At 61.5% G+C, this 56210-nt stretch carries 55 protein-coding genes (1 of these 55 running past the window's edge); 37 read left to right on the top strand and 18 right to left on the bottom strand.

The genetic code is table 11. The features are described from left to right. On the top strand, positions 1 to 227 hold a 227-nt coding region (locus ABX74_RS29010), incomplete at its 5' end, for a substrate-binding domain-containing protein (protein WP_047890307.1). A 3-nt stretch (positions 228 to 230) separates the two neighbouring features. On the opposite strand, the gene otsB is transcribed toward ABX74_RS29010, so the two are convergent. Both otsB and kstR read right to left on the bottom strand, forming a co-directional pair. Beyond that, a complete protein-coding gene (gene otsB, locus ABX74_RS29015; RefSeq protein WP_047890308.1) occupies positions 231 to 2771 on the bottom strand; it encodes a trehalose-phosphatase in 2541 nt (846 codons plus the stop codon). A gap of 87 nt (positions 2772 to 2858) precedes the next feature. Further along, positions 2859 to 3497 carry a cholesterol catabolism transcriptional regulator KstR gene (gene kstR, locus ABX74_RS29020; RefSeq protein WP_003945752.1) on the bottom strand — a complete coding sequence of 213 codons (639 nt, stop codon included), beginning with the start codon at positions 3495 to 3497 and terminating at the stop codon, positions 2859 to 2861. Positions 3498 to 3591: 94 nt separating this feature from the next. Between kstR and ABX74_RS29025 the strand changes: the two genes are divergently transcribed. The 6 genes from ABX74_RS29025 (at position 3592) to ABX74_RS29050 (ending at position 10641) form a co-directional block, all read left to right on the top strand. Next, positions 3592 to 5754, top strand: coding sequence for an acyl-CoA dehydrogenase (locus ABX74_RS29025; protein WP_019746852.1), 2163 nt, complete (start codon positions 3592 to 3594; stop codon positions 5752 to 5754). 83 nt (positions 5755 to 5837) lie between these two features. Next, positions 5838 to 6878 carry an acyl-CoA dehydrogenase family protein gene (locus ABX74_RS29030; RefSeq protein ID WP_047890309.1) on the top strand — a complete coding sequence of 347 codons (1041 nt, stop codon included), beginning with the start codon at positions 5838 to 5840 and terminating at the stop codon, positions 6876 to 6878. Further along, on the top strand, positions 6863 to 8014 hold the full coding sequence (locus ABX74_RS29035; RefSeq protein ID WP_019746854.1) for an acyl-CoA dehydrogenase family protein: 1152 nt from the start codon (positions 6863 to 6865) through the stop codon (positions 8012 to 8014). The genes ABX74_RS29030 and ABX74_RS29035 overlap by 16 nt, the downstream gene beginning before the upstream one ends. Positions 8015 to 8024: 10 nt before the next feature. After that, a complete protein-coding gene (locus ABX74_RS29040) occupies positions 8025 to 9032 on the top strand; it encodes a bifunctional MaoC family dehydratase N-terminal/OB-fold nucleic acid binding domain-containing protein (protein WP_019746855.1) in 1008 nt (335 codons plus the stop codon). Between the two features lie 2 nt (positions 9033 to 9034). Continuing rightward, entirely contained in the window at positions 9035 to 9475 is a 441-nt protein-coding gene (locus tag ABX74_RS29045) for a MaoC family dehydratase (RefSeq protein WP_020968404.1), read from the top strand. After that, complete coding sequence (locus tag ABX74_RS29050; protein WP_019746856.1) at positions 9472 to 10641, top strand: lipid-transfer protein; 1170 nt, start codon at positions 9472 to 9474, stop codon at positions 10639 to 10641. The genes ABX74_RS29045 and ABX74_RS29050 overlap by 4 nt, the downstream gene beginning before the upstream one ends. Before the next feature lie 107 nt (positions 10642 to 10748). On the opposite strand, the gene ABX74_RS29055 is transcribed toward ABX74_RS29050, so the two are convergent. After that, positions 10749 to 12053, bottom strand: coding sequence for an HNH endonuclease signature motif containing protein (locus ABX74_RS29055; RefSeq protein ID WP_047890311.1), 1305 nt, complete (start codon positions 12051 to 12053; stop codon positions 10749 to 10751). 85 nt (positions 12054 to 12138) lie between these two features. On the opposite strand from ABX74_RS29055, the gene ABX74_RS29060 reads away from it, so the two are divergent. The 6 genes from ABX74_RS29060 (at position 12139) to ABX74_RS29085 (ending at position 18011) form a co-directional block, all read left to right on the top strand. Continuing rightward, positions 12139 to 12681 (top strand): GNAT family N-acetyltransferase, encoded by a 543-nt coding sequence (locus tag ABX74_RS29060; RefSeq protein WP_047890312.1) that lies wholly within the window; start codon positions 12139 to 12141, stop codon positions 12679 to 12681. A 54-nt stretch (positions 12682 to 12735) separates the two neighbouring features. Then, positions 12736 to 13737, top strand: coding sequence for an AraC family transcriptional regulator (locus ABX74_RS29065; protein ID WP_047890313.1), 1002 nt, complete (start codon positions 12736 to 12738; stop codon positions 13735 to 13737). Positions 13738 to 13871: 134 nt separating this feature from the next. Further along, complete coding sequence (locus ABX74_RS29070) at positions 13872 to 14282, top strand: VOC family protein (RefSeq protein WP_047890314.1); 411 nt, start codon at positions 13872 to 13874, stop codon at positions 14280 to 14282. A 126-nt stretch (positions 14283 to 14408) separates the two neighbouring features. Continuing rightward, the gene (locus ABX74_RS29075; protein WP_047890315.1) at positions 14409 to 15602 is read left to right on the top strand and encodes a serine hydrolase domain-containing protein; all 1194 of its coding nucleotides are present in this window, start codon (positions 14409 to 14411) and stop codon (positions 15600 to 15602) included. Between the two features lie 103 nt (positions 15603 to 15705). After that, positions 15706 to 16554, top strand: a complete 849-nt coding sequence (locus ABX74_RS29080; RefSeq protein WP_003945658.1) for a mycofactocin-coupled SDR family oxidoreductase — start codon at positions 15706 to 15708, stop codon at positions 16552 to 16554. Next, the gene (locus tag ABX74_RS29085; RefSeq protein ID WP_047890316.1) at positions 16551 to 18011 is read left to right on the top strand and encodes an MFS transporter; all 1461 of its coding nucleotides are present in this window, start codon (positions 16551 to 16553) and stop codon (positions 18009 to 18011) included. Before ABX74_RS29080 ends, ABX74_RS29085 begins: the two co-directional genes overlap by 4 nt. A 30-nt stretch (positions 18012 to 18041) precedes the next feature. Here the strand turns inward: ABX74_RS29085 and ABX74_RS29090 are convergent, their stop codons facing one another. Then, entirely contained in the window at positions 18042 to 20000 is a 1959-nt protein-coding gene (locus tag ABX74_RS29090) for a glycoside hydrolase family 71 protein (RefSeq protein WP_223258047.1), read from the bottom strand. Positions 20001 to 20044: 44 nt separating this feature from the next. Here ABX74_RS29090 and ABX74_RS29095 point away from each other — a divergent pair, with 44 nt between their 5' ends. From ABX74_RS29095 to ABX74_RS29105, 3 genes are read left to right on the top strand one after another with little or no spacing between them, the layout of a single operon-like run. Then, positions 20045 to 21001, top strand: coding sequence for a daunorubicin resistance protein DrrA family ABC transporter ATP-binding protein (locus tag ABX74_RS29095; protein ID WP_003945489.1), 957 nt, complete (start codon positions 20045 to 20047; stop codon positions 20999 to 21001). Then, positions 20998 to 21798 (top strand): ABC transporter permease, encoded by an 801-nt coding sequence (locus ABX74_RS29100; protein WP_003945537.1) that lies wholly within the window; start codon positions 20998 to 21000, stop codon positions 21796 to 21798. Before ABX74_RS29095 ends, ABX74_RS29100 begins: the two co-directional genes overlap by 4 nt. Before the next feature lie 30 nt (positions 21799 to 21828). Further along, positions 21829 to 22458: a TetR/AcrR family transcriptional regulator gene (locus tag ABX74_RS29105; protein WP_019746866.1), complete on the top strand. Its 630-nt coding sequence runs from the start codon at positions 21829 to 21831 to the stop codon at positions 22456 to 22458. Here the strand turns inward: ABX74_RS29105 and ABX74_RS29110 are convergent. Next, positions 22449 to 23243: a putative protein N(5)-glutamine methyltransferase gene (locus tag ABX74_RS29110; protein ID WP_047890318.1), complete on the bottom strand. Its 795-nt coding sequence runs from the start codon at positions 23241 to 23243 to the stop codon at positions 22449 to 22451. The two genes, ABX74_RS29105 and ABX74_RS29110, sit on opposite strands and share 10 nt — an antisense overlap. Positions 23244 to 23450: 207 nt before the next feature. Between ABX74_RS29110 and ABX74_RS29115 the strand changes: the two genes are divergently transcribed. Then, positions 23451 to 24611, top strand: a complete 1161-nt coding sequence (locus ABX74_RS29115; protein ID WP_047890319.1) for a lipase family protein — start codon at positions 23451 to 23453, stop codon at positions 24609 to 24611. Positions 24612 to 24621: 10 nt separating this feature from the next. Here the strand turns inward: ABX74_RS29115 and ABX74_RS29120 are convergent, their stop codons facing one another. Next, the gene (locus ABX74_RS29120) at positions 24622 to 25188 is read right to left on the bottom strand and encodes a TetR/AcrR family transcriptional regulator (RefSeq protein ID WP_047890320.1); all 567 of its coding nucleotides are present in this window, start codon (positions 25186 to 25188) and stop codon (positions 24622 to 24624) included. Between the two features lie 127 nt (positions 25189 to 25315). Here ABX74_RS29120 and zapE point away from each other — a divergent pair, with 127 nt between their 5' ends. Further along, the gene (zapE, locus tag ABX74_RS29125; protein ID WP_047890321.1) at positions 25316 to 26305 is read left to right on the top strand and encodes a cell division protein ZapE; all 990 of its coding nucleotides are present in this window, start codon (positions 25316 to 25318) and stop codon (positions 26303 to 26305) included. Here the strand turns inward: zapE and ABX74_RS29130 are convergent. Continuing rightward, positions 26292 to 27041 (bottom strand): helix-turn-helix domain-containing protein, encoded by a 750-nt coding sequence (locus ABX74_RS29130; RefSeq protein ID WP_047890322.1) that lies wholly within the window; start codon positions 27039 to 27041, stop codon positions 26292 to 26294. The genes zapE and ABX74_RS29130 overlap by 14 nt on opposite strands. Between ABX74_RS29130 and ABX74_RS29135 the strand changes: the two genes are divergently transcribed. Both ABX74_RS29135 and ABX74_RS29140 read left to right on the top strand, forming a co-directional pair. Then, the gene (locus tag ABX74_RS29135; protein WP_047890323.1) at positions 27016 to 27861 is read left to right on the top strand and encodes an ABC transporter ATP-binding protein; all 846 of its coding nucleotides are present in this window, start codon (positions 27016 to 27018) and stop codon (positions 27859 to 27861) included. The two genes, ABX74_RS29130 and ABX74_RS29135, sit on opposite strands and share 26 nt — an antisense overlap. Beyond that, entirely contained in the window at positions 27858 to 29165 is a 1308-nt protein-coding gene (locus ABX74_RS29140; RefSeq protein WP_047890324.1) for an FtsX-like permease family protein, read from the top strand. The genes ABX74_RS29135 and ABX74_RS29140 overlap by 4 nt, the downstream gene beginning before the upstream one ends. A gap of 18 nt (positions 29166 to 29183) precedes the next feature. Here the strand turns inward: ABX74_RS29140 and ABX74_RS29145 are convergent, their stop codons facing one another. The 4 genes from ABX74_RS29145 to ABX74_RS29160 all read right to left on the bottom strand — a co-directional run bounded on the left by ABX74_RS29145 (position 29184) and on the right by ABX74_RS29160 (position 32732). Further along, the gene (locus ABX74_RS29145; RefSeq protein WP_019746874.1) at positions 29184 to 30032 is read right to left on the bottom strand and encodes a sterol desaturase family protein; all 849 of its coding nucleotides are present in this window, start codon (positions 30030 to 30032) and stop codon (positions 29184 to 29186) included. An 82-nt stretch (positions 30033 to 30114) separates the two neighbouring features. Continuing rightward, positions 30115 to 30924 (bottom strand): PE-PPE domain-containing protein, encoded by an 810-nt coding sequence (locus ABX74_RS29150; protein ID WP_020968420.1) that lies wholly within the window; start codon positions 30922 to 30924, stop codon positions 30115 to 30117. A 188-nt stretch (positions 30925 to 31112) separates the two neighbouring features. Further along, entirely contained in the window at positions 31113 to 32300 is a 1188-nt protein-coding gene (locus ABX74_RS29155) for a serine hydrolase domain-containing protein (protein WP_047890325.1), read from the bottom strand. Positions 32301 to 32444: 144 nt separating this feature from the next. Then, complete coding sequence (locus ABX74_RS29160; protein ID WP_020906139.1) at positions 32445 to 32732, bottom strand: MerR family transcriptional regulator; 288 nt, start codon at positions 32730 to 32732, stop codon at positions 32445 to 32447. 485 nt (positions 32733 to 33217) lie between these two features. Here ABX74_RS29160 and ABX74_RS30265 point away from each other — a divergent pair, with 485 nt between their 5' ends. Next, positions 33218 to 33454 carry a hypothetical protein gene (locus ABX74_RS30265; RefSeq protein ID WP_007734072.1) on the top strand — a complete coding sequence of 79 codons (237 nt, stop codon included), beginning with the start codon at positions 33218 to 33220 and terminating at the stop codon, positions 33452 to 33454. 135 nt (positions 33455 to 33589) lie between these two features. Here the strand turns inward: ABX74_RS30265 and ABX74_RS29165 are convergent, their stop codons facing one another. From ABX74_RS29165 to kstD, 3 genes are all read right to left on the bottom strand, one after another. After that, positions 33590 to 35353 carry a cholesterol oxidase substrate-binding domain-containing protein gene (locus ABX74_RS29165; protein ID WP_020906140.1) on the bottom strand — a complete coding sequence of 588 codons (1764 nt, stop codon included), beginning with the start codon at positions 35351 to 35353 and terminating at the stop codon, positions 33590 to 33592. Positions 35354 to 35422: 69 nt separating this feature from the next. Then, complete coding sequence (locus tag ABX74_RS29170) at positions 35423 to 36280, bottom strand: MaoC/PaaZ C-terminal domain-containing protein (protein ID WP_003945880.1); 858 nt, start codon at positions 36278 to 36280, stop codon at positions 35423 to 35425. Beyond that, complete coding sequence (kstD, locus tag ABX74_RS29175) at positions 36270 to 37994, bottom strand: 3-oxosteroid 1-dehydrogenase (protein WP_189637363.1); 1725 nt, start codon at positions 37992 to 37994, stop codon at positions 36270 to 36272. Before kstD ends, ABX74_RS29170 begins: the two co-directional genes overlap by 11 nt. Before the next feature lie 115 nt (positions 37995 to 38109). Here kstD and ABX74_RS29180 point away from each other — a divergent pair, with 115 nt between their 5' ends. Genes ABX74_RS29180 through ABX74_RS29205 form a run of 6 tightly spaced genes read left to right on the top strand, consistent with a single transcriptional unit; the run spans position 38110 to position 43689 of the window. Further along, positions 38110 to 39708: an FAD-binding protein gene (locus ABX74_RS29180; protein WP_047890327.1), complete on the top strand. Its 1599-nt coding sequence runs from the start codon at positions 38110 to 38112 to the stop codon at positions 39706 to 39708. A 3-nt stretch (positions 39709 to 39711) separates the two neighbouring features. After that, a complete protein-coding gene (locus ABX74_RS29185; RefSeq protein WP_003945480.1) occupies positions 39712 to 40497 on the top strand; it encodes a 2-keto-4-pentenoate hydratase in 786 nt (261 codons plus the stop codon). An 8-nt stretch (positions 40498 to 40505) separates the two neighbouring features. Then, positions 40506 to 41408, top strand: a complete 903-nt coding sequence (locus ABX74_RS29190; protein WP_020906143.1) for an acetaldehyde dehydrogenase (acetylating) — start codon at positions 40506 to 40508, stop codon at positions 41406 to 41408. Beyond that, positions 41405 to 42448: a 4-hydroxy-2-oxovalerate aldolase gene (dmpG, locus tag ABX74_RS29195; protein ID WP_020906144.1), complete on the top strand. Its 1044-nt coding sequence runs from the start codon at positions 41405 to 41407 to the stop codon at positions 42446 to 42448. Before ABX74_RS29190 ends, dmpG begins: the two co-directional genes overlap by 4 nt. Positions 42449 to 42451: 3 nt before the next feature. Beyond that, positions 42452 to 43204 (top strand): SDR family NAD(P)-dependent oxidoreductase, encoded by a 753-nt coding sequence (locus tag ABX74_RS29200; protein WP_047890328.1) that lies wholly within the window; start codon positions 42452 to 42454, stop codon positions 43202 to 43204. Continuing rightward, positions 43201 to 43689 carry a VOC family protein gene (locus tag ABX74_RS29205; RefSeq protein WP_047890329.1) on the top strand — a complete coding sequence of 163 codons (489 nt, stop codon included), beginning with the start codon at positions 43201 to 43203 and terminating at the stop codon, positions 43687 to 43689. Before ABX74_RS29200 ends, ABX74_RS29205 begins: the two co-directional genes overlap by 4 nt. Here ABX74_RS29205 and ABX74_RS29210 read toward each other — a convergent pair. After that, positions 43676 to 45283, bottom strand: coding sequence for an FAD-dependent monooxygenase (locus ABX74_RS29210; RefSeq protein ID WP_047890330.1), 1608 nt, complete (start codon positions 45281 to 45283; stop codon positions 43676 to 43678). The two genes, ABX74_RS29205 and ABX74_RS29210, sit on opposite strands and share 14 nt — an antisense overlap. 103 nt (positions 45284 to 45386) lie before the next feature. On the opposite strand from ABX74_RS29210, the gene ABX74_RS29215 reads away from it, so the two are divergent. Beyond that, entirely contained in the window at positions 45387 to 45893 is a 507-nt protein-coding gene (locus ABX74_RS29215) for an HIT family protein (RefSeq protein WP_047890331.1), read from the top strand. 82 nt (positions 45894 to 45975) lie between these two features. Here ABX74_RS29215 and ABX74_RS29220 read toward each other — a convergent pair whose 3' ends face one another. Further along, positions 45976 to 47409: a DUF1254 domain-containing protein gene (locus ABX74_RS29220; RefSeq protein ID WP_080945618.1), complete on the bottom strand. Its 1434-nt coding sequence runs from the start codon at positions 47407 to 47409 to the stop codon at positions 45976 to 45978. A gap of 318 nt (positions 47410 to 47727) precedes the next feature. Between ABX74_RS29220 and ABX74_RS29225 the strand changes: the two genes are divergently transcribed. The 6 genes from ABX74_RS29225 (at position 47728) to ABX74_RS29250 (ending at position 52273) form a co-directional block, all read left to right on the top strand. Continuing rightward, positions 47728 to 48903, top strand: coding sequence for an alkane 1-monooxygenase (locus ABX74_RS29225; protein ID WP_003945652.1), 1176 nt, complete (start codon positions 47728 to 47730; stop codon positions 48901 to 48903). Continuing rightward, a complete protein-coding gene (locus tag ABX74_RS29230; protein ID WP_020906150.1) occupies positions 48900 to 49070 on the top strand; it encodes a rubredoxin in 171 nt (56 codons plus the stop codon). The genes ABX74_RS29225 and ABX74_RS29230 overlap by 4 nt, the downstream gene beginning before the upstream one ends. A 30-nt stretch (positions 49071 to 49100) precedes the next feature. After that, the gene (locus ABX74_RS29235; protein ID WP_007734094.1) at positions 49101 to 49292 is read left to right on the top strand and encodes a rubredoxin; all 192 of its coding nucleotides are present in this window, start codon (positions 49101 to 49103) and stop codon (positions 49290 to 49292) included. Then, the gene (locus tag ABX74_RS29240) at positions 49292 to 50548 is read left to right on the top strand and encodes an NAD(P)/FAD-dependent oxidoreductase (RefSeq protein WP_047890332.1); all 1257 of its coding nucleotides are present in this window, start codon (positions 49292 to 49294) and stop codon (positions 50546 to 50548) included. The genes ABX74_RS29235 and ABX74_RS29240 overlap by 1 nt, the downstream gene beginning before the upstream one ends. A gap of 70 nt (positions 50549 to 50618) precedes the next feature. Continuing rightward, a complete protein-coding gene (locus ABX74_RS29245) occupies positions 50619 to 51245 on the top strand; it encodes a TetR/AcrR family transcriptional regulator (RefSeq protein WP_019746903.1) in 627 nt (208 codons plus the stop codon). A 194-nt stretch (positions 51246 to 51439) separates the two neighbouring features. After that, the gene (locus ABX74_RS29250) at positions 51440 to 52273 is read left to right on the top strand and encodes a hypothetical protein (protein ID WP_020968431.1); all 834 of its coding nucleotides are present in this window, start codon (positions 51440 to 51442) and stop codon (positions 52271 to 52273) included. A gap of 73 nt (positions 52274 to 52346) precedes the next feature. Here ABX74_RS29250 and ABX74_RS29255 read toward each other — a convergent pair whose 3' ends face one another. Next, on the bottom strand, positions 52347 to 52718 hold the full coding sequence (locus ABX74_RS29255; protein ID WP_007734099.1) for a hypothetical protein: 372 nt from the start codon (positions 52716 to 52718) through the stop codon (positions 52347 to 52349). A 2-nt stretch (positions 52719 to 52720) separates the two neighbouring features. Then, complete coding sequence (locus ABX74_RS29260) at positions 52721 to 53881, bottom strand: Rieske 2Fe-2S domain-containing protein (protein ID WP_003945847.1); 1161 nt, start codon at positions 53879 to 53881, stop codon at positions 52721 to 52723. Between the two features lie 195 nt (positions 53882 to 54076). Between ABX74_RS29260 and hsaA the strand changes: the two genes are divergently transcribed. The 3 genes in view from hsaA to hsaC are tightly spaced (at most 10 nt apart) and all read left to right on the top strand, a layout consistent with a single transcriptional unit that may run on beyond the window. Continuing rightward, positions 54077 to 55252, top strand: coding sequence for a 3-hydroxy-9,10-secoandrosta-1,3,5(10)-triene-9,17-dione monooxygenase oxygenase subunit (gene hsaA / locus ABX74_RS29265; protein WP_020968432.1), 1176 nt, complete (start codon positions 54077 to 54079; stop codon positions 55250 to 55252). A 10-nt stretch (positions 55253 to 55262) separates the two neighbouring features. Further along, positions 55263 to 56141: a 4,5:9,10-diseco-3-hydroxy-5,9,17-trioxoandrosta-1(10),2-diene-4-oate hydrolase gene (hsaD, locus tag ABX74_RS29270; RefSeq protein WP_019746906.1), complete on the top strand. Its 879-nt coding sequence runs from the start codon at positions 55263 to 55265 to the stop codon at positions 56139 to 56141. Continuing rightward, on the top strand, positions 56141 to 56210 hold the start of the coding sequence (gene hsaC / locus ABX74_RS29275) for an iron-dependent extradiol dioxygenase HsaC (protein ID WP_003945585.1). The gene runs 833 nt beyond the window's last position; 70 of the gene's 903 nt are visible here — the first part of the coding sequence; it begins with the start codon at positions 56141 to 56143; its stop codon lies beyond the right edge, outside the window. The genes hsaD and hsaC overlap by 1 nt, the downstream gene beginning before the upstream one ends.

Genomic DNA, 56210 nt, shown 5'->3' on the forward strand with positions numbered 1-56210 from the left:
CGCGCTGGCAGGGCATCGATGTACCTGGCCAACTGTCGATCACCGGATTCGACGGCGTCGACGAGGCGCTGCGCGAATCACTGACAACGGTGCGCCAGCCCCAGGAAGAGAAGGGCCGGCGCGCCGGTGCGCTCCTGATGTCGCCGTCTGGATCCGGCGTTCCGATAGTCGAGATGCTCGACACCGAACTACTGGCAGGGCGAACATCAGGTCGGATCAAGGGGTAGCGCTCACGCCAGGAGTTGGGCGCAGCGCAACAATCCCAGATGGCTGTACGCCTGGGGATGGTTGCCCAGCGAGCGTTCCGCGATGGGGTCGTACTCCTCTGCGAGTAGTCCGGTAGGACCCGCTGCCGCGACCAACTGATCGAACAGTGCCTCTGCTTGCAGGCGTTGTCCGATCAGTAGGTAGGCCTCGACGAGCCAGGCGGCGCATAGGTGGAACCCACCTTCGATGCCGGGCAGACCGTCGTCGTGATGGTATCGGTATACCGTTGAGCCGCTGCGTAGTTCAGCTTCGGTGGCTACGACGGTCGCTGCAAAGCGTGGATCCGTCGGATCGATCAGTCCCGACAGTCCGATGTGCAGAGTAGCGGCGTCGAGATCGGTACCGTCGTAGGCCGCGGTGTACGACTGGACGTCGTCCTTCCAGCCTTTGTGTCGTACTTCGTCGGCGATCTGGTCACGCAGTTCCGCCCACTCGGGCAGAGCCTCGCGAGAAAAGCGGGTAGCAAGATCGACGGCGCGGTCGACGGTGACCCAACCCATCACCTTGGAATAGACGTGGTGGCGCGGGTTGTCGCGAATTTCCCAGATGCCGTGGTCCGGTTCGAACCAGCGCCGCTGCACTGCTTCGACCATGGCGCACACCAGTTCCCAGTCGCGGTCACTCAAAGGATCGCGGGCACCGGCCTTTTCGCGTGCATTCGCCAGTTCGACGATCAGCTCGACGATCGGGCCGAACACGTCCAGTTGAACCTGCTGATTCGCGGCGTTTCCGACGCGGACCGGCCTGGAACCGGCGTATCCGGGAAGTGAATCGATGACCGCCTCTGGCGGTAGCGAGGTCCCGTAGAGCGTGTAGAGGGGGTGCAGGCGCTCGGGTCCCGGCAGCGTTTCGAGCACGCGGTGGACCCAGTCCAGATAGTTCTCGGCCTCGTCGGTGGATCCGACGCTCACGAGAGCTGTTGCGGTGAGGGCGGCGTCGCGCAACCAGCAATAGCGGTAGTCCCAGTTGCGGACTCCGCCGATCTCCTCCGGCAGGGATGTTGTGGCGGCGGCCATGATGGAACCTGAATCGGCATGAACCAGCCCGCGCAAGGTCAGCGCCGAGCGTTTCATCAAGTCCGGCTTCAGCTTCGGCAGTTCGAGCGTCTTGGCCCAATCGGACCAGTATGCCTCCGAGGTCGCTCGACGCTCGAGTTCCGGAACTTCGGAAGGACCGATTTCTTCTGTTCCGCAGCGCAATTCGAGTACGACGTCACCCTTGGACGGCTCGACGATGGCGTGGGCAGTCTGCTGGTTTCCGTCGGTGGCGATGTTCCACAGCACACCAGGGGAGCGGAGCACGTACGGCTCGTTGGTGCCGAGGACCCGAATGCCCTCGTCGACGACCTCGAGCGTGACCTGACCCTGGCCGAACTCGGGACGGGGTGCAAACGAGACGATCGCGTCGGCCTGACCGGAAATGATGCGGGTCAGGTCGGTTCGTCCCTGCGGGACGTCGTGCGGGAGGTAGTCGGTGACGGACAGGCTCGCCCAGCGGGTCTGAACGGTCATCGTGCTGTCGATGTACTTCTGGCTCAGTGGCAACGCTGTGCGGCGAGGCCCAACCGAGAAGTGGCCGGCCCCGGTTCCGCCGAGAAGGTGCGCGAAGACCGCCGCGGAATCCGGTTCCGGGTGACACAACCAGGTCAGCGTCGCATCCGGGGTCACCAAAGCGACGGTGCGCGGACTGGCGAGCATCGAGAGTCGCTCGATGGGCGGAGCGTCGGCACCGGAAAGCCACGTACGACGCTCGTCGAGCAGGAACGCCAGAGCAGCAGCGACATCCTCGGTGCTGTCGACGCGATAGTCGGCGACGGTGTCCCCGCTGCCGACCTTGATTCCGATGTCCGGCCCCTGCAGCCTGCTGAACGCCTTTTCGTCGGTCACGTCGTCCCCGATGAAGACGGCAGCGGTAGCGCCGTCCTGATGGCGGATCAAGTCGAGTGCGTGGCCCTTGTCGGTGGCGATGACCGCCAACTCGACCACCGACTTACCCTCGGTGACCTGAACGCCCGGCCAGAGTGCCGATTCGGTGCGAACGGCGATGAGCGCCTTCTCGGCGTCGTCGGCGCTGGTGTTGCGTACGTGCAAGGCGACGCTGGCGGGCTTCTTCTCCACAGTTGCGCCGGGGGTGTCGGCGGCGATTCGGCCTAACTCGGTGACGATCTCGTCGAGCAGTTTCCTGGCGTCGGCGTCGATCGCGTGAACGAATCCGATGTCGAACTCGGAGCCGTGGCTGCCGACCAATTGCACTTCGGCGGGAAGCCGGGACAGCGCCGCCAGATCCTTGAGGGCGCGGCCCGAGATCACGGCAGCAGTCGTCGACGCCAGGCTGGCGAGGGAGCGGAGCGCACGCACCGTTTCCGCGCGGGGATACGCCTTGTCCGGGTTGGCGACTATGGGTGCCATCGTCCCGTCGTAGTCGGAGGCTACGAGCAGACGCGGCGTGCGTGCCACGCCCGACAGCGCTCGGCGGAGTTCGATGGACAGATCTTGTGCGCTCACCTCTTCAAATCTAGGTGATGCAGCGACTCCTGGCTCGATACGTTTCTGCCAGATCAGTGCAAAAATGACAGATGCGACAAAGGATGTCTATTCGGGTTTCCGAGTTCCGTCACCGAGCAGCAGTTCAACCGTCAATTCCAGTCGATTGGCGACATCGGTAGCCGAAGAACGTCGCGTGAGCCAGGCCACCAAATTGGACAGCCACACATCGGAGATCACGCGCGCGATTGCCAACTGCTCTTCGGTCGGTTCCTCTTCGGTCATCGCTCGTGCGAAGAGGCGGTCCATCAACTGGCCCACCTGATCGACCTCTGCCGCTGCGGAGGCGTCGGCGAACATGAACGCGCGAGTCATGGCTTCGGTGAGGAGCGGATCGCGCTGCATCGCGCGGGTGATGAGGCTGAGGATCAGCTGCATCCGCTCGAGCGGGCTGGTTCCAGGTGGGATCTTGCCCTTGGAATCGATCTTCTCGAATTCGCGTGCCAGAGCGGACACCAACAGGTGAACCTTCGAGGGGAAGTAGCGATAGAGCGTTCCGACTGCGACGTCGGCGCGCTCGGCCACGGCGCGCATCTGAACAGCCTCGTAGCCACCCTTGGACGCCAGGGCGAGGGTTGCGTCGAGAATCCGCTTGCGGCGTTCACGTTGCGCGTTGGAGCTGAGATCGTCGTCCCCGAGCGTTGCAGAAGCAACCGCGTTGGAGCGGGATCGGGATGTTGTGGTCATCGACAAATTCCTTCGCGCCTTGACTCTTGGCCAGGTGTCATATTAGAACACGTTCTAAACAATTGTGTCACTTATCGAGAGGCGGGAACCAGTTGTGACAATCGCCACGACCGATGAACAGCGGGCGGTCCAGGAATCGATAGAGGCCTGGGCTCGCTCGGCCACGCCGATGGACATGGTACGCCGTGGACCAGCAGTTTCGTGGCGGGAGAAATGGTCCGAGTTCGCGTCTCTCGGGATATTTTCCGTCGCCGTTCCTGAATCGGTAGGCGGAGCCGGAGCCGAAATCGTCGATCTCGCAGCAATGCTCGAGCAGGCGGCAATCGAACTTGTGCCGGGTCCTGTTCTCACGACTGCGCTTGCAGCTCTGGTGGTTGGGCGTAGTTCGTCGCCCGCTGCCAAGCGCTGGTCCGAAATGCTCGCCGACGGTGCGTTGCCGTGTGCCGTCGTATTGGACGAAAGTCCAGTTGCGGCAACGGCGAATGCGTCCGGCGGCATCGAGCTTCATGGCGAAGGAGGTTACGCCTGGGGTGGAGACTCGGGCGTATCGGTCCTCGTGTCGGCGGGCGTGGTGTCGGAAGGTGAAGGCTCGCGTGTCGTCTGGGCTCTCGTCGACGGAGACAGCGAAGGTGTGACCTACGAAGCGGTCGACACGATCGACAAGTCGCGACCACTGGCGCGAGTCTCCTTCGACCGAGTGACGGTCGACGCCGACCGAATCCTCGATGACATTGCGCCAGGATCGGTTTCCGATCTAGCGGCGGTACTTGGGGCTGCCGAAGCTGCCGGAATTGCGGCATGGAGTCTGCGTACTGCGGTGGAGTACGCGAAGATTCGCGAACAATTCGGAAAGCCCATCGGTTCGTTCCAGGCGATCAAACATATCTGTGCCGAAATGCTGTGCCGAGTGGAAAATGCCGGAGCTGTCGCCTGGGACGGTGCGGTCGCTGCCGAGTCGGGCGACGAACTTCCGATCGCGGCGGCGGTGGCGGCCGCGGTGTCTCTGGACGCCGCTGTCGATACGGCGAAAGACTGCATTCAAGTGCTCGGCGGCATCGGATTCACCTGGGAGCACGAGGCGCACTTCTACCTTCGCCGAGCACTGTCGCTCCGGCAGATTCTGGGCGGATCGTCCCGCTGGCGCGCACGCGTCGCTGAATTGACGATCGGCGGCGCACGGCGTCACCTTCAGATCGACTTGAGTGAGCTGGAATCCGACCGGTCCGACATTCGCGAAGAGGTAGCGCAATTGGTGGCGCTGCCCGAATCCGAACAGCGCAACGCGTTGGCCGAATCGGGATACCTTGCGCCGCACTGGCCGAAGCCGTACGGCCGGGGCGCCAAGGCCGCGCAACAGATTTTGATCGAAGAAGAGTTGGCGGCCGTCGGTATCGGCCGACCTGATCTCGTGATCGGGTGGTGGGCAGTTCCCACCATCCTCGAGCACGGCAGTGCGGAGCAGATCGAAAGATTTGCGACACCGACGCTCAAGGGTGAGATCACCTGGTGTCAGCTCTTCAGTGAACCTGGCGCAGGTTCGGATCTTGCCGCGCTGCGTACGACCGCGGAGAAGGTCGACGGCGGTTGGAAGCTGAACGGACAGAAAGTCTGGACTTCGCTTGCACGTGAAGCTGACTGGGCCATCTGCCTCGCCAGAACCGATCGCGAGGTTCCCAAGCACAAGGGCATCACGTACTTCCTTCTCGACATGAAGACAGCCGGGATTCGGATCTCGCCGCTGCGTGAGATCACCGGCGATGCTCTGTTCAACGAAGTCTTCCTCGACGACGTCTTCGTGCCGGACGACTGCGTCGTCGGCCAGCTCGGCGGAGGCTGGAAACTGGCCCGAACGACCCTCGCCAACGAGCGAGTCGCGATGAGCGGGGGCTCTTCGCTCGGCGGTGCGATGGAGGAATTGCTCGAGCTGGCGGGCGATCCCGATCCTGTGGTTGCAGACAAGCTCGGTGGGCTGATCGGAACCGCCATGGTGGGCTCGTTGCTGGAATTGCGCACGACACTGCGGCAATTGGATGGTCAGGATCCGGGCCCGGCGTCGAGCGTCCGCAAGCTGGTGGGCGTGCGCCAGCGTCAGAATGTCGCAGAGTTCGCCATGGAATTGGGTGGCCCAGCCGGATGGGTGGAGGGTCCGCTCTCGCGTGAGTTCCTCAACACGCGATGCCTGTCGATTGCCGGCGGGACCACGCAGATTCTGTTGACCGTCGCCGCGGAGAGAATTCTGGGCCTGCCCCGTGATTAGACGGCGTGAGTAGAGGCCTTTAGAAATGTCCACGTTGGTGATACAACTAGAACACGTTCTACATCAGAGACAGGATTGCCAGCGTGGACTTCACTCCCGATGAAACCCAGGAAGCGGTAGCCGAGGTGGCTACCGCGCTCCTTGCCCGCGAACTGGAGCCGGACGCGCTCTGGGCGGCATTCGCCGAAGCCGACCTGCTCACGTTGGCACTGCCCGAGCGTCTGGGCGGCGAGGGCCTCTCGGTCACTGACGTCGGCTCTCTTCTCGTCGAGGTCGGCCGGGCCGCCGCTCCCATTCCGGCTCTCGCAACCCTCGGCTTCGGCGTACTTCCCATCGTTGCTCTGGGGGCCGACGCTCAACAGGACGAATTGCTCACCGGAGTCAGCGCCGGACGGGTGTTCACCGCGGCGCTCGGTGAGCCGGGTCAGCAGTTCCCGGCGCAGCCGTCGACCACCGCCCATCAGTCGGGCGACTGGTATCGCGTCAGCGGGACGGTGCTTGCCGTGCCTTTCGCGGCGAGCGCACACAGAATTCTTGTGCCCACCGACGCCGGAGTCGTGCTCGTCGATCCGACCGCCGCCGGCGTCGCATTGACGCCGACACCCAGTGCGTCCGGCAGTCCGGAGTTCGCAGTCACGATGGACGAGGCAGTCGGTGAACTTCTCGGTGCCGGCGAGGAAGCCGTCCAGACGCTGTACCGGATCGCTACGGCGAGTATCGGAGCCGTTGCAGACGGTTTGGTGTCCGGTGCCGTCGATCTCACTGCGGCACATGTCGGCTCACGCGAGCAATTCGGCAAGCCGCTGGCCACGTTCCAGGCGGTCTCACAGCAGATCGCCGACGCCTATGTCACCTCGCGGACTCTTCACGTCGCGGCGTTGTCGGCGTCCTGGCGCGTGTCGGAGGGCCTGGATGCCCAGTCGGACCTCGACGTCATGGCGTACTGGATCGCCCAGGAAGTACCCGCCACGATGCAGGTGCTTCACCACCTGCACGGCGGTCTGGGCGTCGACGTCACGTATCCGCTTCATCGTTACTACTCGACTGCAAAAGACTTGGCGCGCCTGCTCGGCGGCGCTTCGCAGCGACTCGACCTCGTGGGGGCCCGGTGTTCATCGATCTGACCGACAGTCAGCGCGCATTGCAAGCTGAACTTCGACGCTACTTCTCGACGCTGATCTCGCCCGAGGAGGCCAAGATCATGCGTGTGGAGCGGCATGGCCCTACCTATCGTGAGGTCATCCGTCGTATGGGCAAGGACGGTTGGCTCGGCGTCGGCTGGCCGGTGGAGTACGGCGGACGTGGGTTCGGTGAAGTCGAGCAGCAGATTTTTGTCAACGAGGCTGTGCGGGCGGATGTCCCACTGCCTTCGGTGACGTTGCAGACCGTCGGTCCGACTCTGCAGAAGTACGGCAGCGAGGAGCAGAAGCAGAAATTCCTGCCCGCGATCCTCGCCGGTGAAGTGCACTTCGCGATCGGCTACACCGAACCGGAAGCCGGCACCGACCTTGCAGCCCTGCGTACTTCGGCGGCACGAAACGATGACGAGTACGTCGTCAACGGCCAGAAGATTTTCACCACCGGCGGGCATGACGCCGATTACGTGTGGCTCGCCGTGCGGACCGGATCTGCCGATTCGCGGCACCGCGGCATCTCCATCCTGATCATGGACACCAAAGATCCCGGCTACACCTGGACCCCGATCATCACTTGCGACGGTGCGCATCACGTCAATGCCACCTACTACGAGGACGTTCGCGTTCCGGCGAACATGCTTGTGGGTGAAGAGAATCAGGGTTGGCGCCTGATCACGACGCAACTCAACCACGAACGCGTCATGCTCGGTCCGGCAGGTCGCGTCGCAGGGATTTACGACCACGTCTTCGATTGGGCCAAGCGTGAAAACCTGCTCGATCACGTTGACGTACGACGCGCGCTCGGCGAGATTCACGCGACGTATCGCCTCAACGAACTGCTCAACTGGCAAGTGGCATCGAGTGATTCGGAGTCGGTGGACATTGCCGACGCTTCGGCAACCAAAGTATTTGCGACCGAACGCATCCAGCGAGTCGGTCGACTCGCGGAAGAGATCGTCGGACGGTACGGAAATCCGATCGATCCCGAAACGGCTGATCTCATGGAGTGGCTGGACATGCAGATCAAGCGCAACCTGGTGATCACCTTCGGCGGTGGAGTCAACGAGGTGATGCGCGAATTGATCGCTACCGCCGGCCTGAAGCTTCCCCGCGTTCCGAGATAGGAAACAAATCGTGTCAGATCCCATTCTCACTGCTGCCGAGCGGGTTCGAGAGGACGGGCCAAGCGCTCCTCGCGCCGGCCGGGACCCCGTGAACTTGCCGATGATCCGCAACTGGGTCGAGGCGATCGGTGACGAGAACCCGATCTACGTCGACGAATCGGCCGCCCGCGCCGCCGGACACGACGGAATAGTCGCGCCGCCGGCGATGGCGCAGGTATGGACGATGCGCGGTCTGGGGGCAATTCGAGAAGCCGATGATCCGTTGGGCCGGATGACGGACATTCTCGACGAGGCCGGATTCACGTCTGTCGTCGCGACCAACTGCGATCAGATCTACCACCGCTATTTGAAGCCGGGTGAAGAAGTCACCATCTCCTCGGTGTTGGAAGACGTAGTGGGACCGAAGAAGACAGGTCTTGGTGAAGGGTGGTTTTTCACTACCCGTAGCTTCTGGCGGGTAGGCGAAGAACTGGTCTCGGAGATGATGTTCCGGATCTTGAAGTTCGCGCCGCCGGTAAGTGAGCGTCCCTCCACTGACGTACCTGCGGACCTGGACGCATCTCGGATGCTGCGCCCGACGGCGTCTCTCGACACACAGTTCTTCTGGGACGGTGTCGCCGCACACGAGTTGCGTATTCAACTGCGTGCGGATGGTTCGGTGCAGCACCCACCCGTGCCCGCGATCTGGAAGGACAAGTCGGAGCAGACCGACTACGTGGTCGCGTCAGGACGGGGAACGGTCTTCAGTTTCGTCGTTCACCACGCGCCCAAGGTTCCTGGTCGGTCGTTGCCGTTCGTCGTTGCCCTGGTCGAACTGCCTGAGGGTGTGCGGATGCTCGGCGAATTGCGCGGCGTCGATCCCTCGAGTGCGTCGATCGGAATGGAGGTGGAGGCGATCTACCTCGACTTCCCCGGAGACGACGAGACCGGGGGAACTCCCTGGACTTTGTACGCCTGGCAGCCGGTTGGGGCTTCTGCGGTTTCGGCGGTTCCTGCGGTTTCAGCGGGGAAGGAGTGACGATGACTTTGACGACGGATATCACTGTGGGAGAGGTTCTTCCGCAGCTCTCGATTTACGGCGACCCGACGTTTGTGGTCTCGGCAGCACTAGCTACCCGCGACTTTCAGGATGTTCACCACGACCGTGATCTCGCACAGAAACGCGGCTCGAAAGACATTTTTGTCAACATCCTCACCGACACCGGCCTGGTGCAGCGATTCGTGACCGACTGGGCAGGACCGCGGGCAGTACTCACGTCGATCAAGCTGCGCCTCGGGGTCCCGTGGTACGCCTACGACACTTTGACGCTCTCCGGCACGGTGACCTCCTACGACGAGGATCTCGTTTCTCTCGCGGTGGTCGGCAAGAACAGTCTGGGAGATCACATCACTGCGCAGGTCACACTGGCATTTCCGGCGTCGGGCTCGAATGGAGACATTGAAAACGGAGACATTGAATGAGCGCATTGTCCGGCAAGGCCGCGATCGTCGGAATCGGAGCCACGGATTTCTCGAAGGACTCCGGTCGCAGTGAACTGCGACTGGCCGCCGAGGCTGTTCAAGCCGCGTTGGACGACGCCGGTCTGACACCCGCCGACGTCGACGGTCTTACCTCGTTCACCATGGACACCAACACCGAAGTGGCAGTGGCTCGTTCGGTGGGTATCCCGAACCTCAAATTCTTCAGTCGTATTCACTACGGTGGCGGTGCCGCTGCGGCGACGATTCAGCAGGCGGCCATGGCGGTTGCCACTGGCGTCGCGGACGTCGTCGTGGCCTATCGCGCATTCAACGAGCGATCGGGTGCGCGTTTCGGGCAGGTGAACTCCGGCCTTGTGGCGCAGGTCAATTCGTCGGGAACGGACAACGCCTTTTCCTATCCTCACGGATTGGGTACTCCCGCATCGTTTGTCGCGATGGTCGCGCAGCGATACATGCACGTATACGGAGCGTCCAGCGAGGACTTCGGTCGAATCGCCGTCGCGGACCGTAAGCATGCAGCCACCAATCCGAAGGCGTTCTTCTACGGAAAACCGATCACCCTCGAGGACCATCAGAACTCGCGATTCATCGCTGAACCTTTGCATCTCCTCGATTGCTGCCAGGAATCCGACGGCGGCATCGCCATCGTCGTCACCTCGCCAGAACGAGCCAAAGATCTGAAGAACACACCCGCCGTTATCGCTGCCGCCGCACAGGGCAGCGGGGCAGATCAATACATCATGACCAGCTATTACCGCGACGGTTTGACCGGCCTACCGGAGATGGGCCTTGTCGGCGATCAACTCTGGTCACAAAGTGGGCTGCGCCCGTCGGACATGCAGACGGCGATCTTCTACGACCACTTCACGCCCTATGTTCTGATGCAGCTCGAGGAACTCGGTTTCTGCGGAAGGGGAGAGGCCAAAGACTTCATCGCCGGTGGCGCAATCGAACTCGGAGGCAAGCTTCCGATCAACACCCATGGTGGACAGCTCGGCGAGGCATACATCCACGGGATGAACGGTATCGCCGAGGGAGTTCGGCAGATCCGCGGTACTTCGGTCAACCAGGTCGACTCCGTCGAGAATGTACTGGTGACTGCGGGAACGGGCGTTCCGACATCAGGGCTTGTTCTGACTCGCTGATCGTTGTGAGCACAGCTTCATCAAGCGTCACGGCCTGTTGGCACCGCACCGAGGTTTCCTTCGATGCGGTGCTGGGCCGTGTTCTGTTGTGCCCGAGGAGTACTACCTCAGGTTTTGAATGTGGTGTTCGCCGGCCGCGGATGCCGCTGCGGGTCGATCGAGGGTGGTGGGATGAACCACGGTTTGTTGTCGACCCCGATCCGGATCACCCACTTCCCGACGAACCCGGACTTGCGGTGCATCAGCCGGTGATGTGAACGGCACAGCAGGACAAGGTTGTTCATCACCGTCGGCCCGCCGTTCGCCCAGTGCCGAATATGGTGCGCATCGGTCCAGGCCGGTACACACGTGCAGCCGGGGAACGCGCAGCCTCTGTCGCGGGCGATCAACGCCACTCGCTGCTCCGCGGTGACCAACCGTTTCCCGGGTCTCGCATCCAAGGGCGCGCCGTGATCATCGAGCAGAACAGTCGAGAGGAAACAGTCACACCCGAGAAGTCTGGTCTGCGAGACGGACAGTGGTCCGAGCCACGGCATATGTCCGACATCGAGATCTGACACAGCCGCTCCACCACCAGAAGCAGCGGGTGTTGCTGCGCAGTCCCGATGCTCCGCGAGATCACGAGCATTGATGTGCACGTTCACGTGCGGACGCTGGCCACCATCCGTGCCGGTTTTCGCGCAGTCCAGGTAGCGGCGGATCAGTTCGGTGAACCCGTCCGCGGTCCGCTTCGCTGCGGACCGAGAATCCGGGGTTCCATCGGGTGCCGGGGTGGGCATCGTCAGATTCGACAGGGCCGATAGCAGCATTTCGCCGGTGAGGGCGTCGAAATCTCCGCGCACCACCACCCGACCATTCAACGTCGACGCGATGCGCAGCTCGTTCCGATCCTCATCTTCGGCGGGTGGAATCTCATCGGATTCGAAGATTCGCTCCAAGGTCGCGATGACGTTCCGGACTTTCGTCGTCGTGGCCTCCACACCGGAAGCAGCAGCCAACAGTAGGTCGATACAGCGAGGGAGCGCTTCGTCCGGCATTCCCTTCGGTGGTGATTCGCAGAACGCCACGATCAGCACGGCGTGCTCGAAGGAGCAGTCCCCGACGTCGAACCGGGCCGTCACCGCGGGAAACGGTCGTAGCGCTGCACCGAGGGCGGCGATCTTCTTCCCGTCCCGAACCTGCAGCATCGTGTTCGCCGCCAACCAGGACCCGACACCGCGGCTGGCGATCACCTGATCATCGGGCCGCAACGACAACTCGTCCACCACCGCCACACGAACGGCCTCGAGCCGCAGAATCTCCGCGCTCGCCGACACCGCAGCCGCACGTAACTCAGAAGCAGACAACCGCCACAGTCGTCCGCGCAACCCCACCGCAGAACCCGACACCACATCCGACAACAGAACACTCATTGAATCCCCCGATCCCCTCCCCAAATCATACTCGAACATGCGTTCGAGTCAAGAGGTGCTTTCGGGCTCGCTCTAGGATCGCTGGATGTTCACGTTGACTACGGAACGCCTTGTTCTTCGAGATTTCACTGCCGCGGATGAAGATGCCGTCCATCAGTACGCGTCCGACCCTGCCGTCTGTAGATATGTTGATTGGGGGCCGAACACCCCTGCGATGACCAGGGCATTCCTGGCTGACACGGCACTCGAAGCTGCGCTCGTCGAACGTCGCACGTTCACCCTGGCCATCACGTCGAAGGCTGATGGAACGGTCATCGGTTCGGTAGCTGTGTGGGAAGTGTCCGTCGCGCACCGGCGGGCGGAACTCGGTTTTGTCGTGAACCCGAAGTTCCAAGGACGAGGTTATGCATCCGAGGCAGGGAGCGCGGTCCTGGGACTCGCCTTCGCTCGCCTTGGAGCACAGCGCGTGCAGGCAACGTGTCGTCCGGAGAACTCGGCGTCGGCGTCGGTGCTCACCAAAATCGGAATGGTGGAGGAGGGGCGGATGAGGGCTCACATGGTGATCCGGGGGACCGCGGTGGATTCGCTGCTTTTTGCTGCAACACGACCTGCCGCCGTACAGCCATAGACCGCGTCGGCTCACTTTCGTGACCTTCCCGGGCCCTGGTGCGATACTCGAACCATGTTCGAGGATGCCTTGCTCATCGACGCGGCCGGCCGGCCCACTATGCAGCATCACCAGGCCTTTTCTCGGGACTGGGACCGCATCAAGGAATGGTCCGACAACATCTACATGCCGTATACGGTCACGCCGATAGGAAGTCGGTTGAAGCCGGCTTCGGACATGTACTCGGCGGCGGTGGGCAAGATCGACGTCACCCGATTCTGCTACGGCATTCCGGTCTCTGTCGGTGAATGTTCTCCTGAGGCCGGAAACATTCTGGTTCTGACGACGATCAGAGGCAACGGCCGACATGCCCTTGGCCGGGGAGCTGCGGCAAATACTGCCGTGGGGGAGACTTTTGTCGCCGACTGTAGTCGGACCGACTATTTCGTCGAATTCGACGAGGATCATCTGCAGCTGAATCTCACTGTGCCGCATCAGCTTGTCGCCGACCACGCCCGGCAGTGGTACGGGGCGGTTCCCGACGATCGTCTGTGGCGGCACAAGTGCACCATCGGCGGGCGTGGCTCGAGTTGGCTCGCATTGATGGACTACGTCGTTCGCGCGATTGCAGAGTCGCCTGACGCGATGTCGGGTGAAAGGCTGGGCGCCAGGGTTCAAGAACTCATCACGGCTCAGCTTCTCGACGAGTGGGCGACGCAGGCCGGGTTGCAACTCGGCGCCGACGTCGCCTCCGCCGAACCGGCATACGTGCGATCGGCGGAGGAGTACATCGATACCTTCGCGCGCTCGGTGCCGACGGCGTCCGAGATCGCGGCTGCGGTGGGCGTCAGTGTCCGGGCGCTCACTGCGGGATTTCGACGATATCGAGACACCACGCCGGGGCATCGATTGCGCGCGCGTCGACTGGAGGGGGTACGCAGCGAACTGTTGCGTTCCGATGGGAGAACCGTCTCCGAAATCGCAAACGCCTGGGGCTACGTCAATCTGGGCATGTTTGCGGCCGCCTACCGGAAACGGTTCGGAGAGTTGCCTTCCGAGACTCGGAACCCACTCTGAGGACAGTTGTTTGAACGGTCATGACGATCGGTTTACGCACTCGATGAACTGCGATGATCCGTTGTTTCGTGTCGGAGCGTTCTGCAAGGATTGAAATCGAACGTGACAGCAATCCCACGAGCTAGGAGTACGTCATGGCAACTCGACTCAATCCGTACATCAGTTTCAACGGTAACGCGCGTGAAGCGTTGGAGTTCTACAAGGGCATTTTCGGTGGCACGCTGGCGCTGAGCACGTTCGGTGAATTCGGCAATCCCGGCGAAGGCGGGGACAAGATCATGCACGGAATGCTCGAGACCGATCAGGGATACACCCTGATGGGTGCTGACACTCCGCCCGGCATGCCGTTCAACCCCGGCGACAACATCACGGTCAGCCTCAGCGGCGACGACGGCGATGTGCTGCGCGGGTACTGGGAGCAACTGTCGGGAACAGGTACGGTCAGCGTTCCGCTCGAGAAGCAGATGTGGGGCGACGAATTCGGCGCCTGTACAGACAAATTCGGTATTTCCTGGCTGGTGAATATCGGAGCGCCCCAGAGCTGACTCCAGACTCTGCCCGGTTCTGCCGAAACGAGACAGTTTTCCTGCCGTTTCGAGGCAGAGCCGGGTGTGTGATCGCCGTTACATTCTGTTCGACAAGACAAGTTGCAAGTCGGATGGAGAAATGCAGTGACGATCGAAGATATTGCGCGGAAGCCCCTTTCGAAGCAGCGCCTCGACGACGTGCTGGCGCGCGCAACTCAGGGGGCTGATCGCGTCCCGGGTGTGGTCGCGATGATCACGGATCGAGAAGGCAACATCTACGAGGGTGCTGCGGGCGAGCGGACTCTCGGTTCCGGCGTTCCGATGACCCTCGATACAACCTTTGCGCTCTTCTCCACCACCAAGGCGATCACCGGTACCGCTGTCCTGCAATGTGTGGAGGAGGGATTGCTCGATCTCGATGCACCTGCAGCGACCTATGTTCCCGACATCGGTGAGCTGAAGGTCCTGGACGGTTTCGACGCCGGCGGAAACCCCGTTCTTCGAGAACCCAAGCGTGACATCACCACTCGCATGCTGCTCCTTCACACTGCAGGGTTCGGCTACGACTTCTTCAACGAGTCGTACAACCGGCTCTCGCAGGAACATGGGCAGCCCAGCGTGATCACGTGTAGCAAAGCGGCGCTCACGACACCGCTGCTCTTCGACCCGGGTGAGAAATGGGAGTACGGCACCAACATCGACTGGGCCGGACAGGTCGTCGAGTCGATTCGAGGTCAGCGACTCGGCGATGTCATGCGTCAGCGCATCTTCGAACCTCTCGAGATGGCCGATACGGCATTCACGATGAGCCCGTCGATGAAGGATCGATTTGCGCCGATCCATCAGCGTGAGAGCGACGGAAGCCTCACTCCGCTCATTGGATTCGAGCTTCCGGCCGAACCCGAGGTGCACATGGGTGGTCACGGTTTGCACGGCACTGTCGGCGACTACATGAAGTTCATTCGTATGTGGCTCAACGACGGCGCGGGCACATCCGGTCGCGTGTTGTCGCCGGAGACGGTAGCTGCAGCCGTTCAGAACGGGCTCGAAAGCCAGCACGTGGGGTTGTTGCCCGGAGTTCTCCCGACGCTGTCCAACGATGCGGAATTCTTCCCCGGTGTACCCAAGGGATGGGCATACTCCTTCATGACAAATGAAGAGGTGGCACCCACCGGTAGGCCGGCCGGATCGCTGGCTTGGGCGGGTCTTGCCAACCTCTATTACTGGATCGACCGGCAGACCGGCGTCGGCGGGTTCTGGGCAACGCAGATTCTGCCGTTCGCGGACGCTGGATCCATCAACGGATACCTGGAATTCGAGACCGCCGTTTACCAGTGATCGGCTGGATTCCCGCTGTCCGGGATCGACTGTTTCTTTCGGGCGGGTTCGGAGTACGCATGAAGTACAGCGCACGCTTGCATACGACGAACTAGGAGACGGCATGAACAGCCTCGAAGGCAGCTTCGAAGGAAAAGTTGCACTGATCACCGGCGCCGCACGCGGTCAGGGGCGCGCCCACGCTGTTGCATTCGCGGAGCGTGGCGCGGACATCGTGATCTGCGACCGGTGCGAGAACAGTGATGTCGTCGCCTACCCCCTCGCAAACGAGGAGGATCTGAAGGAAACTGTTCGTTTGGTGGAAGCCACCGGTCGTCGGTGCATTGCCGTCAAGGCAGACACCGCTGATCGCGACGCAATGGACGCGCTCGTTGCCCGCGCTGAAGCCGAGTTCGGCCGTGTCGACATCGCCGTCGCGAATGCCGGTGTGTCCGTGCCCGCTCCGATCACGTCGATGACGTCGGCACAGTGGAACGAAGTCATCTCGTCGAACCTGACCGGTGTGTTCAACACCGTTGCGGCCGTGTCAGGTGGAATGGCGGAACGTGGTTACGGTCGCATCATCACGATTTCCTCGATGATGGGTCGATCAGGTGGCACCCAGATGGCGGCGTACGGCGCCTCCAAATGGGGCGTCATCGGCTTGACGAAGAGTGTGTCGCTCGAACTGGCCAACTCGGGTGTGACCGTGAATGCTATTGCACCGGGAAATATCTCGACGCCGATGATTCACAACGACATGATGTACGCAATGATGCGGCCTGACCTCGAATCGCCGACGGCAGACGACGTCGAACCCGTGTACGCGACTCTGCATGCGCAGCCGGTCGGTTGGCTGGATCCCTTCGAGATCACGCGAGTAGTCCTGTTCCTCGCCGCCGACGCGAGTGCCCACATGAGTGGCATCGTGGTTCCTGTCGACGCCGGAGTAGCCGCTCGCTCGAACGCTTGACGGACAAGACTGTTCGCGCGAAAGCGCGGACCGGGTGGGTCGTCGGCGTCCTGAGTCTGAGCGGTGTGGTGGTCGCGCTGCAACAGACCTTGGTGGTGCCGGTCCTGCCTGCGTTCGCGACGGCATCGGGAGTATCGTCGTCCACCGCTTCCTGGCTGGTGACCTCGACGTTGCTGACCGGTGCCGTCGCAACCCCTCTCATCGGCAGACTCGCCGACATGTTCGGCAAGCGCGCGATGATGCTCGTCTGTCTTGCCGTGATGATCGTCGGCTGCATGGTTGCTGCGCTCAGCCAGAGTTTCTGGTTACTGATCCTCGGGCGCTCGTTGCAGGGGTTCGCGACGGCACTTCTGCCCGTCGGAATCAGCATCATGCGCGATGTCCTTCCTCCGGAAAAGCTCAGTGGTGCAGTAGCTCTCATGAGTGCGACGTTGGGGATCGGTGGCATGTTCGGTATGCCGATGGCTGGGGTGATCTCGGCGCACTGGGGACTACCCGCGCTTTTCTGGGTCACCGGTGGATTCGGGGTCGTACTGATAGTCGTCTTGCCGCTGGTGGTGCCGGAATCGACTGTGAAGAGTCGCGGACGCTTCGACTTTCTGGGAGCCACAGTCCTCACGCTCGCTATGACTGCACTGCTGCTGGCCGTTTCGAAAGGAACCGAATGGGGCTGGGCAAGCCCCGAGGTTCTGGTTCTGATCGCGTCCGGCGTGGTCTTGCTCTGTGGATGGATTCCGTGGGAACTGCACACGCCGGCACCGCTGGTCGATCTGCGGACTTCCCTTCGCGCTCCGATTCTGGTTTCGAACGTCTGCGCAGTATTACTCGGTTTTGCCATGTTCATCAGCGCGTTGGCGGCAACGCAGGAACTTCAGTTGCCCCTGGCGTCGGCGGACGGTCTCGGACTCTCGGCTGCCGAAGCCGGACTGGCGATGATGCCGGGCGGAGTCCTGATGATCGGATTGGCGCCGGTGTCGTCGAAAGTGACGAGGCGATGGGGAGCGAAGGCTACGTTGGCGTCGGGTGCGATCGTCATTGCAATCGGATATGTCCTGCGTGTGCTGTTGGCGCCGACGTTGGTCAATATCGTGATCGGCGCTGCCGTGGTATCGGCCGGTGTGGCATTTTCCCTGGCAGCCATGCCGACTCTGATCACCGAATCTGCGCCGATCCATCAGACTGCCTCGGCCAACGGATTCAACAGCCTGCTCCGTTCGGTCGGTACCTCCACCGGAAGCGCCGTTGCGGCAGCGGTATTGGCCAGTTCAACGGTGGTGATCGGTGCGAGCGCTGTACCGACCCTGCATTCGTTCGCGGTTTTGTACTGGATCGGAGCGGGCGTATCGGCACTGGCCGCCGCTGTGACGTTGGCAGTGAAGGTGGAGCGGACGGGGGCGGTATCGCTGCCCGAGCTACCAATTGCAGCCGAAACCGATGGCGCAACGAAGATCGGGTGAGTTGTCGGACTCACCCGATCTTCGTCACCGTTATCTCCGACTGGAATCAACCAGGTACTCGAGATTCTGGTTGTACGGGGTGGCCGTTACCGCAGCGTGCGAACTCACCCGGGACACCTCGGTAGTGCCGCGAACGACAGAAGCCTTGATGGAACCTACTTTCAACGGGGCGATGCAGCTGCTCATCCCGGCCGGGGCATTGCAGGTGGTTGTCGTGGTTCCCACCGTCACTTTGACGACCGCCGGCGCCGTTAAGAAGGAAAGGACTTCGACGGTATCGCGAGCGGGGGACGACCATTGGCGCAGTGTCATAGGGGCAGCAGAGCGATTGACGGGGACCGCGGAGACCGACTGATTGCGGTAGATGAGATACGCGGTGTCGCGAACAATCGCGGGTGAGGCGCCGGTGCGGAAGCTGTACAACCCGTAGGAACTCATGTCGAGCAACGCACGCCCATGGCCGACGCTGGGCGCGAACGACGTTCCCTCGCTGTAGTCGTTCCAGGTGACGAGCTGTACCCATTCGCTGTTGGACGCAATCGCAATCTGCCACATGTTCTGCAGATTCTGTGAATTCTGTGCCTCGTCGTAGATCGACTGACTTGGACGAACATCTTGGAAGGCGACTGGTTGCATCCATATCTTTCCCAAGGAGTGAGCGGCAGCGGCAAGTCCCATCGGAGAGTTCGGGTTCGATCCCGAGAGCGGATTTCCTGCCGGATTTCGATTACCCCAATTCGACATCCCGTAGCTGATCGATGCAAAAGAATTCCGGTTGGCTGCAGCGTCGAGGAAAACCGGAACAAATGCCACATTTATGCCGTAAGAATTCTTCATAAGAGTGATGAACTCCGACCACCAGCCCGCTGTCTTGTTTTCGGCAAGGAATGGAGATATCACGAGCCGTCCGTCGTTCAATTTGAACGATGATGCCATGGTCGAATACGGTTTCATCTCTGCTGCCATTTGAGCTGCGGTCATGTTTTTGAACGCGCCGTTCATATCAGGCATGAGCATGATCTTGAAATTCGGATCGACTGCTGCGGCCGCTTTGATCAGGGCGGTGGGCACGGTGGAACCCCACCAACTGGTGTCGGTTGCCTTGGCGATGATGTCGACGGAGAATCCGTCGATGCCCGCGGCGATTGCCGAACGAACTTCGTTTTCGAGGTCGCGTTGGCGCCACTGCGTATCGGCGATGGGTTGCCGCGGTGTCGGCCGATCGCGGAGGAATCCCCCGTAGCGAACGTGTTTGTTGTTCTCGCCGTTGACCGTAAGATATTGTGTCGCATAGTAATCGCCAGACGGATTCGCATTGTCGATCGAAACCGGATAGGGCGGGAAGTAGTGAGCGAAAACCAACTTTCCGTTCAGTGCTGACTTGGGTGGAATGTCGAATGGCAGCGCTGCAGATTCAGGATTCGCCGAGAACGAGGTAAGCGTGTACGTCGGCGCGGAGCGCGGTTGTGTGTTGTACGCGGCGATCAGTGCGGCCGCGACAATCACGGCCAGGGTGAAGCAGATGGTCTCGAAGGAATATTTCGCCGTTTTTCGGATCCACGGAGTTCGGATGTATCGAGTTCTGATACTCATGGCACAGTCAGCCTTTCTCGATCCCCCGAAGTATGAGTCTTCCCCGCGTGCACTGAATCGGTGATTCAATTCTTTTCGGCCTCTGTCTGATTTGTAATTCGAGATTCGACACCATAAGTCAACCGTCACCGGCCCGAGTGTCACTTGCTGTACGAGTGTAACGCTGCCGCGTTCATCATGAATACCTGAAAGCGGTCTTTGTTCAAGAATTTCGGGTTTTTCTTTCCGGTATATATCCGTCGAAAGGTCGGTGAAATTTATCGGCTGTATTGGACAGGACTGGGACGTGTGGTCTGTTCCGTACCTCGTGGCCGAAAGGCACCGGCGAAACCAGGGAGGTGATTGCAGCCGGACAACTGACGAAATTTCCTGGAATGTGTCGGCCTCCTGGGTCACACTGGGGAACGGACTACCGACGGATTACCGATGCGGGAGGGCTCATGACCGAAGCGATTGTGGCCGAGGGGCTGGTCAAGAAGTACGGCGACGTCACGGCATTGGACGGCATCGACCTGGAAGTGCGCGAGGGTTCGGTGATGGCCCTGTTGGGCCCCAACGGCGCCGGAAAAACCACTGCAGTAAGGATATTCACGACGCTGCTCATTCCGGACGGTGGACGCGCCAAGGTTGCCGGGCTGGACGTGGTCGAGGATGCGCGGGCGTTGCGATCCAAGATCGGTGCTTCGGGTCAGTATGCCGCGGTCGACGAGTACCTGACGGGCTATGAGAACTTGGACATGGTCGGGAGGCTGTATCACCTCGGCGCCCGAAGCAGTAAGGCCCGAGCGCGTGAATTGCTCGAGCAGTTCGATCTCGTCGAGGCTGGAGATCGGCCGGTCAAGGGCTATTCCGGCGGAATGCGGCGACGTCTCGATCTCGCCGGCGCATTGGTTGCTCGGCCGCAGGTGTTGTTTCTGGACGAGCCGACCACCGGCCTCGATCCTCGTGCGCGACTCGGCCTCTGGGATGTCATCGAAGGGTTGGTGGCGCAGGGGACAACACTGTTGCTCACGACGCAATACATGGAGGAAGCCGAGAGGTTGGCCGACCAGATCGCCGTCATCGACCGCGGCTCGGTCATCGCGCGCGGTACTGCAGATCAGCTGAAGGCTCGGGTCGGGGGTGAGCGCATCGAACTGAGTGTGCACGAGGTCGAGCATCTCGACATCGTCCGCGAGGAATTGCGCTCGCTTGCCGTGGGGGACATTCAGGTTCAAGAGAATGTCCGTCGCGTCACCGTTCCTGTCGACGACGGCACCGATGCGTTGGTCGCAGCGCTGAATCTCCTGTCGGCACGAGGCATCCGGGTGTTCGACGTCGGTCTGCGCCGGCCCACTCTCGACGATGTCTTTCTCACACTGACCGGGCACCAGGCTGAACTGGAGGATCAGAAATGACCGTGCAGATGGCGCTCGAAGACGGTTTGACCATCGCCAGGCGAAACTTGATCAAGATCAAACGCGTTCCGGATCTGCTGGTGTTCACCACTTTGTCGCCGATCATGTTCGTGCTCTTGTTCGCATACGTGTTCGGCAGCGCGATCTCCGTCCCGGGCACGTCGTATCGAGAGTTCCTGATCGCCGGAATCTTCACGCAGACGGTCATATTCGGTGCTACCTGGACTGGTTTGGGGATGGTCGAAGACATTCAGAAAGGAATCATCGACAGATTTCGATCGCTGCCTATGGCTCCGTCTGCCGTGCTGACCGGCCGAACATCGAGTGACGTGTTGATCAACGTCATCAGCTTGGTGGTCATGTCGTTGACCGGTCTTCTGGTGGGGTGGCGCATCCATTCCAGCTTCCTCGAGGCGGTGGCCGGGTATGCGCTGCTTCTGTTCTTCGCGTACGCATTGTCATGGGTCATGGCTGTTGTCGGGCTTTGGATCCGCACGCCGGAAGTGTTCAACAACGCGAGTTTCATCGTCATCTTTCCGCTGTCGTTCATCGCGAACACTTTTGTCGAGACCACCAATCTTCCCGGCCCGCTCAAAGTGATCGCCGAATGGAATCCGGTGTCGGCGGTGACTCAGGCGGTGCGTGAATTGTTCGGCAATACCAATCCTGCGATGACGGTTCCGGATGCGTGGCCACTGCAGAATCCGGTCATCGCGTCGCTGTTGTGGACTTTCGGTTTGCTGATCGTCTTCGTGCCGTTCGCTATTCGCCGGTATCAGAAGGCAGTCAGCCGCTGACCTGGTGATTCCGGCCGGTAGGGTGGGTATGTGCCGGAGCCCGAACGCATCGACAAACGCAGCCTGAGATACGCCGGGCGACGTGAGGAGTTGCTCGACGCGCTGACCCGCTATGTCATCGACAACGGTGTCGGGGAACTGACGGTGAGGCAGCTCGCCAAGGCCGTAGGTGTGTCGCATGCGTCGTTGCTCAACCATTTCGAGAGCAAGGAGAACCTGCTCTCCGAGGTCATCGAGAACATGCGTGGTGAGTCCATTCCGATTGCGGTTCCGATGAAACCGGGGGTCGATCCGGCGACAGTGCTGACCGCGTGGTGGACCGAACGTACGACGCCGGAGGTCCTGCCGCGGTTCCGAGTGATGGTCGAGATTTACGCCCTCGCGCTCGGCGACCGCGAACGCTACGGACGGTTCCTGGACCGTTTTGTAGGCGATTGGATCGAGGCACTGGAAGCCGGTCTACGACAAGCGGGTTGCCCCGAGGACGATGTTGCCTCTGTCGCTACTCTGTTGCTCTCGCAAATGCGGGGTCTGTCGATGGATCTTCTGGCCACTGGGGACCGGGCCCGCGTCGATCGTGCGTTCGGGCTTTTTGTCGACGGCTTTGCCGCCCGCGCTCGGGAGTGGTCCACGCCAGGATCCGATCGCCTTCAACACTGACCGATCACCACGGTCGAGGCGGTCTCACTGTAGGTTGCCACTCGAGTGAGAAAACCTCCCCGAGTGAATGTTTCAACAGTCATTTCGACCTGCTCCGTACTCGTCTCGACGAGAAGACAGCCACCCGGTCGTAGCCACGGCGCAGCGTCCGCGATGATGCGTCGCTGCAGGTCCAGTCCGTCGGTGCCGCCGTCCAACGAGACCAGCGGTTCGTGAAGACGGGCTTCGGGCGGCATCAGCCTGATCGAATCGGTGGGGACGTAAGGTGCATTGGCAACGACCACATCCACGCGACCGAGTAATTCCGTCGGCAGTGGTTCGAACAGATCGCCTTCGAGTACGCGCTCGGGCGGTGTGATGTTTCGGCGAGCGCACCGCACCGCGGCTGGTTCCACATCTACCGCGTACAAATCGACGGTATCGAGCGTCGACTGCAGGACAGTACCGACAGCTCCTGAGCCACAACACATGTCGACGACGACGCTTCCCGAGACGACGAGTGAGCAGGCCTGCCGGGCGAGGAACTCGGTGCGCCGGCGTGGGACGAAGACTCCAGAGTCGATGTGAATGCGCAAGCCGCAGAACTCGACCCATCCGAGGACAGGTTCGAGTGGTTCGCCGGCAACTCGTCGGTCGACCATCGCGTCGAGTTCATCGAGAGAGCGTGCGGTGTGAAGAAGTAGGCGAGCCTCGTCTTCGGCGAATACGCAACCTGCTGCTCGGAGAATCGCAGCCACGGACTTCTGCTGCGAAGCAGGGAAGGTCGGGAGATCAGGTGCTGACATGAGAGAGCCTTTCGGCCTCCTGATCTCGCTGGGACCTGCACGTATCGAACACCGCCACCCTACCCGAGCAGGCGTGTCACGACGGTAGATGCGGAGTGGGAATCTAGGTTGACCAATTGGTAAGGCTGTTCTATGGTCTGAACTCGATCGGCTGATGTGGGGCCGATCACCACAGATGCACCGTCACCGCAATCGTAGGAGAAGTACGTGAGTAAGCGACTGGGTAGGACGCTCGTCGGGCTGAGTGCGAGTGCATTGGTGGCGTTGACAGTTGCGGCGCCGGCCGGAGCGGAACCGAATGATGCTCCGGGTGCTGTCGTGAGTCGGGAGTTACTCGGTCCCGATCGGGTGATCCCGGGTGCCGTGAGCGCAACAAAGGTGACGTACTGGTCGACGGGCCCGAAGGATGCGCCGATGACGAGTACCGGTGTGGTGTATCGCCCAGAGGGATCTCCGCCCGAGGGTGGTTGGCCGGTCATCTCCTATGCGCACGGAACGGTGGGTGTCGCGGATCAGTGTGCGCCGAGCAGCAGTGTTCCACTCGAACGGACCGCGACACATCTGGGTCACTGGCTGGAGCAGGGATACGCGGTGGTGACGACCGACTACGTGGGGCTCGGAACACCTGGTGTTCACCCGTATCTCGACGGTCGTTCCGCTGCACACAGCGTTGTGGACATGGTGCGTGCCGCTCGTGCGGTCGACGACGACCTGTCGAGCGAATGGGTTGCGATGGGACAGTCGCAGGGTGGGCAGGCGACTATGTTCACCGCTTCGCTTGCCACTGATTACGCGCCGGAGTTGGACTACCGCGGCGCTGTCGCCACTGGTGTCCCCTCGAACATCGAAAATCTTCTACCGCTCGGTGGTCCGGCTTTCCCGGCGCTTCCGCTCAAGGGTACGACGGTCTACATCGCGAACGTTCTTGACGGACTGCGTGCTTCGCGGCCGGACATCGACATCGACTCGTATCTGACCCCGCTCGGCAAGACCATCCTCGACGACGTCGAGAACAACATGTGCTACACCGAGGCGCGCACGAAGTACGGAACCGTCACACTCGGGCAGGTGCTGACGAAGTCGCTGGACAATCCAGTATTCATGGAGGCTGCGCGTGAACTGCTCACTGTGCCGACCGCAGGATACGACCGCCCGTTCTTCATTGGTCAGGGGTTGTCGGACGTCGATGTTCCGGCACCGCTGACACTGAAGTTCGCGGCTGACCTCGCTGCCAACGGTGTGGAGTTTGCATTCCATACCTATCCCACTGATCATCTGGGAACCGTCCCGGCTTCGGTTCCAGACAGCAGTCCCTTTGTCGCGGCGCTGTTCTCTGGTCGACAACCCTGTACCGGAAGCCTCTGCTGACCAAGGTCTTTCAGATGACCCCCACTCCGTGAAGGTAGATGTCGATCGGGATCCGAAGTTGCCGAACGGTTTCGCTGGAGTGAGGGTCCCGGCTACGTGATCCGAGACAATAGTCGAAGATCAAGCCCTCCAGTAGGCTCAGGAAATTTGCGGCAGAGACATCAGGGTCGTCAACGCCAACGGTTTCGAAGACGGGTCTTGCCTTCTCCAACGAAAACAGACTGCCTTCGAGGAGTTGGTGCAATGCCGAATCTCGGGGAGTTTCCAGGAGCAGTGCATAGCGCGCGATCAATTCGTGTCTGCGGTGCGAGAGAAGATCGTCGAGATACTCGGCCGTCAGGGCAGCAGGATCGCTGGGCCTCTCGCGGAGTTCGTCGAAAGTCGAACGTGACCGGTGCACGATGTGCAATGCGGTTGCTTCGAGAAGTGCCTCGCGAGTGCGGAAATAGTACGACGTCGAACCGGCAGGAAGTTTCAGGGACTGATCAATCGCCCGATGGGTGAGTGCACGCGGGCCCTGCTCGGCGATGATCGTGACGGCGGATGCCGCAATGAGGGCTCTGCGATCGGGCTTCATGTCGTTCCTTGCTGTCGATGTTGCATGCTGCCGGAGTTGCATGCTGCAGATGGTGCGTCGTGAGGGTCACATTGACTCGATTTGCCTTCGGTCACTAGCCTCGACTCTACAGATGTAGAGGAGCCTCATGTTACTGGACGAAGAGCAGTTGGCGGCACGTGAAGCTCTCGATGCCCTGCGAGCCCGGATATCCGACGGTGAGGTCGGCGGAGGGATCTACCTCTGGGGTAGCGTCGGCCGCGGTAAGACGATGCTCATGGACGAGTTCTACGAGAGCATCCGAGTCGGCAAGCGGCGCATTCACTTTCATCGGTTCTTTGCAGATCTGCACTCTCGGGCGCACGAACTCGGGTCGATGGGCGCGGCACTGGACCACGTCGTCGACGGAATCCGCATGCTCTGTTTCGACGAGTTCCACATCGACGACGTCGCCGACGCCATGTTCATGGCAAGGGTTCTCGACACAATCGTCGCGAAAGGTGTGACTGTTGTTGTCACGTCCAATGTCCCGCCGACCGATCTTCTTCCGAATCCGCTTTTTCACGAGCAGTTCGTTCCGTCGATCGAGTTGATCGAGCGGACTCTCGAGGTGATCGAATTGGGTGGCTCCGTCGACTATCGGACGGCGGGTCAGCCAGGTGCCGGGGACTACCGTTTTGCGACAGGGGAATTCCTCGTCGGCTCGGGAATCACGTGGCCTTCGGGCGAAAGTGTCGAATTGACGATAGGCACGCGCACATTGGAGTGCTCGGCGATTCTAGACGGTGTTGTCTGGTTCGACTTCGAGGTGCTGTGCGCTGGTTCGACCTCGGCTGCCGACTATCTCGAGCTCGCCTCCCGCTTCGACGACTGGGTGATCTTCGGAGTACCGGTGCTCGCCGAAGCTTCGGAATTTGCCCTTCGCCGTTTCGGAAATGTCGTCGATGTTCTCTACGACGTCGATGCGCGACTGACGGTGTATGCCGCTGCCGGTGTGGAGGACGTTGCGGGCAGTCTTCGGGACGTTCCCGGATTGGCGCGCCTCTACAGTCGTCTGTCGTTGCTCGCGAGGACGGAGATGGACAGCGTCAACGGGGACGGACCGCGTCAGTTGAGGAGTAGCGTCAATTCCAGGTGAGGCCGCCGGTCGCGGCGCTGGGCGTGAGCCCGAACATACTGTGGCAGATACGGTTGAGATGGGCGCTGTCGGTGAAACCGGCATCGTGTGCACTGGTTGTCAGGGTTGCGCCACTGCTCATCACTTCCATGGCACGTCGTAACCGTAACCAGCGGATGTAGGTCGAAAAGCTCATCTGCAGTTGATCGTTGAAGATTCTTCCCAGCCGTCCGGGCGAGATGGAGACCAGGGCGGCGATGTCCGTCAGTGTGACCTGCCCCGAGATTCTCTCGGGAAGTAGCGTCAGGGCATGCTCGAGGGCCGGGTGAAGAACGCCTAAGTTCGACGCCTTTTCGTGTTCGGATAGTGAATCGATCAGCCTCGCTGCGTATTCCAGATCCGAATCAGCGCCGCGGTCCGTCATCGCTACTGCGGTCTGCCCACGGTCCGACCAGTCGGCCACACCACCGCGGCCCGGCTCCGGTGGCCTGATGCGCAGACCCATCCCGGTGGTGGAGTCAATGTAGATCGCCCGTCCCCGCGCACCCTCGGAGGCGGACAACGCGTGGACCGCCCCGGATGGAATGACCACGGACCGCACGACTTCACTGTGGCCGTCCCCGTCCGTGACCGTGACGTCCCCGTCGTCGATGATCATGATCTGAACAGCGGCGTGCGAATGCATGTGCGCGGATCCCACTGCGCCGGTGAACATGAGAATTCCGGGCTGCATGTGGACGGCGCCGGACCAGGTCATGTCGGAAATCATAGTGACGACCCTGACAGAGCTCGGGGTCCGGTCATCCTCCGGTAGGACCGAGCTCAGTCCGAAGATCGTGCGCTGGGCCGATGTGTTCGCGAGGGGTTCACGAGAAGGTGGAATCATGAACAACGCACAAGCACCCGCAGTCCTGTCGGTCCACGCGCTGGGCAAGTCGTACGGCGAGGTTCCGGTGCTCCGAGGTGTATCGCTGGAAGTGCGCGCCGGTACTGCCACGGCCATCATGGGTCCTTCAGGATCGGGGAAGTCGACACTGCTGCATTGCATGTCAGGAATCGTCAAGCCCGACTCGGGAGCAATCTTGCTGAGCGGCAGGCATATCGAGAACCTCGGTGAGAACGACCGCAGCCGGCTCCGACGGGAGTCGTACGGGTTCGTTTTTCAATCGGGCCAACTGTTGCCGGAGCTTCCGGCGATCGAGAATGTCGCGCTGCCTCTCGTACTCAACGGGTTGTCCATCGCAGAAGCCAAGCGGACGGCACACGGCTTCTTCGCGCCCTTGGGGCTGGACGGGTTGCAGGATCGTCGCCCGGGTCAGATGTCGGGTGGGCAGTCGCAACGTGTGGCGATTGCGCGAGCGTTGGTAACCAAACCCGCAGTTCTCTTCGCAGACGAGCCGACCGGTGCCCTCGACGCGCAGATGAGTTGGGAAGTGATGAGGGTGTTGCGTGATTCGGCTCAACAGATCGGTTCTGCGTTGGTCGTCGTCACTCACGATGCCGAAGTCGCTCGGTGGTGTGATCGCACGATGATGATGCAGGCCGGTTCGCTCGTCGGGACACAGGTGGCGGCATGAAGGCCACAGCGCGCGTTGCATTGATGACGGTGCGAGGTGAAGGGCGAAAGGCCTTGAGTACCTTCGCGCTCCCAGTGTCCGCATTTGCCGCCTCGACGACGTTGTTGCTGACGGTGCTCGGCGGCTACGGTGCATTCGCGGGCAGATCTAGCGAACCCGAAGCCGAGGCGTACCTAGCGCTCGCAGGGGTTGCTTCGGTGTTGATGATCGTTCCAGCCGTCACTCTCGGTCTGGCGGCGGCCCGCTTGGGCGCGCGCCGTCGCGACGAACGACTCGCCTCGCTGCGACTCATCGGATCCACCCCTCGCCAGATCGTTGCGCTGTGCGCTGCGGAATCGGGTATCCAGGGCTTGGCCGGTGCGTTGATCGGTGTGGTGGGATACCTCCTCGCGTTGCCGCTCGTAGCTCTCTTGAGATTTCAAGGTCGGACATTCGAGTGGAGTGAGCTTTGGGTAGGCGCACTTCCGCTGGTGGGCATCGTATTCGGAATGGCCATCCTGGCTGCTTTGACGTCGATGCTCGGGATGCGCCAGGTGTTCGTGAGCCCGTTGGGCGTCACGGCGGGCAATCCCAGCGCCGCACCGAAGATGATCTTCGCTGTGGCTGGGGTGGGGGTTCTTGTGGGATGGAGTGCATTCGGGGGCTCCGCGGCAAGCATCGCGGCAATCCTGGTGGGCCTTGGTCTCTGCTTCGGCGTTGTTGCGTTGGTCGGTCCGTTCGTCATTTCGCTGCTTGGACGGATCATGCTCAAATGCGCCAAAGACGGTGCTTCGCTGATTGCGGCGCGTCGGGTCTTGGATAATCCGAAGGCTGTGTGGCGCACGGTCAGCGGTGTGACGATGGCCAGCTTCGTTGCCGCAGGCACATCTCTCCTCGCCGCGATAGGCAACGGGGAGGGGCAGGATTTGCAGCCAGGGCAGGAGTTCCTGTTCGCGGACATGAGAACCGGGGTGTTGTTCACTCTCGGAGCAACATTCACGTTGGCGGCCATCTCGTCTGCGCTCACCCAGGTATCCGGGATCCTCGACAACCGTGAGCTGTATCGGAGTCTGACTTTGGCCGGCACACCTGTCGAGGTGATGGACAGCGCCCGCATGAGGCACGTTCGCACTCCCGTCGTGGTGATGGCACTGGCCGGCGCCGGCGCTGCACTGCTGTTCCTCTTCCCGCTGGCAGGGGCAGCCGTATTGACCACTCCGATGGCGCTGGTTCAGTTGGGCGTCACCCTGGCTGTGGGGATCGCGTTGGTGTTGGCCAGTGCGTTTGCAGCCAAGCCCGTCATGCGACGGGTACTCGCGGGCTGAATCTCCACCGATCGTCCGTCAGTTCTGTTTCCGGAACGGTTCGGCCAACTGGCCGAGGTAGTCGTCCGGGTAGTCGGGTTTGGCCGCCATTCCGAGATCGTCACTGCTGAAGCGCTTTTCCGGATCGAAAGAATAAGTGCGGAAAAGGTGATCCCAGATCAGAGTGAACAAACCGAAATTGACGTCACCGATTCCCGCCCACTTCAGGTGATGGAATCGGTGGCCGGCGTTGAGGGCGAGTATCGGACGCAGGGGGCCGATGCGGTAATCGGCATTCGAATGCTGAAGCAGGAGTTGGACAGCGACACAAACCGCGAGCGCCGAGGCAACCGGGACGGGCATCCCGAGGAGGATCAGTGGCAGGACGCCACCGGCGGTTTCGAAAGTCTGATGCACGGGGTGCTTCATCAGTCCGTTCATACCGTAGAACCGTTCGAGGCTGTGATGAACCGCGTGGAAACGCCACAACCATCCAACCTTGTGGCTGATCAAATGCACCACGGTGATGCCGAAATCGGCGACCAACACTGCGAAGACGACCTGAAGGACAAACGGAAGACCGCTCGGCCACAGCCCGTCGAACGGAATCACCGCGGCCATCAACGGGATGACCGCGACGCTGACCAAGATGAGGGATTCGTTGACAAACGCATGGACAGCGTCGCGAAACCTGTCCGGTCCCGGGGCATTCCACGAAGATTCGTAGGGAAGCGCCCGTTCGGCCGCGAAAGAGCAGGCCACTGCGAAGAGAATCAATGCCACCAGTGACCATTTCGGCGCGCCGGATGCCGCCAGCGCGATTGCGGCTCCATTGATTCCCAAGAGCATGAACGGGACGTACCCGTATCTGACGATGAAGGTGAGCATGTGATCGATGGTGCTTGATAGCGGTTGCTCTCGACTTGTACGAATCGGTCGACTTTCAGTCAACCGAACAGGCGGTATCGCGTTACTTCGTCAGTACGGTGGCGAGTGCAGCGCTCAGATACGGAGTGATGTTCTCGACGACCCGCGTCACGATCGCAGTGGCAACGTCAGCGGGTTGCAGTGGCACCGACGGCGTCTGCGGCAATGCCGGGGGAGCAGGCGGAGCGGGCTCGGACATCATCGGCGTATAGGTGTTGTGCTTCGTGAAGTAGCCGAAGACCGAATCCACGAACACCTCGGGCGCATCACGCGGCTTGGGCATGTTGCAGATGCCGTCACCCTCGATGCAGACTTCCTGCACTGCGATGTCTCCGAATCCGCCCCGTGCTCCGGACATCGTCGCTCCCGGAACGACATTGGGCACTACGGTTTCGATGCCCCCGGCCGAGTTGCGAGGGTCGGCGTAGAGGACGCCTTCGACTTGCGACTGCGGAATGGATCCGTCGCGTGCGATGTCACCGAGAACGTCGCCGGCAATACGCGCTCCCTGTGAGTATCCGGTGACGACGATCTCGCTGCCCGGGCACTGAGCGTGGAAAGCGTTGACTTCAGTGCGAAGCGTCTGGGCGCCGGCGGCAACGCTCTGGTCGTACGTCTGATCGCCGAGCGGCCAGAAGCTGGCGGGGTAGGTCACCGGCTTGGAGGCGTAACCCTGGGCCACGTAGCGGTCGGTGACGGGTTGCGTCGTTTGTCCCGTCGGATCCCACGTTCCGCCGACCGCGAATACCGCACCGGCAGGGCACGACCCGCTGTCATTCGGGTCCGCTCCGGCAGGCACCGACATCACAAGAGTCACCCCCGCTGTGACTGCAACCGTGCATGCCACTGACATCGCGTATTTCCTCATCGGGCCTGTCCCCATCTATCTACGTTCTCGTTCACTGGCGAGACAACCCGCGGTCCGACGCGTTTCGTTCGGTACTGAAGAGAATGGTGATGGGGCGATAAGTCCTGGAGGTAATCCGTGCGTAAACAGGAAGTTGCCGACCGACGCTGTTTGCTACCAGCGTGTGTGGCGTGTCACGGCGTCGGGACCTGCGGTGGGTGATCCGGTTCGAGGAGGGTTCCGATCGCCTTGCCCATCGGCACGGCGTTGTTGAGGTCCGCGTTGGTTGTCGGCCCGAGCGTGGCGTAGACGACGATCGTCGTCTTCGAGTCGGGGTAATAGAGCGCAAGCCCGTTGTAGCCGCCGTACGACGGGTTCATTACCAGCCAACCGTCGAGGTGCCCGGTCCCGAAGGAAAAGAACTTGTCCGCCGTCATACTTCCCAAGCCCGCAGTCGTCGGCGCCATCTGCTGCTCGAAAGCCTTGTCGGAGAGCAACTCTCCCGTTCCGAGCGCGCGCACCCACTTTCCGACGTCGGCGACAGGCGCGTTCATGTTTCCGCTGTGCAGGAAAGCCGTCGGATTCCAGAAAGTGGAGTCTTCGAATACTCCGCGTTCATTGGTGTAGCCGTGCAAAATCGGCTCGTCCATCTGCGACGTGAGCACAACGCTGCTGTGATCCATCCCGAGCGGATCGAAGACGCGCTGCTGAAGTAGGTCGCCCAGCGGTTTTCCAGTCGCTTTCTCCATGACGTCGCCGAGCAGCGTCAGATCGCTGTGCGCGTACGCCCAACCGGTGCCGGGTTCGAACAGCGGTGGGCGGGAGTTGGCAAGATTCAGGATCTCCTGAGAAGTCCAGCCTTTCATCGGGTTGTCCGTGAAGAGTTTGAGGAACTGTGGATCGGTCACGTAGTCGGAGATGCCCGACGTGCTGTTGGCCAGCATTCGTGGAGTGATGGTGTCTGCGCGTGGAAAGTTCGGTTCCCACTTCGCGATCGGTTGATCGAGGGGAAGCGTTCCCTCTTCGTCGAGTTGCAGCAGAACTGTCGAGAGCATCGGTTCCATCGGCTGACCGACGCGCAACTGCATGTCGGTTGTCGCCGGAACTCCGATAGGGGACTCTCCGACGGCACCGAGAGCAATCTCGTCGTCGCCCCGCCACACTCCGAACACGGCGGCACTGAGGCCCAAGTCGGCCACTTGACGGCGGACGAGGTCCGCGATCTCGGTGGATTCCTGACTGCTCGCGGTGCTGGGAGATGCGCTGCTCGTGTTTGTTGCCGAGTCCTCGTCGGAACTGCACGCAGCGGTTGCAATGGCAAGGGTCAAGGCGATCGACAGAGCAGCTAGCCGCACCCGAGTGCGGTGGTGGGAGGAATTCATGCCTGCGATCCCTTCGATGTGGAAATCGAGCAACCGACGCCTAGCAATGTCCCAATTGACTGAATTTAGCGCAGTTCGAAGGGGGAGGGAACAGATTGACGGTTAGGGGTGACTGCTACTCCCAGTGCCTGATCACGTCAGTCCTCAGTCCGGCGTTGCGTCCGATTCCGCTCGTCTGTCCTGCGCTTGCTGGAGCTCGGCGTTGATGCGACGAGCCTCGGTGAGTTGGTCTTCGAGGATGATGATGCGGCAAGCCGCGTCGAGCGCCGTGCCGTTGGCTACGAGTTCGTGCGCGCGGGCCGCGATGCGCAGCTGGTACCGGGAGTAGCGGCGATGTCCGCCCTCAGAGCGTTGTGGGGTAAGCAGTTTCGCGGCATCGAGGCTACGAAGGAAAGCTTGCCTGACACCGAGGATCTCGGCCGCATGTCCCATGCTGTACGCAGGATAGTTCTCGTCGTCGAATCTGCCGGAGGGGTCCCCCGGTGGTGTATCTGCCGGAATGGCTCGCTTCTTTCGCTGAACGGACGGGGCCCCCGGCGCGAGGAGCGCCGGGGGCCGGATGGGGTTGAACTTACTTACATAACTGCATTCTTTCGAACTTCCGGACTCGCACAAGACATCCGGTAGCCGCTTTGAAGGGGGGTGCCGGGTCCGACTACACACTCACACACGAATTCGGCCCCGGCACGTCCCTGCCCTGCGGTACTGCTTGCGGGTAGTTCATCTCTCCCGCATCTCTTGACTCGTTCCTTGCTACGAGAAAAAAGATACAACACCCTCGTGAGAATGTCTACCCTGACCGCTGTAGATATTTTGTTGCGAACATTCTAGGTGTTGATATTCAGGAACGGCCTGGTCGCCGGGGGTGAGAGCGCTCAATGTGAGTCATAGGAAGATGGATCTGGGACAATGCTCCGATGCGAAATACCCCGAAGTCCGAGTCGTTGTTGCGCGCCCGCGCGGAGAGGGAAGAGCGCACCGGCTCCTCCGAGCATCCCGCTGGTGGCGCGCCGAACCCCGGAGAGGACTCGTCGTCGTCCGAGCCGGGGGCACGCAGCGACAGCGCCACGATTCGGTCGGCTCGGTCCGAGCTCTCAACTCATGCCAGGGCAGTGGAAAGTATGCACGAGGCGATCCATCCTGATCGCGATTGAGGCAGCTGCCTCGTCGGGATGCGGGGGGACTCCTTCATCCCGCTCACTGCAACGCACGACGGCCGCCGCACTCCCGAAAGTAGGGGAGTGGCGACGACCGTCGAGTTGTCAGAGTGTGCGCTCAGTACTTGAACCTCAAGGCAGCAACTGGTCCAGGAAGGTGTTGCTGAAGACCTTGTGCGGATCCAACGCGTTGTATGCGGCGTTGGCGGTGTCCCAGTTGTCGCTCGATGGGACGCCGTCGCGGTAGGTCTGGGGGAGGCCCTGGGTGATGATCGGGGCGTCGGTGTACGGCTTGTCGGGGCCGAACGCCCAGCCCTTGGACCACTCGGGGCGGAAGGTGGCGTCGTTGTTGTTGTAGTGATTACGCATCCACTGTTCCATTTCGCGGTAGAACGCGAACATGCCGGGGGTTCCGGGGACGCCGAGGACGTTGAGCCAGATGGCGGTGTCCCATTCCGGATGGTCGGGGCGCGGGCGCATGGCCGAGATGGTGGGGGCGCCTGCCGAGTCGACCTCGACGTCCGAGGGTTGATCGAGGCCGCAGCAACGGATTTCGACGGGGCCGTTGAGGGGGAACTGTCCGATAGAGCGGTAGTACTCCATGCGGCCGTTGAACCACTGGGTGAAGTCGTGGATGACCTGGCCGATGTTGGCGCGGGAGGTGATGACGGCTCCGCCGCCCTCGGTCAGGCGCAGGGTGGTGGCCCGGATGTAGAACTGGACGTCCTTGGACCATCCCCACAGGTCGTTGGAGAAGGTGGCGGCGAGTCCGGCAACGGTGGTGGCGTACATGATCTGCCCGAATGCCGGTGCGATGCCCGGGTTTCCGGCGTTGATCTGCCCGATCATGTCGGTGACCGGCTCCGGGAGGTTGTCGGAGAAGATGTAGTTGTAGGGCCCGGTCACCTCACGCGAGAACGGCGGCTTGGTGGGGGCAAGTGACCACACCTTCATCCACGGGCGTTCGGTGAAGGGGTACCAGATTGCTTCTGCGCGACCGTTTTCGCGGACGAACTTCTCGAAGGTGCGTCCGGACGCTCCGCGGGCACCGAAGAGTTCCTGCCAACCGATGTCGGTGTGGCTGACGCAGCGCATGCGGTAGTTGGGGGCGGCCTGCAAGGTCACGGAGGTGAGGAAGGTGCGTCCGAGGTGAGTCAGCAGCGGCTTGATCGCTGCATCGCTACGCGCGTACGTCTCGAGCGCGTACTCACTGCCGTTCCAGACCACTGCGGTCAGGGAGGTGACGAGGTTGGAGAGGGAGCCGAAAGTCTGTCCGGGAACGTGTGCTTCGCCTTCGGCGGGGAGCGCTGCACCGTGAGCGTCGACGGCGAGGCAGCCGGCGATGGTCAACACACCGGGCGCCGGCAGGTTCGCGAACCCGAGGCCCTGTGCCTGCAGTGCGGTGGTGATGGCGTCGAGGGTCGCGCCGGGTCCTGCGGTGACGGTGGCCGGGCTGCCACCGGCGTTGACGGAGACGCCGGTGAGGTGGACCGTGGTGTCGGCGAGGATGACCTTGTCGACCGGCGCACCGTTGACGATGGTCAGCGGCGTCCAGCCGTGCATGGCACCGCGGGGACGAATGGTGTAGCCGTTGGCATGACCCCAGTTCGCGAGGCGGACTACGTCTTCGGGCGTCTTGGGCGAACAGGTCCAGATCGCGTCGAGCATGATCTCTTTGGACCAGTTCTGATACGCCTGCTGGTACAGCGCGATGCCTTCGGGGAAGGCAGGCGGCGGCGTGAGGGTGGAGACAGGACCACCCGCGGAGCCGGAGGAGCCGGCGGGGACGGCATAGGCCGGCGTCCAGCCGGCGAATGCGGTCGCTGCCACGGCGCCGGCTCCAGCGGCCATGAAACCTCGTCGGGACAGTCGGAACTTTTCGTCTTGAGCCGTCATCTTCGGGCTACTCCATCGGGTTCGAGAACTACGGTGAGTTCTAACAGGTGGGTATCAGACAGGTTGGTATCAGACAAGAGTGAGAACTACGTCAGCCAGGGCAGGAGCTTCGCGCTCCAGTACGGAAGCTGAGATCAGGAGTCGCCCATTGTCTTTCCAGATCTGGATACTCAAGTTCTCGCCGGGAAATACGACCCCGGCAAAGCGGGCCCGAAATCCGGCTACCCGACTGCTGTCGCCGTCGAGCATGGTATCCACTGCGGTCTTGCAGACCATTCCGTAAGTACACAGCCCATGCAGGATAGGCGCTGGAAAGCCTGCCGCGGAGGCGAATTGCGGATCCGAGTGCAACGGATTCCGATCACCACACATCCGGTACAGCAAAGCCTGCTGTGGAAGCACAGGCGTCACCACTGTCTCATCTGCTTCGCGATCCGGAAGCGTAATCGACTCCGACGGACCACGTTCACCCCCGAAACCACCCTCGCCGCGGGCGAAAATGGACGAGCGAGCTGTCCACAGCGGGTTGCCCTCGGCGTCGACCGTGACGGATTCCTGCACGATCACCGCGGCCTTGCCCTTGTCCCAGACCTCGGCGATTCGAGTTGTGGTGCGGCCACTTCCACTTGCCGGGATCGGCTGATGGACAGTGACTTCCTGGCTCCCGTGGACTACCTTCGCCAGATCGATTTCGACGCCGGGGAACGAGACCTTCGGCGCTTCGGTGGCGTGGAAGTTGGCGGCGACGGTGGCAAAGGTGGGTAGTACCTGAGGCTTTTCGTCGTCGAGGTATCGAAGCTCGTTCGGATCGAGCGGCCGAGCACCTGCCCCTAGTGCCAGGTGGTAGTGCTGCACGTCCGACGGGGTCCATGAGAACTCTTGTGGCGCAAGCTCGGCGCCGAGTGCGATCTTCGGATCAATTGGCATGGTCGACCGCCGTCTTTTCAGCTGCCGGTGCCTCGGTGCTCTCAGCCTTCTTCGCACGCTCGACGATGTCGAGTACTGCCAGGTAACCGAAAGTCATTGCGGGGCCGATGGTCGCGCCTGGTCCGGCGTAGGTGTGGCCCATGACCGGAGCGCTCGCGTTGCCAGCGGCGTAGAGGCCGTCGATGGCGCTTCCGTCTTCGCGTAGTGCTCGGCCGTTGACGTCGGTGCAGATACCACCCTTGGTGCCGAGGTCACCCGGAACCATCTTGATGGCGTAGAACGGAGCCTTGCTGATTTCGGCGAGGCTGGGGTTCTTCAGTCGGGGATCGCCGTAGTACGCGTCGTAACCACTGTCACCGCGTCCGAAGTCCTCGTCCTTGCCGTTGCGTGCGAAGCCGTTGAACCGGTCGACGGTTTCGGTCAGCGATGCGACGGGAAGCCCTGTCTTCTCGGCCAATTCGGCGATGGTTCCCGCCTTGACCACGATGCCGGCCTTGAGCCAGCGGCCGGGGAAGGGGGAGCGGGGAGTGATACCGGCAAACGTGTAGCGGTTGCGGTAGCGCTGATCGAGAATCATCCACGTCGGGATGTTCTCGCCGGCGCCTTCGCCCTGACCGTACTCACCGCCGTACATCGCATGGGTTGCCTCGACGTACGGAGCAGCCTCGTTGCCGAAGCGCTTGCCCGACATGTTGACCATCATGCAGCCCGGGAGGGTGCGCTCGGAGAGAGCGAACCACGGTCCGCCGGTCAGCGGAATGGACGGGCCCCACCAGGCGTCGTCCATGAAATCGACTGCAGCGCCCACTTCTTGGCCTGCGCGGATACCGTCGCCGGTGTTTGCCTTCGCGCCGACGGTCCATTCGGTGCCGATGGGTGCGCGCTGGTACTTCTCACGCATTTCCTTGTTGTGCTCGAATCCGCCGGATCCCAACACAACTCCGTGGCGAGCGCGGATGACCTGCTCCTCGCCGTCGATTAGGACGTTGACGCCGCGAACTGCGCCGTCTTCGGTGTACAGGGAGGTCAGCGGGGTGTTCAGCAGGATGGGTACGCCGGCGGACTGAAGTCCGAGTCGAATACCGGCGACCAGTGCCTGGCCGCGAACCAGCAGATCCTTCTTTGTGGCCTTGGCTGCGAGGAATCGCATGCCGACCTTCATGGCGCGCAGGGGTCCGCGAGGATTGCGCATCAGCAGGTTGAGCCACTTGTAGTCGGCCTGGGTGATGACGAAGTTCTTGGGGGCCTTGACGTAGTCGGGCTCGAGGTTCTTGCGGTCGGCGCCCAACTTGTTGCCGTCGAACGGGGTGGGCTCGACACTGCGGCCACCGAGGCGTCCGCCGGGAGCTTCCGGGTAGTAGTCGGAGTAGCCGGGCACCCACTGCAGTTCGAGAGGGCTGTTCTTCAGCACGAACGAGAGCATCTCGGGACCGCGCTCGAGATAGGTGTCGATGCGTTCGGGAGCGACGACGTCGCCGATGATGCTGTGCAGGTAGGAACGTGCGGCCTCCGGTGTATCGGTGACACCGTCCGCCTGAAGTGCCTCGTTGTTGGGGATCCAGACCCCACCACCGGAACGGGCGGTCGATCCGCCGTAGTGGGCGGCTTTCTCCACGATGACCACACTCAAGCCCTGGTGGGCTGCGGTCAAGGCCGCTGTCATACCTGCGGCACCACTGCCGACGACGACGATGTCGTATTCCTGCTTGCTCATGTAGAACACGTTATAGAATGATGGGGGTGTCAGTCCATGCTTTCTGCCAGGAAGTATTTCCGGACGTTGTCATTGATAACGAAACACGTTGCAGTGAGATTGAGGATGGTGCGGTGTGACCTGGGATACTTCGGTTGACGTCCTTGTGGTCGGGTTCGGTGTGGCGGGCGCCAGTGCGGCGCTCGAAGCTGTAGCGGCCGGTTCGTCGGTTTTGGCAATCGACCGAGCACTCGGTGGTGGTGCCAGCACGATTTCCGGAGGAATCTACTACGCCGGCGGCGGCACCGTGATTCAAAAGGAAGCCGGTGTCGAGGACAGTCCCGAAGCCATGCTCGCCTACCTGAACCGCGAGGTCGGTGACGCGGTGACGCCGCAGACTCTGCGCCGGTTCGTCGACGAGAGCCCGGCGTCGATCGACTGGCTGCGCAGTCACGGCGTGCCGTTCGAGGCCTCACTCTGTCCGTACAAGACGTCGTACCCGAGCAACAAGCACTACCTCTACTTCTCGGGTAGCGAATCGGCCGGCGGGTTCCGTGACATCGCAAAACCTGCTCCGCGTGGTCATCGCGCCAAGGGGCGTGGCACGTCGGGAAAGATGCTGTACGGCCCGCTCGCGAAGTCCGCGGAGGCCAAGGGCGTCCAGTTGCTCGGCCAGACGCGAGCGGACCGGCTGATCATCGAGGACGGCCGGGTGATCGGCGTCGAAGCACTGACGCTGCGTGACGCACCTGCCGGAGTTCGTCGCCGTCACGCGACGCTCGGGTCCCTGTCCTCCAAGCCCGGCGTCTACGCACCGCAGTTGCGCACGATTCTCGACGCACTCATCGCGAAGATCGAGAAGAAGCACGCCAAGCGGATTCGCATCCAGGCACGCGGCGGCGTGATCCTGAGCGCCGGCGGCTTCGTGTCCAATCGCGAGATGATGCGCACCCATGCCCCCGCCTACAAGGGCGGTATCCCGCTCGGCACCTCCGGGGACGACGGCAAAGGCATCAACCTCGGTATCGAAGCCGGGGGAGCCACCGACAAGCTCGGCAATGTTTCCGCCTGGCGATTCATCGTCCCGCCGAGTGCTTTTCTCGGCTCCATTTTGGTGGGTGAATCCGGTGCGCGAATCGTCGACGAGTCACGTTACGGTGCCGCTCTCGGTCAGGCGATGGCAGAGAAGAGCAACGGAATCGGTTGGCTGCTGGCAGATTCCGAACTCGTTCGCGAAGCGAAATCGCAGATCAGTGACCAGTCGATGTGGTTCCAGCGGGTACAGACCACCGGCATGATGCGTACCGCAGTGCGTGGCAACACCATTGCCGAGGTCGCCCGTAAAGCGGGGATAGACGTCGCCGGCCTTCAAGCCACCGTCGACGCGCACAACTCCGCTGCCGCTGCCGGACAACCTGATCCGATGGGCAAACCGTCGGACTTCGTCAGGCCGATACTGTCTGCGCCGTTCACGATGTACGACGTCTCGATCAAGCCCAACATGATGAATCCGTGCCCGATGCTCACGCTCGGTGGATTGGTGGTCGACGAATCGTCCGGCATGGTGAAAAACGAGGCCGGGGAGGGTATCCCTGGCCTGTATGCCGCCGGCCGTACCGCCGTCGGTATCTGTTCCAACTCGTATGTGAGCGGCTTGTCCCTCGCCGACTGCGTGTTCTCCGGACGACGAGCCGGTCAGCATGCAGCCGCATTCTCCACAGTCGGAAAGGCCTGAACGATGCTCTCGACGCAGATCCGCGGCGAACTTGCCGACCATCTTGATTCGGCGGAACGGGATCGCGCTCCGATCAGCCCGCTGATCGCCACGTATCCGGACATCGACGTCGTCGACGCCTACGAGATCCAGCTCATCAACATCAGGCGTCGTGTTGCCGGTGGCGCAAAGGTGGTCGGGCACAAGGTCGGGCTCTCGTCACTGGCGATGCAGCAGATGATGGGCGTCGACGAGCCAGATTACGGTCACCTGCTCGCCGAGATGGAAGAGTTCGAGGACCGTCCGGTCGACACGTCACGCTTCTGCTTCCCACGCGTCGAGGTGGAGGTCGCCTTCATTCTGGGAGCAGATCTGCCGGGCGCCGGGTGCACCGAACAAGACGTCATCGACGCCACTGTCGCCTATGCGCCGTCCATCGAGTTGATCGACAGCCGGATCAAGGACTGGAAGATCGGCCTCTCGGACACCATCGCGGACAACGCGTCCTCCGCCGGGTTCATTCTCGGCAAGGAACGAGTTCGCCCGTCGGACATCGACATCAAGGCGATCGATGCGGTGCTGACCTGCAACGGCGAGCGGATTGCGGAGGGGCGCAGCGATGCGGTTCTCGGTAACCCGGTCACCGCTGTCGCGTGGTTGGCGCAGAAGGTCGACACGTTCGGAGTTCGGCTCAAGGCCGGCGACATCGTTCTGCCGGGTTCGTGCACGCGAGCGATCGACGCTCATCCAGGCGACAACTTCCGAGCCGAGTTCAGCGGCCTCGGTTCCGTCTCTCTTCAGTTCACGTAGGAGTAGTCATGACCAAGGCAAGTGTGGCGATCGTCGGATCGGGAAACATCAGTACCGATCTGTTGTACAAACTGCAGCGTTCCGAGTGGCTCGAACCGCGATGGATGATCGGAATCGATCCCGAGAGTGAAGGATTGGCGCGCGCCCGCAAGATGGGACTCGAGACCTCCGCCGAGGGCGTCGACTGGTTGCTCAGCCAGGCGGAGAAACCGGACCTGGTCTTCGAGGCGACGTCGGCATACGTGCACCGCGAGGCAGCACCACGCTACGAGGCCGCCGGTATCCGTGCCATCGACCTGACTCCGGCCGCGGTCGGCCCGGCTGTGGTTCCGCCCGCGAACCTGCGTGAACACCTGGACGCACCCAACGTCAACATGATCACCTGCGGTGGACAGGCAACCATTCCGATCGTCTACGCGGTATCGCGAGTCGTCGACGTGGCGTACGCCGAGATCGTCGCCTCCGTTGCATCGTTGTCCGCCGGCCCGGGAACTCGCGCGAACATCGACGAGTTCACCAAGACCACCAGCCGCGGTATCGAGACCATCGGCGGCGCACAGCGCGGTAAGGCGATCATCATCCTCAACCCCGCAGACCCGCCGATGATCATGCGCGACACCATCTTCTGCGCTATCCCCGAAGACGCCGATCAGGCCGCGATCACCGACTCCATTCACCGCGTCGTCAAGGACATCCAGCAGTACGTGCCCGGCTACCGGTTGCTCAACGAACCGCAGTTCGACAAACCGAGCGTCGTTTCCGGTGGCTATGCAACGGTCACCACGTTCGTCGAGGTCGAAGGCGCAGGCGATTTCCTGCCGCCGTACGCGGGCAACCTCGACATCATGACGGCAGCAGCCACCAAGGTGGGCGAGGAAATCGCCCAGAAGCTTCTGAGTGTGAAGGCATGAGCGACATGATTCATTTCGATTCGAGCTGGGACATCCGCGTCACCGACACGTCACTGCGCGACGGCTCCCACCACAAGCGTCATCAGTTCACCGTCGAAGAAGTACGAGCCATCGTCGGTGCGCTCGACGGAGCCGGAGTGCCGGTCATCGAGGTCACTCACGGCGACGGCCTCGGCGGGTCCTCCTTCAACTACGGCTTCTCGAAGACTCCCGAGCAGGAACTGATCAAAGCTGCAGTCGAGACGGCGACCAACGCGAAGATCGCCTTCCTGATGCTGCCCGGGTTGGGCATCAAGGACGACATCGTCATCGCGCAGGACAACGGTGCGTCCATCTGCCGCATCGCAACTCACTGCACCGAGGCCGACGTATCCATCCAGCATTTCGGCCTCGCGCGTGAGCGCGGACTCGAAACAGTCGGATTCCTCATGATGGCTCACTCGATTCCGCCGGAGAAGCTGGCCAAGCAGGCTCGCATCATGGCCGACGCGGGTTGCCAGTGTGTGTACGTGGTCGACTCGGCCGGCGCGCTGGTACTCGAGCAGGTATCCGATCGCGTCGAGGCGCTGGTTCAGGAACTCGGCAACGACGCTCAGGTCGGCTTCCACGGCCACGAGAACCTGGGCCTGGGCGTCGCCAATTCCATTGCGGCAGTTCGTGCGGGAGCCAAGCAGATCGACGGTAGTACCCGTCGGTTCGGTGCCGGTGCCGGCAACGCCCCGGTCGAGGCCTTCGTCGGTGTTTGCGACAAGATCGGCGTCAAGACCGGTATCGACTTCTTCGCCATCGCCGATGCAGCCGAAGATGTTGTGCGCCCGGCAATGCCGCAGGAATGCCTGCTCGATCGTCAAGCACTGATGATGGGCTACGCCGGCGTGTACTCGAGCTTCCTCAAGCATGCCGAGCGTCAGGCAGAACGGTACGGAGTGTCGTCCGCCGAGCTTCTGGTGCGCGCAGGCAAGCGCAAGTTGGTCGGCGGCCAGGAAGATCAGTTGATCGACATCGCGCTGGAACTCCAGCGCGAAGCAGCGGCTTCCTAGGCCATGGCAGACGTACTGGCCGGAAAAGTGGCCTTGGTGACCGGCGCGTCCTCAGGGTTAGGGCGCGCCGTCACCGAGCTCCTCCACCGCAGGGGCGCAAAGGTTTTCGGTATCGCCCGTGACAAGGAAAAGCTGCGGCAGTCGATGGTCGAGGTGGTCGGCACGGACGGTGAGCGTCGTTACGCAGCGACGGACGTCTCGGATTCTGCTCAGTGTGATGTGGCCGTGCAAGCGTGTGTCGACGCGCTCGGTGGTATCGACATCCTCGTCAACGTGGCGGGATCGCACTCGTTGCGCCACACGGCAGACATTGCGGATTCCGAATGGGCACATGACCTTGCAGTCAATCTGAACGGACCGTTCTTCCTTTCCCGAGCAGCACTGCCGCACTTGCTGGAACGGGACGGCAACATCGTCAACGTCTCCTCGATCGCGGGGCTGGAAGGGCAGGCGTACTCGGCTGGATACTGCGCTGCCAAGCACGGACTCATCGGGCTGACCCGAGCGATGGCGATGGAGTTCACCGGAAAGTCTCTGCGTGTCAACGCAATCTGCCCCGGCGGCATGATGACTCCTCAAGTCACCGGATTCACCTTCCCCGACGGAGTCGACTTCGATCTCGTCATGAAGGTTGCGTCGCCGCGTGGCTTGATGGAAGCCGAGGACGTTGCGAAGATGGTGGCTTTCGTGGCCTCCGACGACGCCTCGGCGATACACGGGGCCGTCTACTCGGTCGACAACGGAAAAATGGCATGACCCCGTTGGTCTCGGGACCGATCTTCCAGATCTGCTGGGTGGTCGAGGACATCGAGGCTGCCGAACAGGAGTTCACTCGGCAGTGGGGAGTGGAGCGGTGGCTGCGTATGTCAGGCATCGTCTTTGGCCCCGAGACCACAACGTATCGCGGGGAACCCGCGGACTACGTCGTGCACGTGTCGATCGGATATGCGGGCAGCCAACAGCTCGAGCTGATCCAACCAGTGTCCGGACGCAACCTGTACACGGAGTTCCTGGAGACTCACGGCGTCGGAGTTCATCACATGGCTTGGGTTGCAGACGATTACGAGGCGACGTTGCTCGAGGCCGAGCGTCGCGGAATGTCGGTGGTGCAACAAGGTCGGGTAGAGGGCGCCGGCATGGAGTTCTCCTACCTCGATGCCGGGCCATTGGGTGGATACGTCGAGCTGATGAAGCTCTCACCCGAGATCCGGTTGATGTTCGCTTCGCTCATTCCTGATTGACGGCAAACACTTTCGCGAAGTAGTCGGAAACGTTCTCCGGGTGACCGCGGAATCCGAGGTAGCCGTCGGGGCGAATGACCAGCGCCGCCGTACCTTCGACCCCATACGCGGCGCATAGCTGCGAGTCGTTGTCCTCGATGATCGGCACCAACGAATCGACGGGCACGGTTCCCGGTGGCACTATCGCGTAGACGTCCAACATGCGGTGCGCTGATCGAATGGCGGCGTCGGCGACCTTCTCGAGGCTGTTGATGCTCTCTGCGGATCCGTCCGAAGTCAGCAGCAACGTGTGGTCGACTCCGGACAGCAAGTCGAACAACCGAATTGGATACTGCACACCGTCTCGGCGTATTCCGCGGGCATCGGGTGCACGCTCGCCCGGTTGAACGTGTGGACTCGAAGAATCACGCCCGGTGTTCAGCGGACTCTCCGAGTAGTCGATCAACAATTGAGCCTGGCGCCGCATTGCCGTGTCGATCGAGGACTCTCCCGAACCGATTCCTTCTCGAGCATTTCGGACGGTCATGCCGACGACTTCTTCACCGACCGGACGTCTTTCGGCATCGTAGGTCTCGAGAAGATCTGCTGTTGCAACGCCTTTGACGGCGAGCGCTACCTTCCATGCGAGATTGTGGGCGTCCTGGATGCCGGTGTTCATGCCCTGCGCTCCAGTCGGGGGATGGATGTGCGCGGCGTCGCCGGCGACAAAAACCCGTCCGCGACCGTAAGCGTCGACGATGCGGTGGCTGATGCGGAAGACCGAGGACCATCGCAGCATCGAGGCGGTTGTCGGTTCTGGGGACAGTCTGTCGAGCACGGCCTGGATGTGATGGAGTTCAGGTGTCTTGCCGGTTGAAAAACCGTGTTGTACAGAGGCTTTGTTCGACGATTCGTCCGGCATCAAATCGTCCGGAACGAGCATCGACATGCGGTACCGCTTGTGTCCGGGAAGTGGGATGCAGACGAGTAGGTCGTCGGTGGTTCCGTCGTCGGTGGTGTGGTTGGCGCGGACGGAGTAGCCGCTGGGGATCGACCAGTCGACTTCGACGTCACCGAGCATGTAGCTTTCCGCAAACGCGCCGCCCTCGAAGCTCAGGCCAAGCCCTTTGCGGACCACGCTGTGAGCGCCGTCGGAACCCACCAGATACTGGACATTCACGGTGCTGCCGTCGCTGAGTGTGCAGGTGACGGCGCCGTCGGATTGTTCGAATGCGGTGAGACCGAGTCCGCGTTCAACGGTTGTTCCCAGCTCGGCGAGGCGCTCGGTGAGGATGCGCTCCGTCGAGTACTGGGGGAGGCAGAGAAACCAGTAAGGAACGTCCTCGGGGAGGGTGAGGTCGACGCGGGCGACCTCGACGCCGTTCGTGTACATGATCTGACCGCGCATCAGTGTCGAGGCGTCGAGTGCCTGGCGGAGCACCCCCATGTTCTCGAAAAGTTCGAGAGTGCGTGGCTGAATCCCGACGGCTTTCGCGTATTGCCGCGGTTCGTCGAGGGGGTCGACTATTCGACAGGAGATGCCGCGTCTGCGCAGCTCGATCGCGGTGGTCAAACCGATCGGGCCGGCGCCCGCTACCAATACGTCGGTATCCATGAGGACCCACTCACGTCGGGGACAGTCGGTCATTTCAGTATGGGTAAGCGAACTTTCGTTTTGGGGAAATTGACCCAAATCGGACATTTTGGGGGTTTCCTGCATGGATCGAAGATCGTGGGAAGATCGCGAGGTGAGGGCAGACGAGTTGCATCATGAGCCGCCGGGGTACCGCTGCCCGTTCTGTCGCTACGCGCTCGGTGAGTTCGACGAGTACAACGCGTCGACCGACCTCGTCGCCCGAACCGACAACGTAATTGCTCGGATATCCCCGAAGTGGTGGCCGGGCAACCCTGGCCACGTACTTGTGTCACCGATCGAACACTTCGAGAATCTCTACACTTTGCCCACGAGCGTCGGGCACTCGGTGTTCGACCTGGTTCAGGCTGTGGCTGTTGCAATTCGTGAAGAATACGGCTGTGACGGTGTCTCGACCAGGCAGCACAACGAACCGGCGGGCAACCAGGACGTCTGGCACCACCACGTCCACGTATTTCCGCGCTACGAGGACGATCGCCTGTACTCCCGGCATGGCGAGGCTGCACACGTTTCACCCCAAGCGCGAGCGCCTTACGGCGCACTGCTGCGCGCTCGATTTTCTGAATGCTGAGCCAATACGCGCTCGGCCGAGTGCTGGGGCAGGCGGAGGAACCGGGTAGTGAATTCGCGAAATGGCCATTTCCGCGTAGGCGTCAGCGTATCGGCTCGAGATCACCTGGCGTCCATGTCTGGTCGAAGAATGGCTTGCCAGGGCCGTAGAGACGAAGGATCACGAAGTAGCCCTTTCCCGGCAGAGTTCGGAGCCAGTTCGTCTCGTCTGCAGCGTTCGGCTTGGTCGGCCCGAAGTAGATGTCGTGTGACCCGTCGGGGTTGATCGTTGGTTTGTCCATCGTGTTGACCGAGGGGAAGGGTTGTCCGTTGTCGAGGCCGGACGCGGTGACGCTGTCGTAGAGAGCAACTGACCAGAAAAGCGCCGCGGGCAAGTCCGGAGGTAGATGAAGTGAGTACGAGTTCCCCCCGTCCAACCAGTTTCCTTCGGAATCTTTCATGGTCGCCGGGTACTTTGCGCCCTTGTCGACGATGTTCACGACCATGCCAGGTGAATTGGAGTACGCCGCAGTGAAGAACGCACCGCGCTGCTCGAGATTCGTGAATGTGCCGCTCGATTGGAACTCGGTATTCTCACCGGCGAAAGTGTTGACCCACGGTTGATTTGGATAGTAGGTGCCCCCCGGTTCGAGCGCCAGCAAGCTGGTCACGGTCACCTTGGACATCTTGAATGCTGTGCGAGCGGCCTTGTCGAGAAGTTCTCGGTCGTCAGGAGTGGGATCGAATGCTTTTCCCTTTTCGATTCCGAGTGTGTGGAGAAAGCCGCGCAGGTCAAGGTCATAGGGGTCCACGGCCTCACTCTGGATGAACCTGTCGAGCATCTCGAAGTAAGTGCCGTCCTGTGGAAAGAGCATGTTGCATTCCACCCCTGAAGCGCGTGGGAACTGCATGGGTAACGCGCCGTCCTTCTGTCCGAGGGGATAGATGACGGTGCTCTCGATCCGGTTGACAGCGGGAGACAAATCGGCGGGATCGGCGAAGAACGCACGCCAGAAAAGGAATACGTTGTTCGTGCGTGAGCGGTAGATGTATCCCTCGGCCGGTTCCGGCCCGGAGTACCTGGGTGGCAACAGCACGTATGTCGCACCGGATCCGGCGTCGGGCCCCGCCAAGCCGACATCACCTTTCCAAGTGTGTCCCTCGATAGTCGGGCCGACGATGGGACGTTGCCAGAAGTCGTCGAAAATCCCCTGGACTCCCGCCGGGGCCTCGACGACCAAAGGGCCGTATTTGTCGAGATCGAGATATCCCATGGCATAAACGACGTCGAAGTTCGGGGTTGTCACGAGAGTCTTTGCATCGATTCGGTTTTGCCATATCGGGAGGACATTGTATCCGGCACCGAACGTCGATTCCGAACCCTCTTTCATCGCCCAGATGTTGATCGCCGGCAATGACCACAGATAGCTCTGTACGGCTCGTTGGAACACCAACTCGTTTCGCAACGAGATCGAAGTCTCGCGAGTCGGGAATCCGGTCTCGAACTTCGAGTCCGCCAAGTCGTCGTAGTGCCCCATCGTCGATCCTCTCGCTCGGTCGCGGCGTGGCAGTGCGCGCCGACTTCGACCACACAATCACGGTTGGAGCGCTGGGGGATCGCCCGTCAAGGATGAGAACTGCGCTCTGGCGAGCGGATCGACCGGGGATTCCGAAGGCGACACCTGGCCCTCCCAGAGCTTCCGGCGTGTACAAATCAGCATGTTTGTAAAACTTTTACCTTCAAAACCGTTGACAAAAGACCGCAATTTGTCCACTCTCTATACATAGATGTTGTTCGTGTCGCGGGTTGCCGCGCAGGACGCACTCACTGATCCGAACGAGAACTGGAGAATTCGATGGCGGCGTTGGTGTACACCGAGCCAGATGGTCGGCTCGCAACTTGGAGAGACCGGAAACGCTACTTGTGGCTGTTGGCGCTGATTCCGTCATCGGCAACTTTCATCGCCGTGGGACTTGTTACCGCCACCGGATGGAATGTCTTCTGGTGGACCGGCCCACTGATTGCGTTCGCTCTCATTCCCGTCATCGACATCCTGGCGGGTGAGGACGGGAAGAATCCGCCCGACGAGGTGATCGACGAACTCGAGAACGACCGCTTCTACCGGTGGTGCACCTACGCCTATCTGCCGCTGCAGTACACGGCCTTCTTCCTGTCCTGCTACATCTGGGCACGTTGGGATTTGAGCGTTCTCTCCAATATCGGACTCGCAGTGACGATCGGTGTGACGGCCGGAATCGGCATCAACACAGCCCATGAACTCGGGCACAAGAAGGAGAGCGTCGAGCGCTGGTTGTCCAAAATCGTTCTCGCACAAAGTGCTTACGGTCACTTCTACCTCGAGCACAACCGTGGCCACCATGTGCGAGTGTCGACTCCGGAAGATCCGGCGACCTCGCGCTTCGGTGAGACCCTCTACGGTTTCTGGCCGCGCAGCGTCGGCGGGGGATTGAAGTCGGCGTGGCATCTCGAGAAGACCCGCTTCGAGCGTTTGGGCACCACGCACTGGAGCATCAAGAACGACGTGCTCAACGCCTGGCTCATGTCGGTTGTTCTGTTCGGTGTCGCGCTTGCAGTATTCGGGATCGGCATCGCGCCGTACCTCGTGATCCAGGCGTTCATCGGGTTTTCGCTGCTCGAAGCGATCAACTACCTCGAGCACTACGGACTCCTGCGTCAGAAAACCGCAAGCGGACGGTACGAGCGATGCACGCCGGCGCACAGCTGGAATAGTGATCGCATCTGCACCAACGTCTTTCTCTATCACCTGCAGCGGCACAGCGATCACCATGCGAATCCGACACGTCGTTACCAGGCGCTTCGCAGTATGGAAGAGGCCCCTCAGCTCCCGAGCGGCTACGCCAGCATGATCATGCTCGCCACCGTTCCACCCCTGTGGCGCAAGGTGATGGACCACCGCGTCCTCGAGCACTACCGAGGTGACATCACCCAGGTCAACATCGCGCCGAAGAAGCGCGCCAAGATCCTCGCGGCCTACGGGGTGAATGCATGAACGCCTACATCTGCCCGATCTGCGACTACACGTACACCGAATCGACAGGCGCTGCGCGAGAGGGTTTTCCGCCAGGTACCGCGTGGTCGAGTATCCCGGACGACTGGTGCTGCCCCGACTGCGGCGTCCGCGAGAAGGTCGACTTCACGCTCGTCGCGCAATCCTGATCGAACTATTCACAGGCGAAAGGAAAACCGATGTCCGAGACTGCCACTGCTTACAAATTGTTCCGCTGCCTCCAGTGCGGGTTCGAATATGACGAAGCGATCGGCTGGCCCGACGACGGTATCGAGCCCGGCACTCGCTGGGACGAGATTCCCGAAGACTGGTCCTGCCCTGATTGTGGTGCTGCCAAAGTCGATTTCGAGATGGTCGAGGTGGACCGCTGATGACAGCGGTCAGTGAGCCCGACACCCGGACCGTGGTGATCGTGGGCACGGGCATCGCCGGTTCCGGTGCCGCGCAGGCCCTGCGCAAGGAAGGGTTCGGCGGCAGCATCATCCTGATCGGCAGCGAACCTGAGGAGCCGTACCGCCGCCCGGCGCTGTCGAAGGAACTACTGTCAGGGAAAGCGTCGATCGATCGGGTTCGGTTGCGGCCGTCGACTTTCTGGAACGAGCAGAGTATCGACCTTCGGATCGGCGTGACTGTCACGAGAATCGACACAGATTCCCGCACCATACATTTAGCCGACGGTGACGGCGTCGACTACGACGTTCTGATTCTTGCCACGGGTGGACGGTCCCGACGGTTGACCGCGGAAGATTCCGAGCGCGTTCACTATCTTCGGGATATCGCAGACATGCGACGCTTGCAATCCCAGCTGATCGAAGGATCCTCGCTACTGGTGGTCGGCGGTGGCTTGATCGGATCGGAGGTGGCGTCAACGGCACGCGACTTGGGTTGCAGTGTGCAGGTTCTCGAAGCGCAACCGCTGCCCCTGTCCAGGCTGCTTCCACCGTCGATAGCGGAGAAGATCGCCGCGCTGCACAACTTGGCCGGCGTCGCCTTGCAGACGGGGGTCGACCTCGAGACGCTGACGACAGGTGTCGACGGTGTCACCGCACGTGCGCGTGACGGGCGTGAGTGGACTGCGGACTTGGCCGTCGTCGCAATCGGATCCTTGCCCGATACCGATATGGCTGCTGCTGCGGGTATTGGAGTGGACAACGGGATTTCGGTAGACCGATACCTCCGGACCTCCGTCATTGATGTGTACGCGATCGGCGATGTGGCCAACGTGCCCAACGGTTTTCTCGGCGGCATGCACCGTGGTGAGCACTGGAACACTGCGCAGGACCACGCAGTTGCAGTTGCCAAGACCATCGTCGGGAAGGAAGAACCCTTCGAATCCGTCCCATGGAGTTGGTCGAACCAATTCGGCCGCAACATTCAAGTAGCTGGTTGGCCAGGCGCGGACGACACCGTGATTGTTCGAGGAGACTTGGACTCCTATGACTTCACTGCGATCTGCATGCGCGACGGAAATATCGTCGGTGCTGTGAGCGTGGGCCGGCCGAAGGACATTCGCGCCGTCCGAACCCTTATCGAACGCTCCCCGGACATCAGCGCCGACGTACTCGCCGATTCGAACAGGGATCTGACCGAACTTGCGGCGGGTCTTGTCGCCTTACCGGTGCTCTGAGTTCGTGACTTCTGTTGCTTGCGTGTCCACCGTTTTGACACCGAGCACGGGCGATGGAAATCTTCCCGATATGTCCACCGCTCGTGCCCGTGTCCCGTACCACGAGGCAGCTCGTCAACTCCTCCGTGCGTCAGCGCTCGACGCCACACGCGAACTCTTGACCGAGAAATCGTGGAACGACATCACGATGGCGCATATCGCGGAAGCTGCGGGTATGAGCCGGCAGACGTTGTACAAGGAGTTCACGTCCCGGCAGGGATTGGCGTCCGGATACCTCATCCGTTTCGTCGACGAGTTCCTCGAAGAGGTGGAACGCGAAGTAGCGCTGCACCATTCGGACCCCCGGGGTGCGGTCTCGGCGGCCTTCCGTGCATTCTTCGACGCCGGTGCCCGGGATCCGATGGTGGTCAGTATTGTCGGTCCTCGTCCGCAACATGACCTGCTGAGCCTGGTTACCACCGACGGGACTCCGCTGCTCGAACATGCGAGCGCGAGGTTGGCCGAGATCTTCATGACCAGTTGGGCGAACGTCGACCGCGTCCATGCCGAGATGTTCGGCAGCACGATAGTGCGTCTGGCGATCAGTCACGTGACGTTGTCCTTCGGTACTCCCGATCAGATCGCCGAGAACCTGGGGGAGATGTTCGGGCCGTTCCTCGATCAAGTCATCGGTTCGGGCACAGTCGAACCGAACTGAGCCGACAGGATCGATACGGTTTCCGAGCTAGGACGGAAGTTCGATCGAGACTGATCGCCGTAGTTCTTTGGTGGGAAGTTTCGCCGATATGTGTGAATCCAAGTCCCGCTTCTCGGTAGCGTGCCGGACGTGCGTCGAGGTGCAGCCCGTGGGCGGCTCTCGTCAGATTCCGTCAACGGTGGAGGGTTTCGAAGATGAAGAGCCGCAATAAGTCTCGAGTGATGTCGACAGTTGCGCTAGTTGCAACATTTGTCATGGCCGGTGCAGGTGTGGCAATCGCCGACGAATCATCGTCAGGGTCTTCCGGCAGCGGATCGCTCGGTTCCTCCGGTGCGGCAGAGGTTGATCCGTTGACCTTCGACGGTTGGGGCACGTGCCCGATCGAGGATCTCGAGGTGACGACGTGCGCCAGCGTCGTAGTTCGCGGAGGGACCATGAAATTGGGCGCGCTCTCGGTGCCGATCCCGGACGGAAGTCTCAAGGTTGCGGGTGGCGTGAAATACGCGACCCAGCCGGACAACAGTTTCATCGAGACGTTCGTCGCCAAGCAGGACGGGTCCAACGGGGTCTATTCCAATCCGATTTCGGTACCCGGAGGTGCTCTCGGGATCGATACTCCGCTGGGACTGACTCAGATCAGCGCGACGGTGGAATCGGTGGGAGTCCCGGATCTGAAGGTTCTCGAGCAGGAACTCACCATGCCTGTTCGATTGAAACTGTCTAATCCGTTGCTCGGTGACGATTGCTACATCGGTTCGGTTTCGAATCCGATCAACCTTCACCTGACCACAACCGGAAACCCTCCGTCGGAACCTATCGGTGAGTTCCCCGGTGCAGTGTTCCCGGCAGTCCCACATTCGGATGCTGTGTTTGCGGCGCCGGGAGCCAGCGGATGTGGACCGCTCGGTGCGCTCAACTGGGCGGTGAATCTACGCGGGGGACTGCCGGCGGCCAGCGGAAAGAACTCTCTCACCACGTCGAGCGACGTCTACGCGGTGGCTGCACGAAAGGTGCGACCGCCTGCCTGACGGACGCGCAGGCGCTGGAACGTAGAACGAGGGCCGACCCGTGGTGGGTCTGCCCTCGTTCTACACAATCAGGTCAGCTGACCTCGGGATCACGCACCGTGATGGTGCCGTCCCTGACCGCGTCGGCGATGCTGTCGTGCAGTTTCGGGCAACCGTCCTTCAACGCCGTCGACTGCCCGGAAGCAATGGCCTCTTTGAAGGTGTGGCAACGCAGCGCCGGGTCGGAAGTCCACTGAACACTGGTGTGCTTGTACGTGTTCTTGCGAACAAGCACGCAGGCACCGCATGCCTTGCAGTCGACTTCCTGCAGACCCGAGTCGAGGTATTCGTGCTTGTCCTCGATCGTCTGGGCCGCGATCGCCTCGAGCCGTTCCGTTTGCCCGGCAAAGTCCGGTGCCTTGGCCCAGCGAGCCCACCGTGCGTCGGTTCCGATCGAGGCGCTCACGATTAGACCTCTGCTTCTTTCTTTGCCGCTTCTGCTGCAGCTTCCTTCTCGGCCTTCTGGCGTGCGAGGTTTTCCTCGACCTCGGCGTGCCAGGCTTCGTTTGCCTTGGTGGTGTCCACCTCGAACTCGAAGCGCTGCGTCATCTTCTCGGTGACGTCGGCCTTGTCCACGTAGAACTGCTCGTACCAGCGTCGTAGCTGGTAGACGGGGCCGTCTTCTTCGCAGAGAAGGGGATTCTCGATCTTGGTCTTGTTCTTCCAGATCGCGACGTCTTGTAGGAAGCCCTCGCTGATGCCCTCGGTGAACTTGCCGGCCAACTTGTCGGCCATCTCGTCGGAGACACCCGTCGGCTTCTTGACCGTCACGCCCCACTGCAGCACGAACGAGTCCGGGCTGATCGGGTAGTGGCAGTTGATCAGAACACTCTCGACCTCGTATCCGCTGTAGCTGTTCCACAGGGGATTGACCATGTACGACGGTCCGTAATACGCAGCTTCGGAGCGAAGAAGCGTGTCGCCGCCGTACTGGGAGGCCATTCCGATGTCGGGACGGCCGGTGGTGTTGAGGTACTGAGTGGCGATCTCACCTTCGAAGACGTTCTTGAAGTACGTCGGGAAGGCGTAGTGGATGTAGTAGAAGTGCGCCATGTCGACCACGTTGTCGATGATCTCGCGGCAGTTGGATCCCTCGATGACCATGGAGTTCCAGGTCCAGTCGGTCCATTCGTCGCTGTACGCACCCTCGATACGAGGAATCACGATCTCTTCGGGCGGCGGATTGCCCTCGGGGTCGTTCCAGACGAAGAGCTGACCGTTCTGCTCGAGGGTCGTCCACGCGCGGGTGCGAGCGAGCGGAGGCACGCGGCGGGCGTAAGGAATGCCGGTGCACTTTCCGTTGCCGCCCCAGCGCCAGTCGTGGAAGGGGCAGGCGATGGAATCACCCTTGACCTCGCCTTGTGTGAGGTCACCACCCATGTGACGGCAGTATCCGTCGAGAACTTTGATGTCGCCCTTGCTGTCGGCGAACACCACGAGCTTCGTACCGAAAGCCTCGATCGCGTGCGGTTTGCCGTCCTTGAAGGTCTTCAGTAGACCCAGGCAGTGCCAACCGCGGGCGAAACGCGTTTGCACCGTTCCGACGTCGATCTCGCGAATCTGCGCCATTGTGACCTCACATCCCTTCTAGCTGTTAGTAGAACACGTTATAGAACTCGATCCGGTTCCGCCAGATTTTGGGGGCACTTGTTACAGCATTGCGGCCACAAACGGGACCTTTGTCAGCGTCTCGACAGAAAAGAGAACGTGTTCTAGTCTCAAGTGTAAGTGAACCAACCGATCGAGGAAGACGGGAGCGTCGAAGTGGGTAACCATGACAGCCACGAGGTGATGCAGAGGCTCGACGCACTACTGCCGGCACTGCGCGAGCGCGCACAGGAGACCGAGGATCTGCGTCGTATCCCCGACGAGTCCATCAAGGGGCTCCAGGAAACGGGCTTCTTCCGCTTGCTGCAGCCGAAGCAGTGGGGCGGGTACGAAGCCGATCCGGTGCTGTTCTACTCCGCAGTCAAGAAGATCGCCAGCGCGTGCGGTTCCACCGGGTGGGTCTCCTCGATCATCGGCGTACACAACTGGCACCTCGCCCTCTTCTCTCAGCAGGCGCAGGAAGACGTGTGGGGCAACGACACTGACGTGCGCATCTCGTCCTCTTACGCTCCGATGGGTATGGGTGAAGTAGTCGAGGGCGGATACAAGGTCAACGGTGCGTGGGCGTGGTCCTCGGGTTGTGACCATGCCAGCTGGGCCGTTCTCGGTGGTCCGGTGTTCAAGGACGGCCGCGCAGTCGATTTCGTGAGCTACCTGATTCCTCGCGAGGACTACCAGATCGACGACGTGTGGAATGTGGTCGGCCTGCGTGGAACCGGCTCCAATACCGTTGTGGTCAAGGATGTTTTTGTTCCCACGCATCGCGTGCTGAGCTTCCGGGCGATGAGCGAATTGACCGCCCCGGGCCTCGAGAAGAACACTGCACCGGTCTACAAGATGCCGTGGGGAACCATTCACCCCACAACGATCTCGGCGCCGATCGTCGGAATGGCTTACGGCGCTTACGAAGCGCACGTCGAGCATCAAGGCAAGCGTGTTCGTGCTGCGTTCGCCGGCGAGAAGTCGAAGGACGATCCGTTCGCCAAGGTGCGTATCGCCGAGGCGTCCAGTGACATCGACGCCGCGTGGCGTCAGCTCTCCGGCAACGTCGCCGACGAGTACGCGTTGATCCTTGCAGGCGAAGAGGTTCCGATGGAACTGCGACTGCGCGCTCGACGCGACCAGGTGCGCGCCACTGGCCGTGCGATCGCCTCGATCGACAAGCTCTTCGAGAACTCCGGTGCCACGGCGCTGCAGAACGGCACTCCGATTCAGCGTTTCTGGCGCGACGCCCACGCTGGTCGCGTCCACGCCGCGAACGATCCCGAACGCGCATACGTCATGTTCGGAACCGGCGAATTCGGTCTGCCGATCACCGACACGATGGTCTAGAGGAGGCTCAGTGACAACCACCGAAGAAGCTCTCACCTACGAGTCCACTTCGCGGTTCGCGCAAGTGCGCCCCGATCTGAAACTGCACTTCCACGAGGCAGGCGTCGGAAACGACAAGACCATCGTGCTGCTGCACGGCGGTGGCCCAGGCGCGTCGTCGTGGTCGAACTTCGCCCGCAACATTCCGGTGTTGGCGAAGAACTTTCACGTCATCGCCGTCGATCAGCCCGGTTACGGGCAGTCCGACAAGCCGACGGAGCATCCGCAGTACTTCGTGCACAGTGCGTCGGCGCTCAATGATCTTCTGGATACGCTCGAGATCACCGGTCGCGTTGATCTGCTGGGTAATTCGCTCGGTGGTGGCGCTGCTGTTCGTTTTGCACTCGACTACCCGGACCGTGCGGGTCGCCTCGTTCTGATGGGCCCCGGCGGTCTGAGTGTCAACCTGTTTGCGCCGGACCCCACCGAGGGCGTCAAGAACCTCGGGAAGTTCAGCTACCAGCCCACACGGGAGAACCTCGAAGCATTCTTGCGGATCATGGTCTTCGATCAGAAGCTGATCACGCCGGAACTCGTCGACGAACGCTTTGCTGCCGCCAGCACTCCCGAGTCGCTGGCTGCGGCCAAGGCGATGGGTAAGTCCTTCTCCAGCGGTGACTTCGAGCTCGGCATGCTCTGGCGCGAGGCGTACAAGCTCCGTCAGCGTGTGTTGCTGATCTGGGGCCGTGAGGATCGGGTCAACCCCCTCGACGGCGCACTGGTTGCGCTCAAGATGATCCCGCGCGCGCAACTCCACGTCTTCGGCGGTTGCGGTCACTGGGCGCAGCTCGAGAAGTTCGACGAATTCAACCGGCTCGCAACCGACTTCCTGCTCGACGGAGGTAAATGATGGGTATTCGATCTCTGGCGTACATGCGCATCGGGGCCACCGACATGGCTGCGTGGCGCGAATACGGAC

The organism is Rhodococcus sp. ARP2, from assembly GCF_001029585.1.
GTDB classification, from domain to species: domain Bacteria; phylum Actinomycetota; class Actinomycetes; order Mycobacteriales; family Mycobacteriaceae; genus Rhodococcus_F; species Rhodococcus_F erythropolis.

Bases quoted from the DNA above. Each gene is read 5' to 3' on its own strand.
- kstR (WP_003945752.1), bottom strand. From the start codon at position 3,497: ATGACCACAACATCCCGATCCCGCTCCAACGCGGTTGCTTCTGCAACG.
- ABX74_RS29045 (WP_020968404.1), top strand. From the start codon at position 9,035: ATGACTTTGACGACGGATATCACTGTGGGAGAGGTTCTTCCGCAGCTC.
- ABX74_RS29050 (WP_019746856.1), top strand. From the start codon at position 9,472: ATGAGCGCATTGTCCGGCAAGGCCGCGATCGTCGGAATCGGAGCCACG.
- ABX74_RS29055 (WP_047890311.1), bottom strand. From the start codon at position 12,053: ATGAGTGTTCTGTTGTCGGATGTGGTGTCGGGTTCTGCGGTGGGGTTG.
- ABX74_RS29060 (WP_047890312.1), top strand. From the start codon at position 12,139: ATGTTCACGTTGACTACGGAACGCCTTGTTCTTCGAGATTTCACTGCC.
- ABX74_RS29065 (WP_047890313.1), top strand. From the start codon at position 12,736: ATGTTCGAGGATGCCTTGCTCATCGACGCGGCCGGCCGGCCCACTATG.
- ABX74_RS29070 (WP_047890314.1), top strand. From the start codon at position 13,872: ATGGCAACTCGACTCAATCCGTACATCAGTTTCAACGGTAACGCGCGT.
- ABX74_RS29080 (WP_003945658.1), top strand. From the start codon at position 15,706: ATGAACAGCCTCGAAGGCAGCTTCGAAGGAAAAGTTGCACTGATCACC.
- ABX74_RS29095 (WP_003945489.1), top strand. From the start codon at position 20,045: ATGACCGAAGCGATTGTGGCCGAGGGGCTGGTCAAGAAGTACGGCGAC.
- ABX74_RS29100 (WP_003945537.1), top strand. From the start codon at position 20,998: ATGACCGTGCAGATGGCGCTCGAAGACGGTTTGACCATCGCCAGGCGA.
- ABX74_RS29110 (WP_047890318.1), bottom strand. From the start codon at position 23,243: ATGTCAGCACCTGATCTCCCGACCTTCCCTGCTTCGCAGCAGAAGTCC.
- ABX74_RS29120 (WP_047890320.1), bottom strand. From the start codon at position 25,188: ATGAAGCCCGATCGCAGAGCCCTCATTGCGGCATCCGCCGTCACGATC.
- zapE (WP_047890321.1), top strand. From the start codon at position 25,316: ATGTTACTGGACGAAGAGCAGTTGGCGGCACGTGAAGCTCTCGATGCC.
- ABX74_RS29135 (WP_047890323.1), top strand. From the start codon at position 27,016: ATGTGGACGGCGCCGGACCAGGTCATGTCGGAAATCATAGTGACGACC.
- ABX74_RS29130 (WP_047890322.1), bottom strand. From the start codon at position 27,041: ATGACCTGGTCCGGCGCCGTCCACATGCAGCCCGGAATTCTCATGTTC.
- ABX74_RS29140 (WP_047890324.1), top strand. From the start codon at position 27,858: ATGAAGGCCACAGCGCGCGTTGCATTGATGACGGTGCGAGGTGAAGGG.
- ABX74_RS29145 (WP_019746874.1), bottom strand. From the start codon at position 30,032: ATGCTCACCTTCATCGTCAGATACGGGTACGTCCCGTTCATGCTCTTG.
- ABX74_RS29150 (WP_020968420.1), bottom strand. From the start codon at position 30,924: ATGTCAGTGGCATGCACGGTTGCAGTCACAGCGGGGGTGACTCTTGTG.
- ABX74_RS29155 (WP_047890325.1), bottom strand. From the start codon at position 32,300: ATGAATTCCTCCCACCACCGCACTCGGGTGCGGCTAGCTGCTCTGTCG.
- ABX74_RS29160 (WP_020906139.1), bottom strand. From the start codon at position 32,732: ATGGGACATGCGGCCGAGATCCTCGGTGTCAGGCAAGCTTTCCTTCGT.
- ABX74_RS30265 (WP_007734072.1), top strand. From the start codon at position 33,218: ATGCGAAATACCCCGAAGTCCGAGTCGTTGTTGCGCGCCCGCGCGGAG.
- ABX74_RS29165 (WP_020906140.1), bottom strand. From the start codon at position 35,353: ATGACGGCTCAAGACGAAAAGTTCCGACTGTCCCGACGAGGTTTCATG.
- ABX74_RS29170 (WP_003945880.1), bottom strand. From the start codon at position 36,280: ATGCCAATTGATCCGAAGATCGCACTCGGCGCCGAGCTTGCGCCACAA.
- kstD (WP_189637363.1), bottom strand. From the start codon at position 37,994: ATGAGCAAGCAGGAATACGACATCGTCGTCGTCGGCAGTGGTGCCGCA.
- ABX74_RS29185 (WP_003945480.1), top strand. From the start codon at position 39,712: ATGCTCTCGACGCAGATCCGCGGCGAACTTGCCGACCATCTTGATTCG.
- ABX74_RS29190 (WP_020906143.1), top strand. From the start codon at position 40,506: ATGACCAAGGCAAGTGTGGCGATCGTCGGATCGGGAAACATCAGTACC.
- dmpG (WP_020906144.1), top strand. From the start codon at position 41,405: ATGAGCGACATGATTCATTTCGATTCGAGCTGGGACATCCGCGTCACC.
- ABX74_RS29200 (WP_047890328.1), top strand. From the start codon at position 42,452: ATGGCAGACGTACTGGCCGGAAAAGTGGCCTTGGTGACCGGCGCGTCC.
- ABX74_RS29205 (WP_047890329.1), top strand. From the start codon at position 43,201: ATGACCCCGTTGGTCTCGGGACCGATCTTCCAGATCTGCTGGGTGGTC.
- ABX74_RS29210 (WP_047890330.1), bottom strand. From the start codon at position 45,283: ATGGATACCGACGTATTGGTAGCGGGCGCCGGCCCGATCGGTTTGACC.
- ABX74_RS29215 (WP_047890331.1), top strand. From the start codon at position 45,387: ATGGATCGAAGATCGTGGGAAGATCGCGAGGTGAGGGCAGACGAGTTG.
- ABX74_RS29220 (WP_080945618.1), bottom strand. From the start codon at position 47,409: ATGGGGCACTACGACGACTTGGCGGACTCGAAGTTCGAGACCGGATTC.
- ABX74_RS29225 (WP_003945652.1), top strand. From the start codon at position 47,728: ATGGCGGCGTTGGTGTACACCGAGCCAGATGGTCGGCTCGCAACTTGG.
- ABX74_RS29230 (WP_020906150.1), top strand. From the start codon at position 48,900: ATGAACGCCTACATCTGCCCGATCTGCGACTACACGTACACCGAATCG.
- ABX74_RS29235 (WP_007734094.1), top strand. From the start codon at position 49,101: ATGTCCGAGACTGCCACTGCTTACAAATTGTTCCGCTGCCTCCAGTGC.
- ABX74_RS29240 (WP_047890332.1), top strand. From the start codon at position 49,292: ATGACAGCGGTCAGTGAGCCCGACACCCGGACCGTGGTGATCGTGGGC.
- ABX74_RS29245 (WP_019746903.1), top strand. From the start codon at position 50,619: ATGTCCACCGCTCGTGCCCGTGTCCCGTACCACGAGGCAGCTCGTCAA.
- ABX74_RS29250 (WP_020968431.1), top strand. From the start codon at position 51,440: ATGAAGAGCCGCAATAAGTCTCGAGTGATGTCGACAGTTGCGCTAGTT.
- ABX74_RS29260 (WP_003945847.1), bottom strand. From the start codon at position 53,881: ATGGCGCAGATTCGCGAGATCGACGTCGGAACGGTGCAAACGCGTTTC.